The following is a 42975-nucleotide window of genomic DNA, read 5'->3' on the forward strand; positions in this document are numbered from 1 at the left end:
GTCACAAACGCACGTTGTGGGTTTTGCGGATGCAATTCAATTTGATTCACCATAGGTTTCATTAGGCCAGCTTCTTCTAACTGGTCCAAGTGATGTTGCTTGAAGTTTGAAACACCAATCGACTTGATTTTGCCTTCTTCATAGAGGTCAACAAGCGCAGCCCATGCTTCTACAATACCGTCTACTGGCCAGTGCAATAAGCAAAGGTCCATATAGTCCGTCTGCAGGCGCTCAAGGGATTCAGCAAATGCTTCTTTCGTACGACGCTCACGGATATCGTCATTCCAAATCTTACTCGTCAAGAAGATTTCTTCACGGGCAACGCCAGAAGCTGCGATTCCTTTTGCAACGCCTTCTTCATTTTTATAGACAGCCGCCGTATCGATATGGCGGTAGCCTGCACGCAATGCTTCTTCTACAGCTGATGGTGCTTCTGTATCGTTATCGACACGCCAAACGCCAAAGCCGATTTGGGGAATCTTAGTACCGTTACTTAATGTGACAAATTCCATGAAAACCTCTCCTTTCGATTCGGTCTTCATTTTACCACTAGTATTTCGATTCTCAAAACATTAAAGCGTCAGGTTCCGTCGTTTAAACGTGAACGATGAAAGGGTGAAGAATACCACAGCTACTAGAGCTAAAATCACACAATGGAGTATCCAGTCGCTATTTCCTTGAATAATGGCGTTTGCATCGAGCAACGTGAAGAGAGAGAAGTTCTTCAGCCACTCATAGTCCGCGCTCAAACCACTGACGATCATCAAGACCACCATGATACCAAATAGCGCTGCACCGAGAAGGTACGACTTCCGCGACTCATTAAACAAGGTGGAGAAGAAGAGGGCTACTGCAAATAACGCAGTCAGTCCCTTAGACATCTTGCGAACTTTCACTGAGGTATCGAGAGGGAACAAAGCACGCAGTTCTTTCTCTCGCTCGGGAGATGTTTTATCCATGCGACGAGTCAGCGTCAGAATATCTTCGCCCGTCAAGTCAGCAGGGAAGCTGATCTCTCCAGGAAGATACCCGACTAACGCTTTTACACGTTCCGAGTCGTTCCAACAATCAAAACTACCAATGGTCGCGGAACCGGAATCGGGTTTCAATAAGCCCATCAAATGGCGGATAGCTGTGGATTTACCGGCACCATTTGGACCAATAAAGCCAAAGACGGTTCCTGGTTCAACAGTAAACGAAACATCAAACAACCCTTGTTTCTCTGAAAACTTTTTGGTTAATGAGTGGAGCTGAATCATTACGAACACCTCTTTTCAGGTTGTCTATATACCATTCGAGATAATTAAAAAAACTCCTCTAGAGGTACTAGAGAAGTTTAGAATTGGCTGCGTTTATAACGACGGTACCGTTTTCGGATGGTACCACCAAGAGTGACTAAAATCAGTAGGAAAGAAAGACCGATTCCTGTCAGTGCGACAATCAAAGAAATCCACTCGAAGAAGGAATAGCCCGGCACTTTACTCCAGTCCGTAAAGCCTTTCCAGTCTTCAATGACCAAGTTCATCCCGTAAATTCCAGAGACTACCGTGAATGTTGTCAACATGAATAAGAGGTAGTTTTGGCGCTTGTCCGCTTGATTTTCCTGCGTTCGATACAATTCGTTCAACGTATCGCGCACTTCGCGGAAGGTTTCATCCAAATGAAAAATATCGACAAAGGTCTTGGAGTGTTCTTTTCCTGTAGAACGAACGGAGACTTCTCCGAAATAGTAGCGAGCCGAGAACTTGGAGATCATCTCGATCAATTCTTCTACGTACGATTCATCTTTCTTCCAACTGACGTTACTGTGTTCGAAAGAAAGGCGGAGCAACATGATACGGTAAAAGTAGTGCAGTAACAGATTGTAATAGTGCGTGCTCATGAATTGGCGAAGCTCATCATGCATATCTTCGGGGTCACAAACGGTCACAGTAGAATGCGTGTACTCCGATGTCACGGTATAGGTGAAGGGGGCAGAACGATCATGAGTATGCCGCTTCATATACCGGTCAATATAATCAGGTGACGTACTTGAGATAAAAGGCTCTCCTTTTAAGTTCACACCATCGAGTTGACCGAGTCTGTAAATTTGATCGTCTGTCAATTCTTGACCTGGTGTCGCAAACAAGAACGACGAACTATACATACGTTCATCTTCAAAGTAAGGAAGAGTTCCAAAATACCCCGGCAAGCGATGCTCGCGTAATATAAAGGGATGCAGGCAAGGTATCATGTGTTCAAATATGTAATCACTAGTGGATGTATACGTGCGCTCATTTGCTCGAATGATACCGCCTTTTTCTTCTTCCAGTTTAGCTTCTACTACTCGGAAATGATGGACGAAATTTAAGAAATCATGCAAGTGATGGTTTTCGTTCACTTCTAAACGTATTGTCATCAAACCAATTCCGAAAGGACATAGGGTGATATCTAAACTGTGGATTTGAAACGGAGTGCATCGACCATCCACAAGGAGTTCGCCACTCTCTTCGAACGTGCGCGAAAAGCGGCTGAATGCTTCAGGATTTGGTTTAGAGGGAAAGAGTTTATCCTCTACAAATGGAAAAAAGTACTGTTCCAGTTCCGCGTGTCGCACTTCTATTTTATCTCCGTAAAAAGCATCTTCAAGTTCCGTCTTATCAAGACAGAAAAACGTAAAGTTTTCATTCTCAAGCTCTTCCATAAGCTCTTGTCTCTTCTTCTCATGAAACGCAAAAGGAAACAAGAAATTGACGTAACCATGCTCAATATTTAATGGGGTCAACTCTACAGGTTTCATAGCTTACGCCTTCTTTCTCTAAAAAGCTTCGTGTACTTTCAGTGTTCCACTCTTTAGTCAAAGGTAAACGTTCACCCTTTAGAAATGAGGTGATGTTCATAGGCATAGATCACGGCTTGTGTCCGGTCTTGCACGTCTAATTTAGATAGAATATTGCTGACGTGGGTCTTGGCGGTTTTCAAAGTGATATAGGCATGATCCGCAATTTCTTGATTGCTGAACCCTTTTGCCATCAAGAGCAAAATCTCCATCTCACGTTCTGTTAAATCGTCATGCAGGGAATGCTCGGGCGTACGCATACGAGCCATCATTTTCGTGGTTACTTCCGGTTCAAGAACGGCCTGACCGTCATACGTCTTGCGAATGGCTTCGGCGATATGGGAAGCTTTAGATGTTTTCAATAAGTAACTCACTGCACCTGCTTCAAGAGCCGCGTACACTTTGTCATCGTCTATAAAGCTCGTCACCATCATAATACGCGCTTCCGGCCACTCTTTGACAATAGCTGCTGTCGCTTCGGCACCTGTTTTCTTTGGCATGACCATGTCCATTAAAATGACGTCGGGATGATGTTCGAGAGCGAGATGAACCGCCTGTTCGCCGTCTGAAGCTTCCGCGACAACCTCCATATCTGGTTGGGCCTGCAAATAGGCGGCCACTCCAATACGCACCATTTCATGATCATCTGCTAGTAGTATACGAATCATCGAATTTCCTCCTGACGTTTAGGGACTTGGACTTCTACAAAAGTACCTTGATTTGGCACAGATACCACTTTAGCGGTGGCACCCATCTCGACAGCACGCTCGTAGACGTTGCCTAGACCGTACGCACCTGGCTTTAGTTGGGTCGAATCAAATCCGACACCGTTGTCTTGTACGCGGAAGATGACGAGCTGCGGCTGATCCATCAACCGAATCTCCATTTCTGTTGCCTGTGCGTGTCGAAGGGTATTGGATAGCGTTTCCTGGGCAATCCGGAACAAATGATCTTCTGAAGCTTTAGATAGTGTTACAGAATCAAGATGCCATTTTAATTTGAGCTGAACTTTTTGTTGCAGTTCTTGGAGAAGCTCATCCAGACCTTCCGAGAGCGTCCGGTCATGCAGGCCAGCGGGACGAAGGTGAAGCAGAAGAGCTCGCATCTCAAGCTGCGCTTGATGGATAGCTCGTTCTAATTGTCCGAGACTGCGTGAAGGTGAGCCATTTTGTGCCTCGATCTCCATCATGCTCGACGCGAGCATGGAGGCGCCGAAAAGCTGTTGGGATACAGAATCGTGAAGTTCTCGTGCGAGCCGTTGCCGCTCTTCAACGACACGTTCTTGAATCAACTTCGCTTGCGATTCCGCTTTCTCTTCAGAGATACGAGTTAGCGTCTTTCGCTGTGTATCTAGAAGTTGAGCAGTTCTTTCAAAACCGGTCGCCAGCCGTTTGCTGACACGACCATTCAATCGTTTCGGCAATCCATCGCCTTCATATAGAGAAGTGAGGGCAGATTGAACCGTCCGGTCCAGTTCACTTACTGAGCGTTTCGCTACGAAGAAATACAGCAGACTGATTCCGAAAATCACAAAGCTGATCCAAAATCCAAGTGGGAGGTCCGCGAATGTTTGCTCATAAAGAGGAGACCACGTTTCAAACGTGGGCCACCCCCACAATAACGTCAGCAATGTAAAAACTAATGCATGCCAGATAATGGCGAAGACTAAAAATAAGATAGAGAACTGCCTCATTTACGAAGCACCTCCAAGTCACCCAGCCAGCTTGCCACAGTAATGATAAGTTCAGGTGTATCCGCGTCTAACTGCATGCGATCTTCGACATGATAGCTCTGGTTCCACAATCGCTTCACTGGTTCTTCAAATAGGCAAGCTTCTCCGACCATCGTTGAGTAGTAAACTCGCACATTCACTCCATATGGAACAAGGATCGTCGTCTTCCCTAAAACCTTTCGAATTGAGATAAATGAAGTGCCTTTTGGCAAGATGGTGTTTGTCAGATCCAAGTCGTATTCGCCGAACACACTTTGGATGTGCACGTCCTTCCAGGCATAAGGCTCGGAAGATGTGACTTGCGTAGAAAACATGCGTTGTTGCAAGACGTGAGAGTCTGTAGCAGAATCCGTGAAGTGAAGCTGCTCCCAAGACGGGATAGGCTCTTTCTTCCACACTTTATATAAGATGTAGAGTACTAAACTAAATAAAATCAGTCGAGTCGTGACCATGGAAAAGACCGTGATAAACAGCAGCACGAGTCCAATCCAAAAAAGAGCGCGGTTGCTGCGGCGCATTCCCATATAGAGAAGTACAAGGCCGACTACGACGACGACAATTGAACCGTTTTCGAATAATAAGGTCTCCGCAGCTAACAAAGCAATAAACCCGATTAGCACAAGCGAATACCGATTTGTCTGGTTGTTTGAAGACATGTGATTTCCCCCTATCGTTGGAAAAAACAGAGGGAACTCCCTCTGCTTTCTATTCTACACGTGATTCAGTTTTTGTCTCTTGATTTTTTGACAGTTGCTCCAAGCGCTCTTCAAGTGTCGAAGCAGGTGCCTCTGGCTCATGCGTAGGAGCTTTGGGTTGCTCGAAATAGCGTTCCATGTCTTCTTGAGAAGCGAGTGGTCGAGCATTCAGAGACTCTTCAATCACTTGATCCATGTCACGATGAGCTTTCGCTACATTTTCTGTGCTCATCAACTGCAGTTGACGCACTTTCATATCTTTTACTTTATGCTTCATCTCTTCGTGTTTACGCTCAAGAAGAATCAATTCTTCTGTGGCACGCTGGATGCTAGATGTGAGCACGTGAATACGGTTCTCGTAAGTATCGACTTCCATCTTCGCATAGTCAATTAGATCTTGTTCATTTGTTAACAACGCAAGTTCATACTGACTTTGGCGTTTTACTAAAAGCGTCTTCGCCTCTGTCTGTTCTTCCTCGAGCTTTGCTTTCAACTGAGCTTGACGTTCTACCCAGCGCTTCGTCTGCTCGGTGCGTTTTTCAGCTTCTTTGATATAAGTATTCAAGGCTTGAATAGGATTTGTAGCTGTTTTTGAAGTGGATGCTTGTACTTCCTGGCGGTTAAATAGTTGGCGAACGTCGTGTTCAAATGTTTCAGCTAATCGTTGAAATACGTTTGTCATGGGTGGTTCCTCCTTAGTTTCGTGTAATCTGTTTCCATTCACGTTCAAAGTTTTCAAAAGGGTCGTTCGATTTCGTTTTCATCGTGATCGGCTCATCGTTCCATTTGCGGATGGCGTACCAGATCAATGCGATAGCAGCGATGCCAAGAAAAGCAGGAATGTTAGAGACAGCTGTTAATAGGCCGACGATTCCAACAGTTGCCCAAAAGACCTTACCAAGCGTGGAATGACTTTGAAGGAAGTAGTGCAGTCCTCCAATAACGAGCAGTGCGGAAAAGGCGAGCCCGATCAGCGAGCCCAAGTTGGCAAGGACGACGATAGCGCCGGTGATGCCGAGTACAATGTACAGAAATTTTTTCATCATGTTTCCCTCCTTGTTTGTATACCTTGAGTATAGAGAGGTTCCGGTCTTCACCAAACGGGCGCAGTGCCGATTTTCGAATCGGTCTTAAGATGTAGAGGCACTACATCTTGCTATCTGCTATACTAATGGATGGAACTTTTTCATCTACTAGACGTTTCAAATAGAGCCGATTCGGGAACGTTTCCGTATCGAACTTATTGTAAAGGCGGCTTATTATGGAACAATGGATAACGGACTGGCTAAGTGACTTCGGTTACTGGGGCGTCTTTTTACTGATAATGATTGAAAATGTATTCCCCCCAATACCGTCAGAGATTATCTTGACGCTTGGCGGATTCATGACAACAACTACATCGATGACGATTCCAGGTGTTATTGCAGTAGCGACACTCGGTTCTGTAGTAGGGGCTGTCATTTTGTATTTCATCGGTCTGCAGTTAGATGTAGAGCGTCTCGAAAAGATTGTTGAAAAGCACGGACGCTGGTTACGTGTTACGAAACAAGATATTCATCGTGCAGATGCTTGGTTTGATCGTATTGGACCATGGGCTGTTTTCTTAGGGCGCTTAGTCCCTTTAGTGAGAAGCTTGATTTCCATCCCAGCAGGTATGTCGAACATGCGCTTTAGTGTGTTCTTGTTGTTCACGACTCTCGGAACGGTCATTTGGAATACGATTCTAGTTACTGCCGGAGCTGCTCTTGGAGAGAACTGGCACTCATTAGTCGGCTATTTCGATATTTATTCCAACATTATTTACATCATTTTAGTGGTGGTTGCCATCGGATGGCTCATTTGGTTTTTTAATAAGAAAAAGAAACACGCATAAGGAGATCTCATGGAAATTATTGAATTGTTAAAAGCACTATTACTTGGATTTGTAGAGGGGATGACGGAGTTTGCACCGGTCTCCTCAACTGGACACATGATCATCGTGGATGATTTGTGGCTACAGACGAAGGATTTTTTAGGCCAAGGGTCAGCGAACACTTTTAAAGTCGTGATTCAACTTGGCTCGATTTTGGCGGTCGTGTTCATTTTCTGGAAACGTCTACTGAGTTTAGTAGGGTTACATAAGATGGAGGGACAAGCTCCTGGACACCGTTTCAATGTGGGGCATGTGTTGATCGGTATTTTACCAGCCGGAGTTTTAGGATTGTTGTTTGAAGATGTAATTGATTCGTATTTGTTCACTATTGAGTGGGTTATCGTAAGCTTGTTCGTTGGAGCGATTTTCATGATTATCGCTGATAAGTTTGGACCGAAGAACCCAAGCATTACCACGCTTGATGATATGACGTATGGCAAAGCGTTAAAAGTCGGCTTGATCCAGTGTCTGTCATTATGGCCAGGATTCTCTCGCTCGGGAGCAACGATTTCCGGTGGGGTATTATTAGGACTTGACCACAAGACAGCTGCGGACTTTACGTTCATCATGGCCGTACCGATCATGTTTGGGGCGAGTGCTGTATCGTTGATTTCGAACTTTGAAGAGATCAATATGAGTCATTTAGGTTTTTATGTAGTCGGTTTTGTTAGTGCTTTCGTATTCGCTTTGATTTCGATCAAGTTCTTCTTGAAACTCATCGCACGCGTAAAACTCACACCGTTTGCGGTTTATCGTATGGTACTTGCAGCGGTTCTAGCATTCATCGTATTTTTATAAGAACTAGTTGGCCCGCTCCCTTTTGAGGGAGCGGGTTTTTGTTTGGGTGATCGAGGGTTTTTGGGTTCCATAAAATCACTTGAGTCGTTAAACGAGAGGGGTCGGGCGTTAAAGAGAAGGCTGGGGGCGTTAAAGGGAGTGAGTAGGGCGCTAAAAGATCGAGTTCGGGCGTTAAATTTATTCTAAATAATTTCTATGAAGAAATTAACATGATATTCTGGAACTGACATTTAAAATTTTAGTGAATGATTTACAGTCAAAAGTGGGTAAAGTTTGATTTCTGCTGGAAAGAGGTGAACTATGATTTTTAAGGTGATCTATGTCGCTATATTTCTAGTGATATGGTTTTGGATATTTAAAAACTATAAATTATTAGTTAAAGAACAACCATCTGAAGAAGAAGCAGCCTACTTAGTAAAAAAGATTAAATTAGGAATTTTTCTTTTTATAGTACAATTTATCGTAGCTATATTCAGCATGATTTTTTCTTGATTCAGTTTGAATCTATATCTTTTGAGGTGGATAAGAGGAGCTGCCGATGTTGCTGTGCCAGACGAAGTAAAGAAAATGTATCTTTAGCCAAAGCCTCGCGAATAAGGCTTACTTCTTTCCAGGCTAGTCGATAGTCATTCTCTGAAATTGTTCCATTCGACAAGGCTTCCTCCAATTCATCCTCATCCTGTAGTAACACTTCTCCAGTAGGAAATACGATGATATCTAAATAAAGATCATCCCACCATGGTCCGTTTTCATCTCCTCCATTTTGTAAGCAGATGTCTATATAGGTTTGAATAACTTGTCCCGCATCATCGAACATGGTGGTTACAGCGTGATTCTTATTAAGTGGGAAATGCTGGAGCCATGAATACCCATTATCAACAATTCGTATACTTTGATGTGGATAGTTCACATCTAAAGGATGTGTCACTTCATGCATCTCGAGGTAGCTTATGACGCCTTCAAACTCTTTACAATGAACATTCATTTCTTGATAGTTTCGTTTTAAGATTCGCTTCCAATCACTCCGACTTCCATATCTTCGAACTGTCATCTGACCATCTCCTTTTTCCAACTCCTGTAATTGTAGCAAAACATCAAGTAGTGTGGAATAAGATCAATATCTTTCTAAAACCTGAACTAGTTTCCCAAAAGTCAAGACTTCCTTTCTCCAAATATCTATGGTTTAATAAAACACAAGTACACAACATTTAGTGATTTAGCGAGTTACAGGTACCATATCTATGGTTTAATAGGGAATCCAGTGAAAAGCTGGAGCTGTCCCCGCAACTGTAAGTGCGGACGACTGCCAACACAAGCCACTGCGTGAGAACGTGGGAAGGCAAGGCAGAAGGAAGATGCACGAGCCAGTAGACCTGCCTGTTCTCGCACGAGCTTCACCTTCTTCGGGGATTGAGAAGGGAACGTGAGAGGCCGGTTCGGCATGCGCGTTTTTTCGTCGTTTTCAAGCGGCGGTTCCCGAAAAGAAGGGAGCCGTCGCTTTTTTGTGTCAAAAAGGAGGAATCCCGATGACGACTCATACACTCTTTCGTAGTGAAGAACGACTGAAGCAGCAATTTACAGCTGCCCAACTAGACGAATTCTGGCGTGTCTCCAAGCGCTGGAAAATCCGTCATCCAGAAGGCGCGGAGGACGCCTGGCAACAAGCAATGATTTTAGAAGCACTGAACCTTCTCGATGAGACACATCCCTACTACACGTTTGTGGCTGCAACACTTTATGAAGAACAACTCTATCACCAAGTAGCTGCAAAACGAGGAGTAGCTGTAGAGGACGTGCACAAAGCTTTCGCACGTGAAGCCAACCGTCTCGCGGCGAAAGGGCTGTATCAAGCAGAGGTTATCACAAGCTATAGTCAGCAGGAACTAACTGAGATGAGTAAATGGCTAGACCGCTCACGTAACGAACTGTTTACCTACATCGGCTTAAAGACACTAGTGGATCGCTATGTGACACGTGACTTTAACCGAGACATCGTAGAGTTGCCACAAGAACGTTGGTTGATGATTGCGATGACACTACATCGTCATGAGAAGACTGACCGTTTAGCGAAAGTGAAAGAAGCGTATTGGGCGCTAAGTAATCTCTATATGACCGTTGCTACACCGACACTCGCAAACGCTGGAAAACCGAATGGCCAGCTCTCCAGCTGTTTTATCGATACAGTAGATGACAGCCTGCAAGGCATCTACGACAGCAACACGGATGTTGCGACGCTATCTAAGTATGGTGGCGGTATAGGTGTCTACATGGGGAAGGTCCGCAGTCGTGGTTCTAGTATCCGCGGTTTTAAGAATGCGTCGAGCGGCGTCGTTCCGTGGATCAAGCAACTCAACAACACAGCTGTCAGCGTAGATCAACTCGGTCAGCGTCAGGGGGCCATTGCCGTTTATTTAGATGCATGGCACAAAGACATCTTGGCATTCCTTGATTTACGTCTAAACAATGGAGACGAGCGACTTCGCGCGCACGATATCTTCACAGGCATCTGCCTGCCAGACCTATTCATGGAAAAAGTGGAAGCGCGAGAAGACTGGTATCTGTTTGACCCACACGAGGTTCGCACGGTGATGGGATTTGCTTTAGAAGACTCATACGACGAGCAAGAAGGTCGAGGGACGTTCCGCACACAGTATCAAGCGTGTGTTGAGCATCCTGAACTTTCAAGAGAAGTTATTCCAGCCATCGACATCATGAAGCGTATTATGAAGAGTCAGTTGGAGACAGGGGTACCATTCCATTTCTATAGAGACGAAGTGAATCGCCAAAACCCGAACTCGCATGAAGGCATGATTTACTCAAGTAACTTGTGTACAGAAATTATGCAGAACATGTCCGCAACGACGTTTGAATCTACAACGATTGAAGACGATGTTATTGTAACGAAGCGTCGTCCGGGAGACTTTGTAGTCTGCAATTTGTCTTCGATTCACTTGGCACGTGCTGTGGAAGACGATGTGCTTGAACGGTTGATTCCGGTACAAGTGCGTATGCTTGATAATGTAATCGAGCTAAATGACTTACCGATTCCTCAAGCGAAACGCACCAACTTACGCTACCGCGGCATCGGTCTTGGTACATTCGGCTGGCATCACTTGCTTGCAAAGAAAGGTATCCGTTGGGAATCGAAAGAAGCTGTGGAGCTTGCAGACGAGTTGTATGAAGACATTGCCTATCTGACGATTAAAGCGTCTGCCGACCTAGCAGCTGAACGCGGAAGTTATCCATTATTTGAAGGCTCTGACTGGCAGACGGGGAGTTACTTTTCGAAGCGTGGCTATTCAGGTACTCGGTGGAGACAACTAAAGAAGCAAGTGGAAGAAACGGGAATTCGTAACGGCTACTTGATGGCTGTGGCACCGAACTCGTCGACTGCTATCATTGCAGGGACGACAGCGAGCATCGATCCGATCTTCCAGAAACGCTATTCGGAAGAGAAGAAAGATTATAAGATTCCGGTCACCGCACCAGAACTCAACGAAGAGACCACGTGGTACTATAAGTCGGCGTATTACATCGATCAACACTGGACGCTTCGTCAAAATGCGGCACGTCAAAAGCATATCGACCAAAGTATATCTCTAAACTTTTATGTGCAAAATACGATTCAGGCGAAAGAATTACTAGCGCTTCACTTAGATGCTTGGAAGCAAAAAATGAAATCTACCTATTATGTGCGTTCCACATCGATTGAACTGATCGACTGTGATTCGTGCTCAAGCTAAGGGGGAACCTAGAATGGAATTGAAACACCGTGTGTTACTGGATGAACAGGCACCGAACCGCTCAACAGGAATCGTAAACGGCGAGTCCTCGAACATCTTGAACTGGGATGATGTCCGGTTCCGCTGGGCGTATCCAAAGTATAAAAAGATGCTAGGGAACTTCTGGACACCCTTTGAAATCAATATGAGCCAAGACATCCGACAGTTTCCGGAGCTCTCAAAAGACGAAAGGGAATCGTTTCTCAAAATCATTGGACTGCTTGCTTTACTAGACAGCGTTCAAACAGATTTTGCAGGGAAGGTTGCGGATTACCTGACGGATTCTAGTCTATCGGCACTGATGATTATCCTCGCACAGCAAGAAGTCATTCACAACCATTCGTATTCGTACGTACTGTCGAGTCTCGTCAGTGAATCTGAACAGAAGCGTGTGTTTGATTACTGGAGAACGGAAGAGAGCTTGAAAGCGCGAAATCGTTTCGTCGTGTCCGGTTATCAATCGTTCGCAGAACAGCCAACAGTAGAGGGATTACTCGATGCAGTCATTTATGACGTCATCTTAGAAGGACTGTTCTTCTACTCAGGGTTCGCTTATTTCTACCACCTGGCGCGTCATCAGAAGATGGTTGCTACCAGTACGATGATTAACTACATCAACCGAGATGAGCAGCTTCACGTCGACTTGTTCGTGAAGATTTATCAGACGTTACTTGAAGAACATCCGCATCTCGATACACCTGAACAGCGTGCGAAGGTGACGGCGACGTTCCGAGAAGCAGCAGAGCTCGAGATTGACTGGGCATATGAAGTCATTGGTACGAAGATTGATGGTTTAGAAGTGGACGATGTTGAAGAGTACATTCGCTTTATGGCAAATGTACGATGCAATCAATTGGGTGCAGAGAAGCCGTATCCTGCAGTTCGTCAAAATCCGATTCGCTGGATTAAGGCGTATGAGGAAGTCGATCAAGGAAAGACGGACTTCTTTGAGCAGAAATCTCGCCAGTACGTGAAAGTGAATGTTGTCGATAACGGCTTCGATGATTTATAAAAGAAGGCCCCTCAGTTCCATTATTGAGGGGCCTTTCACTTATTGAACATCTCGCGTGTCTTCCATCTCAAACGTCTTTGCCATCGCCTCGATACGGGCGCCAATTGTGTTTTCCGCCGCTTTTGGATAGCGAGCTGTTACAACAAATACGGTATCCTGTGCAGGGTTGCTAGCTATATAGACATTCAAAATCTCGCCATCAGATGTTCCTTTTAAATGGAGACCATCTACAGGGTCTGTAATGGAGCTAGGTCCATTAACAGAAAAATCCTCGCGGTACTGTTCTGCGCGTGTTCGAGCTACTTCTTCAGGAGTTTGGTCAGGGATTCCTTCAATTGTGAGCGTTGCGAGTCGACTTTCTTTGGAAGTGATCGTTTGGCTCAAACCTTCTTCATAAGTAAAGTGTTCCTCGTCTATATAAATAACAAATGTATTCGTTTCATCTGAATATCGCTTGAGTTCTACCATTTCTTCAGAACCATCGATTTCAATGGCAAGCTTCTTAGTTTCAGGATGTTCCGTGACATCAGGAGTGGTAACCACTTCTTGCTCATCAGCAGGTTTGGATTCATCTATTTCTTGTTCATCAACCAACTCACCTGGTTTATTCGGGAGGTAGTCAGAGGATAAGAAAAAAATCAGACCAATCATGAGAGCTGTCAATACGAGTGCATAAAGCATCGATTTGCGCATTACTAAACCTCTCCCTTCCTTAGTCCTTTTATTCCCGATTCTCCCGTGCTCACACCTAGTCTAGTACAGTAAATGTCTTCAGCATAGAATGGAATCGCGCACCATGCCCTTCTTGTGCTTCTAAAAACACAGTTTGTGTAATGACGATTGTCGATTCTTCATGTTGTTTATCCAAAATGTAAACGGTTCTTACTTCACTCGACGGGGCGTCTCCTTCTCGAACGTGCAGTTTATAGCCAACTACTGGTTCCGTCACGGGCTCTGCTTCAATCGTTGCTCCAGGAAAGTCTTGCTCGAGTAGAGCAACTTGTTCCGAAGCCACTTCTGTTGGTTTCTTATCAGGAATCATTTCGACTTGAAAACCAACCTCAGGATAGTCACCACCGATTTGATCCCGAGCCTTAACGGAAGTCGTCGTTTCATCAAATGCGATTTCGTAACGTTCGTCATCTGCATAAAACACGTAGCCAAAGTTTCCAGGAACCACTCGTACCATCTGAATTTGCTCTGTCATCCCCTCGATTTCCAGAGGTACTTCTTGTTCTTCCGGATAAGAGTCATTCAGTTTAGTGAGCTCTTGTTCAGTATACCCGGGTTCTCCCTCAGTCAGTTCTTCCTCTTCAGAAGCATTTGAGGAAGGGGGAGTAGGCGACGGTTCTGGGGTTGTCACTTCAGGTGTTTCTACCGCTTGCTCTGTGTCATTTCCATTCATCGTTAAAAATAGGGTAGCTCCTATTAACAGTGCAATCAGAGCTGCCCCTGCAAGAGTAAATCGTTTCATGACTTGTTTCCTCCTTTTTCGGCGTTGTTCCTTTACAAGCACTTGATCCAGAGAGCGCCAGACTTCTTCTAAGTCTTGCTGATGTTCGGTTTTAAACTGTTTCAATTCCTGTTCCCACTTTTCCATAAGTCATCCCTCCCCGTAGGCTTCGCGCATCAAGGCCCGCGCCTTAGTGAGTCTCGATTTTAAAGTATTGAGATTCAAAGACAGCGCCTCCGCAATTTCGCGCTCTTTCCAGTTCTCCATATATTTCAAAAGTAGGGGAACACGATATTCTTCAGGCAAAGTGGCCACGGCATCTAAAATATCGACTCGTACTTCCTGTGAAGGGACTTGAGTCTCTATGAGATATGTTTCCATAGGAATATGAAGTTTCTCTTTTTTGAGTAATCGGTGACATTCATTGATCAAGATGCGATACAACCATGGCCGAATCGGGCGTGACGAATCCCACTGATCTGAAAATCGATAGACGCGAAGAAATGTTTCTTGAAGCGCATCCTTTGCTAACTCACGGCGTCCCGTGATGGCAAGTGCCATGCGGTACAAATCGGGGGCAAAGTCTGTATACAGTTGTTGGAATTGTGACCGGTCCATACAAGCCCTCCTTGTTATTACACCTATAGTACCTCGTTGCATCAAAAAAAGTTGACGAGATTTGAAAAAATCTCAAAAAAAAACAACCGCCCAAAGTAGGCGGTCTTATTACGAACGGTTCACACTATAGATTCCAAAGGCGACAAAAACGAGGGCCACTAGGATGGGCCATGTAAACGTCTCTCCAGGTAAGAGCAGGACAGACAATCCCACGCCACTGACAGGTACGAAAAACTTGTAAATGCCGACATGGCTCGCTTTATGATACTGAAGAATCGCAAACCAAAGAGCAAAAGCGATTGCAGATAGAACTACCATGTATATAAGTAAACCAATTGCAAGTGGTGTCCAGGTTAGCGAACCTGTATCTGCAAAAGGGAAGGAGGTGACCAGTAATAAAATCGCACCTAACGTCAATTGCCAGCCGGACAGGGTGAACGGATGAATCCCTTTTCCCATTTCTTTTGCCATAATAGTCCCGATAGCGCTCGTGAGGGCAGATAGCAACAAGAATCCTTCTCCTAAAAACTGAAAACTGCCGTCAAAGGACTGCCCCCAGTTGGCAAAAAAGATTCCCGTAAATCCTGCTGCAAGGCCTACCCATTTTTGCCAACCGAGACGGTCATTGGCATAGATAAAATGAGCAAGTAAGATTGTGAAAAAGGTATTACTTGAAATGATAATAGAAGATTGCACACCAGACGTATTCGATACTCCGACATAAAAGAATAGATATTGGAGCGTCGTTTGGACGATTCCGAAAATCAATAAGATTCCATATTGGCGTCGAGTGAGTTGTAATGCGCTTCGTTTAATGAGTAACAGTCCTAACAGGACGGCAAGCCCCGCAAACAGAAAGCGCAGTCCCGCAAGCCACATCTGTTCTGCTATTCCGGTACTGGGAATTCCAAGCTCGCTATAAGACAGTTTCAGGGCAGGGAACGCGCTTCCCCATAACAGAGCACAAAAGATCGCAACGACGACCATGACCCATTTCTTTTGTAGATTCATATGTATCCGACCTTTCTAGTTGCATTGTAGCAACCCGGAACACGGAATCAAAGAAAAGCGCCCACAACCAGACAGGTTGAGAAAATCAGAACTAAAAGTGCCGTAAAATAGAGGTCGAAACGGTGCCACTTAACTTCGTGAAAATAGGTGCGTTCATGGCTTCCTGTGAACCCACGAGCTTCCATCGCAAAAGCTGTCTTCTCGGCTTTTCGGACAGCGCCTGCAAGAAGTGGTATCGCCACTGTAGGCAATGTTCTTAAGCGACTCCAAGTCGTCTGATTGTGTTGAGGTCGTCTAAGTTGCTGGACCTGTCGAATCTGAATGAATTCTTCTTTAAGTACAGGCAAGAACTGATAACCGACAAGTAAACTGTAGGCAAGTTTAGGTGACAACTTCAGCTGTTGCATCAAGCTCATAATGAAGGTCATTGGTGAAGTCGTCAAAACAAACAACAATGACAAGGAAGAAAAAGCAAAGACTCGAAAGCTTAAAGACAAGGCGGTGGCCAAACGGTCCTCAGCCGTACCAAACACATATGTCGTCCAAAAGTATCCAATGGCGCCAAGAGCAAATGGCAGCATCAATAGCAACCAGCGCTTCCAATCGATGCGAGAGAACAGAAGCTGAACTACCAGCACAGCACCGAACATTAAGAGAGGTGTCCATGGATCAAAGTAAAATGCGAGAGCAAAGATAAACACAAAGGTCACAAGCATTTTAACGGAAGGATTCAAGCGGTGTAGCCATTTCGACATCTATAAAGCCTCCTTCCGGTGCCACTAAACGGTACAGTTCAAGAAGTGCCGTATCGGAGAAAACACTACTCGGGACGAAAGGTCCACTCACGTCACCATCTCGTATAAGGAGTAACGAGTCTGCAATACGCGAGGCAAAATTCATGTCATGGGTCACTACTAAAAGCGCAGCTCCGTCTGCTGCTACTTGAAAAAGCGCGTCCTCTAACTCTTCTAATGCATAAGCATCTTGCCCAGCTGTAGGCTCGTCGAGCAGCAATACGGGACGTCCATCATTCAACATGGCAGCGAGTGCCGTCCGGCGTTTTTGTCCCTGACTCACGGCGAAAGGATTGGAACTGGCCACTTCAGTAAGTAGAAGTTTACGAATAAACTCCTCTGTATGCATGCCTCCGCCGAAGGCAACTTCCTGTCTCACAGAAGGGGTCATGAACAAAAATTCTGGAGACTGAGGAACATAACCGATGGCTGAGGTAGTTACCTCGCGTTCTGCAGAAGGGATTAGACCTGCTACAGCTTTAAGCAGTGTAGATTTGCCAGCACCGTTTGGTCCAGCCAGCACGGTGATCGTTCCTGATTCTAGTTGCAATTCCGCAGTGTTCAAAATTCCAGGAACATTGACTCTTGCTTTGAATAAACCGGAGCAAAGGGGTTTTGAACTAGAGGAAGCTATTCGTTTGGTTTCAGAAATCGGGACGTGTTCCCCGAGCTCTACCACGTGGTCAAAGAAATCGCCCCAAAGTTCTGCTTGGTGGTCAATCACAAGCACAGTCCACTTGTGACGCTGCTGGAGTCCCGAAAACCACTGAACATAGTCGCGTGCCGTCATCGGATCCAGATGAGCAAGTGGTTCATCGAGTAGAACGATTTGAGGTTTCATCATGAGGGCACAAGCCGTTGCTACTCGTTGCTTTTCGCCTCCGGATAACGTTTGAATCACACGATGACGAAATGCAGTGAGGTCCGTCTCTTCCAAGATGCGAGTAATCTGTTCTTCCATCTGGCCACGTGGAACGGACTGGTTCTCTAAAGTGAATGCAAGCTCTTCTTCAACTGTCGGCATACAGAACTGGCTGTCAGGGTCTTGAAAGACTGTCGCGATGACCTGGCTAATCTCACCAGGTCGGTACTGTTCATACGGTTTACCGAAAAGTATGCGAGTACCTGTTAGTTCCCCGTCACAAGCTTCAGGGTACAGACCGTTTAGTAGATAAAATAGGGTAGACTTGCCACACCCACTCGGTCCTTTAACAAGCCATTTGTCACCCACGTGAAGTTTCAAAGAGACGTTTTCTAGGACTGGCGATGGTTCGTCAGGGTAGCGAAACGCCACATCTGAAAATGCAAGTACGTCAGACACGAACATCACGCTTTTGACGGGCAATCGCATAGCCACGAAGAGATCCCGTTGCATACAATCCGTTTACGAGTAAACCTCCACCATATCCCGCAATGACAGCACCACTTAAAATGCGAATGCCAAGCATGAGGAGTACATACCAAGGAGACAGCGCAGAGAATCCACCAAGCAAATAGCCGTATCCAAAACTGAAGACAGAAGCAAGGACACCAGCCAAAATCAATACTGGCATATCAAATCGACGGTAGCGGGTGATGGCAAAAGCAGCTTCCGCACCAAGTCCTTGTACGAGGCCAGTCAAAATCAAACGAGGACCCACTGCATTTCCAAGTAACACTTCAATAGCAGCCGCCATTACTTCAGGAATGACAGCAGCACCAGGTTTGCGAATGATAGCCATCGCTACAATCGAGACTAGGAACCAAACACCAAAGATCCATTCGTACGCAATAGGTCCAATCAAACTCGACCAGATGTTTCCAACATGCAAGAACACCAAGTAAATGATTCCGAATACGACGGCAAGTAGCGACATTAACACGACTTCTTTCAGCTTCCAGTTAGCGAGCATCAGTGCCACCTCCATGCGAAGGGCTGTGAATGCTCATGTTAATCGTCATGACGACGTGTGGGTGCTCACCAATTTGTGCTTCGCTAAAAGTCTCTTCATAAAAGGCAAACACATCACGAAGAGACCCGTGGATGCCTGTCGCATAATGCATAGACTCATTGTAGACACCGCGCTCTTTAGCACGGTCGATTTCACGGTAAATAGTCTCCATATAGTCGCTTTGATTCAATGGATACAGAGAGAACTGACTGGATACGTAAGGCCCTTCAGGAATCTCGTTCTTCGCAGCGAGGTCGATGCCCATATAGCTATCACCTGACGTATCTCCAGGACACCCCACAGAAAAGGTTGCATTCATCGCCATATGCTTGCCATGAGAGGCCGCTTTTTCGGTTAGGGCTGCCAGAGCGTTGAAGACATGTGGGCCTTCACCTCGAATGACAGTCGAGACGTCATCGGTATGACGCCAAACAGCAGATAGATCGACTTCTGCTAGTGCGCCTTTGATGATTGAAATGAATTCTGAATCCATCGGATGTAAAGAGAAACGACAGCCGATGATTTTACTTGTTCCACAGTGCATGGGAACGCCTCCTTAAATTTTATGAGAAAAAGAAAAAAGCTACATCCGCGAAAGATGTAGCCACTGCTTCCCATAAGAATTCAAGAAAGAGTCACTACACTTCCTCACGCAGGTATTATCCTGATCGAGTCATAAGGGATCGGAGCTCAAGCTCTCATCTCAGCCAATTTGGGCACCCCTAGTGCAGATTCCGGTATGTAGTTCTTTTTCGCCCTCATCATAGCAGACTGAAAATTGTTACGCAACCCCTCTAAAAGAAAAGCAGGAGTTTTGGAAACCGAAAAAGAAGTAGGAATAGAGAGAAAGTGAGGCGTTACAAATGGAACAATGGATTGACAATATGTTTACAACTGAACGATTACAAAAAGCGGCACAATTCTTTGGAGCTGACGCAACAGAAGCTATTAAAAGAGGAGACTTCGAGAACTACGTCTATGAAGTGAAAAAAGACGAAAAACCATATATGTTGCGTATGACGCACACGTCTCATCGTTCAAAAGATCAAGTTCTAGCGGAGCTCGAATGGGTCAATGATTTGCATGCAAAGGGACTGAACGTTTCGAAGAACCACTTGAGTGAAAACGGACAACTGGTTGAGGAGATAGAGCTTGAAGAAGGAAGCTTTTTGATTTGTTTATTCGATAAAGCACCTGGCGTTTCTGCACACGAATTAAAAGATTCGTTTACAGATAAACATATTGAAGCTTGGGGAGAACTAACAGCAAAGTTTCATCATGCTGCAAGTGAGTATAAAGTACAACGTGGAACTCGCCCTCACTGGTATGAGGACGATTTGATTGATATTGCGAAATGGATTGATCCCGTAAAAGATAAAGCCATTATCGAGCTCAATGAAAAAGTCGTCTCAGAGATTCGCAACTTGCCGACCATTTCAGACGTCTACGGTATTATCCACTCCGACATTCATCAAGGGAACTTCTTCATTGACGGGAATGATCTTCATGTATTCGACTTCGACGATACCATGTTCTTTCACTTTGTTCACGATGTGAGTATTCCCCTCTACTACACGGTATGGGCGAGGTATCGAAATGAGCCCCTGAGTGTTCGGTCGGAAAAAGCGATGGCATTCTTTGAACCGTTCTTACTAGGCTACACGCGGGTTCGGCCACTTGAAAAAGAATGGATCGACAGACTGCCACTTTATCTGACTCTTCGAGATTTAACTCTCTATGCAGTATTCCACAAAAAAGTGGACTTTGAAAAAGAGCCCAACTTAGTGCCACTTGTCGAGCAATTAGGAGAGCGTTTACGAATAAACGAGTCAATTGCTGAAATCGATTTATCAAACATGACACAAATTGTATTGAAATGATTGAAATACGGGTAAAGAAGCAATGCAGCGAAGATGAAAGAAGGTGGCCCATGGAACTTGCAATAATTATTCCCTCATACAAGCCCGATGACAAATGCCGTGCGGTCATCGATGAGCTAATTGCTTCTCAGTTTTCCAGGATCATTGTCGTAGATGATGGGGGAGAACAAGAATTTGCATCCTTTTTCGAAGCGTTAAAACCTTTTCCAGAAGTAACAGTGTTACACCATGCTAAGAATCAAGGAAAAGGGCGCGCATTGAAGACCGCATTTCACTACATACTTAATGAAAAATTACCGGTCGATGGAGTCATTACCATCGACGCTGATGGACAGCATCTTCTATCTGATATGCAGGAGATTGCAAAGCAGATGGAGGAATGTCCCGATGCTGTTATACTTGGAGCTCGAGATTTTACAAAAAAAGACGTGCCGTTTCGAAGCCGATTTGGCAATCGGTTTACACGACTTCTGTTCCGATTGTCAACGGGTACAGTGTTGACGGATACACAAACAGGTCTTAGGGGATTACCGGTACAACATCTACCACTATTCCTTTCTATCCCTGGAGAGCGCTTTGAGTACGAGATGAATATGCTTGGTTGTTTAAAACGAAACCACATTGAAATTGAAGAAGTGGAAATTGAAACTGTATATTTAGATGAAAATAAGTCTTCACACTTTCATCCATTAAGAGACTCGTTCCATATTTATAAAATCTTTTTATTGTACGGTCTATCAGGTGCTGCATCTTTTGGACTCGATATTGGACTTTATAGCTTATTTATTTACTTGTGGAAAGAGGACTCTCCTCAGATGTTTATCATCTTTGCGACGATTGCCGCTAGAATCCTGTCTAGCTTATTTAACTACTTTGTGAATCGTCATAAGGTATTCGGTCAAGGATCTAGCAAGTCCTTTGTACGCTATTATCTATTAGCGGCCTTTATCATGGCAGCTTCAGCTGGATCGGTCCATCTGTTGTATACGGAATGGCTCGGACGAGGGGAAATTGTTTTGAAAGTCCTTGTTGATACGATTCTTTTCATAGTAGGATTTGTCGTGCAGCGTGCCTGGGTGTTTCGAAAAGAAGATACAGAATAAATGAAAACTACTCGCCCTAAGTGAAAAGGCGAGTAGTTTTTTGTTTACGATTCTTTTAAAGCTTGGATGACATCGATACTTGTTGCTTTACGTGCTGGACGCCAGCCGGACAACACAGCGACTCCGATGCTGATCACTGCAGCAATTAGAACCAACTGCCACGGAATATACGAGACCGTGATTGTCATATCTGTCGGTGCTTCTTCATTCATCGAGCCGAACACAATCATAGGTACTGCAATATTGACGACAAAGCTTAACGCATAGGAGACAACAACAGCGATGATTGTTCCAATCAAACCGATAAGTGTACTTTCCATCAAGAACAGACGCTGAATGAGAGAAGGGGGAGCCCCAATAGCTTTCATAATTCCAATCTCTCGAGTACGCTCTGTGACCGCCATAGTCATTGTATTGAAGATTCCAATAGAGGCAATCAAGACAGCTACCGTTCCTACGATTACTAGACCAATCTGTATAGCTGTAAACAACATCTTCATTTCGCCTAGCTCTTCCGTGACGGAGTAGACATAGAAACCTTGATCCTTCAACGTATTCGTTAAATCTTCTACGTACTGAAAATCTGTAGCATGTACTGTAATGGAACGGTCGGGTTGGTCTATATCAAAAGCAGTTAAAACTTCTGAGCTTTTAGATGTATCCGCATAGATTTTTTGATCATAATACCAGTCACGACCAGGCTGTTTCGCAATACCCGAGATAGTGAACGTCTGAGTAGCGCGCACTTCATTGGTCTCATAATCCACAACATCCACGGTAATGGTCTGTCCAATCAACTTATCTCGAATAGCTTGTGCAAGCTCCGTTTCTTTTGCTAAATTGTCGTCAGCTGCCTCGATTTCTTTGTACTGCTCTTCTGTCAAAAAGCTGTTGGCAAATTGATAGCCTACGATAACTTCTTCTGAAGAAGCAGGCATCTTCCCACTGTCTAAAGCTAAATTGGCAAGTTGCTCAGCTTCTAAGTCTGTATAGACTAACTCTCCATATCCTTCTTTCTCGCCTAGTTTCACAGTGGCGGAACCTGGAACCATTACGCGTTCCACTACCGTCTTCACATGTTCCATCTTACGGATAGCATCGACTTCTTCTGCAGTGACGCGTTCGTCTGCTCCTTCTTTTCCAGCCAGTTCAATTTCTGTGACAATACGGTTCGAGAGGACTTCATCTTGTATCGTCTTATGTAACCCAAATCCGACAGAAGCTAAGATGATCAAGAAAGCACAACCCATAGCGGCGGCAAGTATAGTCATAAACACACGTAGTTTGTTGCGTTTCATATGCTGCGAGATAAATTCGCGTTGGTCTTTAGCTAACATAATGCATGTCCTCCTGGATAGCGCCGTCGTGCATGCGGTACTGGCGATGCGCAGACCGTGCCACTTCTTCGTCGTGAGTGATGATGACAAATGTGATGCCGTAATGTTGGTTCAGTAGTTGAATCAATTGCAGAATCTCTTGTTCCGTCTCGGAGTCTAAGCTGCCTGTTGGCTCATCCGCGAGTAGAATAGAGGGACGACCAATGAGTGCTCGTGCAATACTGACTCTTTGCTGTTGTCCTCCTGAGAGTTCATTAGGATAATGATCACTGACGTCTGTCAAACCTACTTGCTGGAGCAGTTCTTTCACGCGAATCATGCGTTGTTGCTTCCCTACACCCTGGAGCTTGAGAGGAAGTTCAATATTTTCAAATGCCGTGAGACCAGGCATCAATTGAAAACTTTGAAAGATGAAGCCGTAATTCTGTAAACGAAAGTTCGCCTTTTCGGTTTCCGTCTTCCCGACAAGTTCTTCATCGTTCACTTTGATAGAACCAGACTCAGGAGTCATGAAGCCGGCTAATAAGTTAAGTAACGTCGATTTACCGGAACCACTTTTGCCAAGGATAGCGACTATCTCTCCTTTAGCAACGTCTAGATTCACGTTTCGTAGGACAGGAATGTCTTTCTCTTGTCCTTTCTTACCGATTTTGAAAGTATGGTTGAGCTCTGAAATTAAAATCATAAAAGCACGTCCTTTCTGATATAGTTTGAGTATAAGTGGAGAATATTAGGAAATAGCTACGAAGATTCTGAAGAAATTCTTAAGATGGGGGAACAGCATGTTTGAAATCATCACAAAGCCAGGAGAATACACGTTAGCGGATTAAAAGAAGCTGGGGGCAAAGCATTATGTGGGAAGCACTGATGTAGCCAATCAACCGATGATTCGCGTCATGAACACTAACGGTGCTTTAGAAAGAGACCGGAAAGGAATTTATAGGTTGGATTGTTAGAACCGTTAGTTTCAAAATGGTATTTTTGTTTCGGAAGTCGAATGACCTGAAATAGAGGTCGAATCAAATCAAATAGAGACCTAATCAATCCAAATAGAGACCCAATCCCCCTCAAGAAACCATAAGCAAACTCCCCAAAACAAAGATCTTGGGGAGTTTCTTTCATTCCTCATCAAATTCAAACGTCAGTTGTTCGCCTTCAGTACGCCGTTTATCCGGTGCAGAAGACCGACTGCTGCCAAAGAGCTCTAACAATTCCTCAGCACGAGCCACCGTCTCAGGTTGTTTCTTGATCGAGTAGAAAAGTCATGAACCGCGCTTTCAACAGCAGACAGAGTTCGGGTTTCCGAAGCAGCGTGAGTTTCGCGCGCAGTTTATTCGGGAGAGTTTAGATGATTTAAGAGAGCAATTAGAAGAGGCAGGTATTCCATTAGATGAGTTACATGGAGAAGTGGGAGAGAGACTAGCGGACTATGCTAAAGAATACAATGTGTCAAAGCTTTATTATCACGACCTAGAAGGCACAGAAGAACGAAAAATCGAGCAAGACATTCAGAATCGTCTTTCTGGTGTGGAAATCGAATCGTTTATTGGAGACCATTTAATTCATCCAGAGGATTTACCATTTCCTTTTACGTTATGACAACGTTTCACTTTTCAATTTTAAAATCATATGTTATAAATATCCTTAGTATTCGAATAGGATTAATTATATTTAGGATGAGAGGCAAGAATCGTGGGCAAAGAATTTTTATACATCTTTGATGAGTGGGCGGAGCAATACGATGCAAGTGTCAGTGGCCAAGATCCTCAGTACGCGGATGTGTTTGAACAATATGAAGAAATTTTAGAGGCAGTCGCAACGCGCGTTTTTGGAACTGTAATTGAATTTGGACCCGGAACGGGCAACTTGACGAAAAGGGTTATTGAGAAGAACGTCGAAGTGATTCCAGTAGAACCTCATGATAAGATGCGTGAACTGTTCGCAGAGCGTTTCCCTGAACTTGCTGTCCAAGAAGGAGACTTGGTGGACTTTACAACACCAGAACGACTAGACGGCTTTATCAGCAGCTATGTCTTCCATCACCTAACCGATGAAGAGAAAGGGCAGGCACTGAAGACTTACGCGAAGCTGTTAAGACCTGGAGGGAAAGTCGTCTTTGCAGACACGGCGTTTATCACGGAGCAAGCCAAACAGGACCAAATCGCAAATGAGAAAGCACGAGGTTTCACTGCAGTAGCCGAAGACCTCGAACGTGAGTATTACACGACGATTCCCATCTTAGAAAAGTTGTTCACGGCAGCAGGATTCACAGTTACGTTTACACAAATGAACGATTATGTCTGGCTCATGGATGCCACACGAGGAGGAGAAACCACATGAAAAAAATGAACGTAGAAAGCTTCAACTTAGACCACACGAAAGTAGACGCCCCTTATGTCCGTTTAGCAGGGACGAAGTCAGGACAAGCAGGAGATACGGTATTAAAATACGATATCCGTTTCAAGCAACCAAATGAAGAGTTCATGGAGATGAAAGGGCTGCACTCTCTTGAGCACTTGATGGCTGAGAACATCCGTAACCATACAGATAAAGTGGTAGACCTTAGTCCAATGGGTTGCCAAACTGGTTTTTATTTATCTGTGATCAACCATGACAACTACGACGAAATTTTGACTATCCTTGAAAACACATTAGAAGACGTCTTGAAAGCGACGGAAGTGCCAGCATGTAACGTCGTGCAGTGCGGCTGGGCAGCGAATCATTCACTTGAAGGCGCGCAAGAAATCGCACGCGACATGTTAGCGAAGAAAGACGAGTGGCATATCGTATTCAAGGAAGGCGAAGAAGCATGATTTACACACACGTGCACCAGTTGATTGGGAACACACCGCTCTTTGAAATCTCACAGATCCCGGTTCCCAACCAATGTCGCATCGTGGCAAAACTGGAATATCTAAATCCTGGAGGCAGTGTCAAGGACCGTCTTGGCATTGCCTTATTGCGTGATGCGGAAGAGCGAGGTGAACTGAAGCCAGGTGGAACGGTCATCGAACCAACGGCTGGCAACACTGGTATCGGGCTCGCGCTAGCAGCTATCGGACGAGGCTACCGAGTCATCTGTGTCGTACCGGAGAAGTTCAGTATCGAGAAGCAGAAGCTGATGAAAGCTTTAGGCGCTGAACTCGTGAACACCCCGACCTCTGAAGGGATGAAAGGCGCTATTGTGAAGGCCCATTCACTTGCTAAAGAGATTCCCCACAGTTTTGTCCCAGGTCAATTCGAGAATCCGGCTAACCCTGGTGCCTATATCGACACGCTAGGTCCGGAAATCTACCAAGCACTTGAAGGGAATCTTACTGCGTTTGTTGCAGGAGCTGGCTCAGGGGGTACGTTCATGGGCGTCGCCACATATCTGAAGCAGCAAGACCCGAGCATTCGTACCGTCATCGTTGAGCCTGAAGGTTCTATTCTAAACGGTGGGGAAAGTGGTCCTCATGACACGGAAGGCATCGGCATGGAATTTCTGCCGCCTTTCATGAAGAAAGAATTGATGGAAGGCATTCATACCATCACGGATAAAGAAGCTTTTTACTGGATGCGCGAGTTAGCGAAACGTGAAGGACTGCTCGTCGGTTCCTCTGCAGGGGCGGCATTTGCGGCAGCCCTGAGAGAAGCAGAAACGTTACCAGCAGGAAGTGTCATTGCCACCGTATTTGCCGACTCGAGTGAACGCTATTTAAGTAAAGATGTATACGAACTATGGAAAGAGGAGGATTCACATGCGTGAAAAAACGAAGTTGATCCATGCAGGAATCGTAGGAGACGCCACAACAGGAGCCGTCTCAACACCGATCTATCAAGTGAGCACCTATAAACAAGAGGCCGTCGGCAAATTCAACGGCTACGAATATTCACGGACAGGAAACCCGACGCGTCACGCGCTTGAAGAACTGATCAAAGATTTAGAGAGCGGGCACGCAGGATTTGCCTTTGGCTCTGGGATGGCGGCCATCACTTCTGTGATGATGTTGTTCTCTTCAGGAGACCACATCGTCGCAACAGATGACGTCTACGGCGGGACGTACCGTGTCTTGACGAAAGTATTAAACCGATTTGGTTTAGATGTAACCTTTGTAGATACATCTTCTTTAGAAGCAGTAGAAGCGGCTATTCAGCCGAACACGAAGGCACTATTCATTGAGACACCGACAAACCCGTTATTGAAAGTCTCAGATGTAACCGCAATGACGGAACTGGTGAAGTCGAAAGGATTATTGACGATTGTCGACAACACGTTCATGACACCTTATTTGCAGAAGCCTTTAGAGTTAGGCGCGGACATCGTACTTCATAGTGCAACGAAGTATCTAGGTGGACACAGTGACGTCGTAGCGGGCCTTGTTGTGGTGAATTCAGAAAAGTTAGCGACTGACATGCACTTCGTTCAGAACTCGGTAGGAGCCGTTTTAGGACCACAAGACTCTTGGTTGTTGATTCGTGGAATCAAGACACTAGGCCTTCGTATGGAAGAACATATTACAAGTGCGCAGAAAATCGCAGAGTATCTGGACGGACACGATAAAGTGGGTAAGGTCTACTACCCAGGTCTTGCTGCGCACCCAGGACGTGACGTCATGGAGAAGCAGTCTCGCGGATTTGGTGGGATGATTTCGTTTGATGTCGGTTCCGCAGAAAAAGCAGACGAGGTCTTAGCGAAGCTTCGCTACTTTACATTGGCGGAGAGCTTAGGTGCGGTCGAGAGCTTGATCTCTGTCCCAGCTCGCATGACGCATGCTTCCATTCCAGCAGAACGCCGTGCGGAGCTTGGCATTGTGGACGGCTTAGTGCGAATCAGTGTCGGGATTGAAGATGTAGAAGATTTACTAGAAGATTTGGAGCAAGCTTTAGCTTAAATCTAGTTGGAGGAGCCGCGATTGCGGCTTTTTTTCTGTTTGAGGGCGAAAAGAAACAAACGGGCAGGCTAAGGGCACAAATAGGAGAGCAAGGGAAACAAAAGTGTGAGCTAAGGGCACAAACCAGTGGGCTAAGGGCACAAAACCCAAACTCACTCTCTTCATTTCCGTGGACAAGCCAACTGACCCATCTTCCGAAGACCACCTCATAATGCTACACTTAGGGAAACGAAACAAAAGGAGCTCACACCATGACAACAACTCTTCCCGCGTGTCCAAAATGCCAATCTCCCTATACATACGAAGACGGGGATATGCTAGTATGCCCAGAGTGTGCCCATGAATGGTCACCAACTGAGACGACAGACTCTACTGAGCAAGGAATCGTCGCAAAAGATGCAAACGGCAATCTGTTAGTTGATGGTGATGCTGTTACCGTCATCAAAGACTTGAAAGTAAAAGGCAGCTCATCTGTCTTAAAACAGGGAACGAAAGTGAAATCGATTCGCTTGGTGGAAGGTGATCATAACATTGACTGCAAGATCGATGGCTTTGGTGCCATGAAATTAAAGTCGGAATTCGTCAAAAAACTGTAGAGTAAGGGGACAAACCAAATGACCACACCTTTAAAAATCGGTGTCATCGGTACTGGTATGATGGCCGAGCGTATGATGAATAGCTTTGAGAACCATCCAAAACTTCAGATTACAGGAATCTGTGATGTGAACGAAGAGCGCGTTAACGAACTAGCAATTCAGTTCCAAACTACGGCATATACTCACTATCAAGACCTCTTAGATAACGAGACGCTCGATATCGTATACGTGGCAGTACCGCCAAAATGGCACCATGAAGTGGCAAAAGCAGTTCTTACAAAAGGTATTCATATCTTATGTGAGAAGCCATTAGCAAACTCTGTAGACGAAGCAGCCGAGCTTCTGACGCTTTCGAAAGAGAAGGGTGTCGTGAATGCGATGAACTTCCCACTGAACTACGAAGAAGGCACTCGTGCATTTGAAAAACTCATGCACGAAGGATACGTGGGCAAGCTGCGTCGCGTCGAGCTTCGCATGGAGTTTCCGAAATGGCCACGTCCTCGCCAACAGAATAGCTGGATCAGCACGCGTGAGCAAGGAGGTTTTGTGTTTGAAGTGGCGGGACATCTTGTTCAGCAGATACTCCGGACATTTGGACCGATTACACAAGTGGTGTCTGATTTAGAGTTACCAGACGATCCTACGAAGTCGGAAACAGGAATTTTCGCTACGATGACTCTCGAAAAAGGAGCAAACGTCTACTTTAATGGCATCACTAACACGGCCGGCACGCATAGCCAAGACATTGAGCTGACGGCTTTTGGTACAGAAGGCACGGTGAAGCTCTCGAACTACTCCAACCTGTCAGCAGGAAAGGTGGGAGAAGAGATGACCGTAATCCCACTCGACCAGCAGGTCCGAACAGAAGAGCTGATCGATGCATTTGTGTCGGCAGTGGAAGGTAAGGAAGCCGAACTGTACGACTTCCAAGTTGGCTATGACGTTCAAGTAGTACTTGAAAAATTACGGAAAATTTAGGTAGGATTTGAGTGCAGTGGAACTTCGCTGCACTCTATTTTTTTCACTATTTCTACCTATATATAGATTTCTGAAATTCAGGACTTGAAAGAATGAGGAAATAAGCGCACTATAATATGGAATCAACATATAATAAATAAGTGTTGACTAATATAATTGAACGATTATATAATATTTCCGTATGGAGGACTTTGTATGCAAACTATTCATCACCAATTATCCGTTGACCATATGTCCCAGTTATTAAAATTGATTAGTGATCCAACACGCTTGACGATGCTGAAAGTCATGCAATCCAATGAGTGCTGTGTCTGTGAGTTCGTCGAGATGTTCGATATCAGCCAACCGGCTATCAGTCAGCATTTGAAAAAAATGAAAGACGGTGGATTGGTACAAGAGAAGCGAAACGGTCACTGGATCTTCTATTCGTTAAACCCAAACTACCCACACGCAGAAATGCTTCAAACGGTGTTAGATGCAGTCGTCAGCCAAGATGACCGCATTGACGACCTGACGAAAAAAGGTCTGCGAGTCAGCTGTAACTAGAGAGGAGCGTTACTTTGTTTTCAGTCATTGCTGCAGCCGTCATCTTTATTGTGACGCTGATTTTTGTAATCTGGCAGCCTAAGGGCTTGTCAATCGGATGGTCTGCCACGGCAGGTGCCGTCCTTGCTTTACTCGTTGGTGTCGTCGACTTTGGTGACGTCCAAGACGTGACGTCCATTGTCTGGAATGCCACACTGACTTTTGTTGCGCTCATCTTAATTTCCCTTGTACTCGATGAAATCGGGTTCTTCGAATGGGCAGCCTTACATATGGCGCGCATCGCAGGTGGGAATGGACTGCGCATGTTCATCTACGTGATTTTACTCGGTGCTATCGTCGCAGCACTTTTCGCAAATGACGGAGCGGCACTGATTTTAACGCCAATCGTCCTTGCAATGGTGCGGAACTTGAAATTTGAAGAGAAGATGATCTTCCCATTCATTATTGCTAGTGGATTTATCGCAGATACAACGTCGTTGCCACTCGTAATCAGTAACTTGGTAAACATCGTCTCTGCAGATTTCTTTGGTATCGGCTTTATTGAATATGCGAGCCGCATGATTGTCCCGAACTTCTTCTCGCTCGGTGCGAGTATTTTAGTGTTGTATCTGTTCTTCCGTAAGAGTTTACCGAAGAACTACAATGTTTCAGATTTGAAGCAACCTGTAGAAGCAATCAAAGACAACCGGATGTTCCGGATTTCTTGGGTGGTTCTGGCTGTGCTATTAGTCGGTTACTTTGCGAGCGAACCGTTACACATTCCGGTCTCCTTTATTGCAGGAGTTGTCGCCATCGTATTCTTGGCTCTAGCTCGTCGCAGTCCAGCGGTCCATACAAAAGCGGTCATCAAAGGCGCACCGTGGGCTATCGTCTTCTTCTCCATTGGGATGTATGTAGTCGTATATGGACTTCGAAATGCCGGTCTAACAGCTGTATTAACGGACGTCATCCAATGGACAGCGGACCAAGGCCTGTTCGCGGCGACGATTGGAATGGGCTTTATTGCGGCCGTCTTATCGTCTGTAATGAACAACATGCCAACCGTCATGATTGATGCACTTGCTATTGCTGACACCAACACAACAGGTATCGTCCGCGAAGCACTGATCTATGCGAACGTCATCGGTTCCGACCTGGGACCAAAGATTACGCCAATTGGGTCACTTGCTACGCTATTATGGCTCCATGTGTTGAATCTGAAAGGCGTCAAGATTTCATGGGGTACGTATTTTAAAACAGGTATTATCTTAACGATTCCGACGTTATTTATCACGCTAGTCGGTCTCTATATTTGGTTATTGATCATCCACTAGAAGGAGTGTTTTGAAATGGAAAAGAAAATCATCTACTTTTTATGTACAGGCAACTCATGCCGTAGCCAGATGGCAGATGGTTGGGCAAAAAAGCTTCTTGATTCGAACGAGTGGGAAGTATACAGTGCAGGAATCGAAGCACACGGTGTGAATCCAAAGGCAATCAAAGCTATGAACGAAGTAGGAATCGACATTTCGGAAAACACTTCTGACATCATTGATTCAGAGTTGTTAAATCGTGCAACAATCGCTGTAACTCTTTGTGGAGATGCGGCTGATAAATGTCCAGTGACACCACCATCGGTTCGTCGCGAACACTGGGGCTTCCCAGACCCTGCGAAAGCTACAGGGACAGACGAAGAAGTATGGGCTGTGTTCCAAGATGTGCGTGACGCTATTGGTCGTCGTATCGAAGAGTTTGCGAAAACAGGGAACTAAACAAAAAAAGACAAAAAGAGAGGCCGCGGCCTCTCTTTTTTTTAATAGTCTTCATTCAGATACCGATAAAGCGTGGACTTACTGATGTTGGTCATTTCCTTGATCTGCTTTAATGTGTAGTCGCCACTCAAGTACAACTCGATGGCACGGTTGACATTGTCGTCTTTTTTTCGAGGCCGTCCAGTCGTGACACCACGTTCCTTCGCTTCTTCCATTGCCGCTTTCGTCATCAAGCTTGTTGCTTCTGCTTGGAAAGTAGCCAGTAGATGAACGAGTTCAGGGAAAGAGTGAGCAACGGTCTGATCGATTTGAATCTGTTCTTTTGCAAAATAAAGAATAGCCTTCTTCTTAGTGAACGTCTCAAGGAGTGCTTGCAGCTGATTCAATGATTGGGCAAAGCAAGTAAGTGAAGTAGTGTAGACTACATCGCCCTCCTTTAACCCATCAATCATCTCAGCCAATTGATCATTCGAGCGGTAGTGCTCTTCATGAACGTACTGGTCGATATCGTAAGCTGAGAGGGTGTGACGCTGATTTTCTCCAAATTCATCTTGTGCTGTGTTGCGAATATAACCGTACTTCATTTCATTCATCCTTTCACTACTCTTACTTTGACGGTGGTTTCAAAAGGGTTCCCTTTTGGAACTTTACATGGTAAACTGATGCAGTCAGATTAAAATGTAAGAGGTGTAGAAGTTGATAACTAAACTTAAAAACGAATGGTTTGGAAACATTCGTGCAGATATATTAGCGGGAATTGTAGTCGCTCTAGCGCTGATTCCAGAAGCTATCGCATTTTCTATTATTGCAGGAGTCGACCCCATGGTGGGCCTCTACGCATCTTTTAGTATAGCAGTGATTATCGCATTTGTCGGGGGAAGACCTGGAATGATTTCAGCTGCCACAGGCGCGATGGCTCTATTGATGGTTCCCCTCGTCCGTGATTACGGGCTGGACTATTTACTTGCCGCGACCATTCTAACAGGGCTCATTCAGATTGTATTTGGTGTATTCAAAGTAGCCAAGCTCATGCGTTTCATTCCACGTGCCGTTATGATTGGATTTGTGAATGCACTGGCTATCTTGATCTTCATGGCGCAAGTGCCTCATTTTTTAGGCATCAGTACAATGACATATGTTTTTGTGGCAGTCACACTCGCTATTGTGTACATTTTGCCTCGCTTCTTTACAGCGATTCCAGCACCGCTGATTGCCATCGTGGCACTGACGGCAGTCGTCCTCTTTTCAGGAATTGAACTTCGGACAGTAGGAGATCTCGGAACAATTACGCAGACACTTCCAAGCTTCTTTATTCCGGATGTACCGTTTACATTTGAAACGCTACAAATCATTTTCCCGTATGCACTTGCCTTATCTATTGTTGGGTTACTCGAGTCTTTATTGACGTCACAGATTGTGGATGACATGACGGACACGGATAGCGATAAAAATAAAGAATCTCGTGGGCAAGGGATTGCCAACTTTGTGACAGGTTTCTTCGGCGGTATGGCGGGTTGTGCGATGATCGGTCAGTCGGTCATCAATGTGAAAAGTGGGGGGCGCGGTCGTCTTTCAACCTTTGTAGCAGGCGCTTTACTCATGTTCTTGATCATCGTTCTGGGTGATCTGGTCGTCCAGATTCCAATGCCGGTTCTTGTTGGAATTATGATCATGGTATCAATTGGTACGTTTGATTGGGGCTCGTTTACGTATATACGAAAAGCACCGCGAGCTGATGCATTTGTCATGGTAGCCACAGTGGCTATCGTCGTCATTACGCACGACTTGTCGAAAGGTGTTCTTGCTGGTGTGTTACTAAGTGCAATTTTCTTCGTAGCGAAGATTTCCAAGCTGAAAGTAGAGAAAGCGTTCGATGGAGAGATGACTCGCTACACGGTGCAAGGTCAATTATTCTTTGCTTCGGTAGAAGACTTTGTTGCAGGAATTGATCTGACAGAACGCGAAAGTACTATTCATATTGATTTTACAGAATCTCATGTGTGGGATGATTCGGCCGTTGGTGCTATTGATAAGGTTGTGATGAAGCTTCGCCAAAACCACAATGAAGTGATGATCACGGGACTCAATTCATCCAGTCGCAAGATTGTGGACAAACTTGCGATCTATAATCAAGCAGACGCCAAACTATCTGTTCATTAGACAAAGGGGGATATACCGATGTATCAACATATCGTACTAGCAGCGGATGGGTCAGACAATGCACTCCGCGCAGCAAAACATGCTGTTGCACTTGCCAAGTTTGGGGATGCAAAAGTCGAAATCGTCTATGTGACCGATTTCAAAAAAGCGAAATACGAAGTACTCCATGCGGAAAGCAATGAAGCACTTGATTACGAACGCCGCCAGAAAGTTCGTCCAGTCGAAGACTTGCTGGTTGCCGAAAACATCTCATATGACGTGAAGATTCTTCACGGGGAACCGGGGCCGACAATTGTTGAGTATGTGAATGCGCATCCTGTCGATCTTGTTATCATTGGGAGTAGAGGTTTAAACTCATTGCAAGAGATGGTTTTAGGGAGTGTCAGTCACAAAGTAGTGAAAAGAGTCAAAGCACCCGTATTAGTAGTGAAATAAAAGAGTCCTTCGGGGCTCTTTTTTTATTTTCCAAAAATAGGTTGTCTAATATGTCGCGTCGTGATATAGTCGAGCTACGACATAAAGAAAGAAGGTCTAGCAATGGATAAACGTATTAAACGCTACCTTCCCATGACCGAATCCGCTTATTACATTTTGCTCGCTCTCACAGAACCTAGGCATGGCTACGGCATCATTAAGCAAGTGGAAGAGATGACAGCAGGTCGCTTGAAGCTTGGGTCAGGGACCATCTACGGAACGCTCAGTAAGATGCAGGATGATGACATGATCACTGTCTATTCGGACGAAAAGCGAAAAACAATCTATGAGATCACTGACATTGGAAAACAGATTCTGCAGCTGGAGTTTGACCGCCTGGATGAGCTGCACCGAAATAAAGAACGGTACAAGGGGGAATTTTTATGAAAAAAGTGTTTCGGCCGTTTTGGAGTTACCGTATTGAACAGACCGAATCATGGTTAGAAGGACAAGCTTCTGAGGGGAATCGACTTGTGGCTCTGAATAAATGGACACGAGTGTTTACATTTGAACAACAAGAAGCTACTTCACGAACATTTCGCTTAACTCGAAATAAAAAGACGAACTTAGGACTCGCTCGTCTTGAAGACAATGGATGGACGGCTGATGTAAAGGAGAGGGAATGGACTATTCTCTCTTCGGAAAATCCTACAATCTATCCGGTTAGAGATGAGTTATTGAGTCGGACCCAAAGACACTTATACGTTTGGATTCAACTTATCCTGTTTCAATTATTCACAACAGTACCTTTTTTCTTAATAGGATTTTTAGTTTTGGATATTGATAGCTTAATACCGCTTCTAACGGTAGCGATTGAACTCGTTTTGTTTCTTGCTAGTCTTCAATTGCTTAGAAAACATTTGGCTTTTCAGAAAAGAGAAATGGGAGTAGAAGTTGACTCAGAGATAAGCACTACGCAAAAGAAACACTATCGAGTGCGTCTTGGTTGGATGTATAACTTACCGGTACTAGAAGAATGGCTCGAGCAAAAAGCAGCACAAGGGTTGATCTTAGATAAAGTGACACCGTTTTATTTCCGCTTTATTGAACAGCCGCCGCAGCTGCGTTCTTTCCAGTGTACATTTGAATACAAAGTAAAGACGTCTTTCTTCTCCATGTACAAAGAGATGGGATGGACACTTCATTTCAGTTCAAAACTGAATTTTCTTCATTACGCGATTTGGTCGATGCCTTATGAATTACAAGAAGAAAAGCCTAAAATCTCATATGTAAAAGAAGAGCGTTTAAAGAACTTAAATCGTGCTTTCCGAGTTCACATCTCCATCGCTGTTTATTTGGTGGTCCTTCTTGCATTTAGCTTTTACAGTAATATCATTTCTGCTGATGCTTTCTTCGAGTGGTCATTTAGTGGTGTCCTTCGTTCGCTATTATTAGTGATGGGTATTAGTTGGATTGTTTTTTCTGGTAACATAATTAAAAACTACTTTATCCAGAAACAAAGGCTAGCAGAAGACTAGGGGGAGTTTTGTGGTTCGCTATCCACACTTGAAACAACACGCCACTATTGGTGTGACAGCACCGTCGTCTGGCGTTGAAAAGGAGTTGCATCACCTCATCGCTTCAGCAAAGGAACGATTTGAGCGAGAAGGGCATGTGTTAGTGATTGGAGATACAGTTTGGACACAGGATAAGGCGACGTCTGCGCCAGCAATGCAGCGAGCTATTGAATTCACTTCCATGATGCAAAATCCGGTAATCGATATGGTGCTTCCACCTTGGGGTGGCGAGCTATTGATTGAGATTCTGGAACACCTGGATTTCGACCTGCTCTCAGAGAAATGGGTGCTTGGCTATTCAGACACAAGCTTACTGTTGTTTGCGATGACGCTGAAGACAGGAATTGCAACTGCTCACGGAGCGAACTTGGTGGATTTACGAGGAGAGGCTTCAGACGATACGACGGCAATGTGGAAACACGTGTTGATGACGCAAGCAGGAGATTCAGTAGAGCAGCATTCTTCAGCTAAGTATCAAAGAGAATGGAGTCACGAAAATCCAACGCCAATCATATTTCATCTAACGGAGCAGACTGACTGGAAGACGGTCTCAAATGCTCCTGAACAGGTGAGTGACCGTTTACTTGGTGGTTGTATCGATATTATCCGAAATGTTGTGGGAACACCATTTGGGGATGTAGCGACTTTCCAAAAAGAGTATCTGCAAGATGAACCGATCCTCTGGTACTTCGAGAACTGTGATATGGAGACGACGGATCTGCGTCGTGCATTAGTCCAAATGAAGCTCGCAGGCTGGTTTGCTAATTGCTCCGGCGTTCTCTTTGGACGCAGCGATGCTAATGGACCAGTTGATAACTATACAATAAAAGATGTCTATGCCGATCTTGCAGAGGATCTTGGTTTGCCAGTCATTTATGATATCGATTGTGGGCATGTACCGCCTCAATTGACACTAATCAACGGAGCTAACGCAGAAGTAGAAGTGTCTGATGGGAAGGGCAGAATAGTGCAGAAATTTATCTAGTATAAAGGAAGCTTGGAGGAGTTCATTCCTTCAAGTTTTTTTATGCTCTCATTCGAAGTTTATAGAACGAGCCATTCTATTCGTTTAGAACCTATGTTAACTTAGTTGGTAACGTGAGGGGGATGGCAATGGAAATACTTCAAACGACAGGACGAAAAAGACAAACATATAAAATCCAGTTAGAGCAATCACTTCTTTGGGAGGCTGCTTTAGGTATCGCAGCAATCACAAATTCACGATTGATCAATACATTGGAGCTTAAAGAAAGTTACTGGAGCAACATACGTGAGATAGCTACTGAGGAACTCATAAAGGAACTTCACTATGTAGAGAATCATAATACTTGGAAAGCAATACTACAAATCCTTCATCAAGATAGGTTTGAGAAGTTGGAAGAATTCGAGGAGTTTGTTGAGCAAACAGGTGAAGTGAATCTTCGGTTTATATGTATACCATTTCTTGGGGAAGACATGCAGGATATTCGATGGAAAGCGGCTAAAGGCAACTTAGAAGCGGTAAATTTTTTGATGGACTATACAGATGATAATCCGTTCTTTCCTGAATATATCAGCTTTATTAGTCGAGTCGATAGAGCAGTATTAAAAAACCATCTGAAGGTAGTCATGAAACTTTGGTTTAAAGAAGTACTTGATACTCAACGGGGTCAGGTGTCTCAAATTTTAGAGCTTGATTATACTACTAAAAATGAGTACCTAAAAAAGATGGAATCAGAAGAGTTTGTTCAGTGGGCAACTGGAGGAATCTCCTATCTTCCTGAACCCAGTATTCATACAGTACTTCTTATTCCACAGTTTTGTTACCGACCATGGAACATTGTTGGGGATATCGAAGGCGCTAAAGTGTTTTACTATCCTGTATCAAGTCAGAGTGTGCATCCAGAAGATAGGTACTTACCAGATCAAATTACTGTCTTAAAATACAAGGCTCTTGGAGATGAAGTGCGCCTGAAGATAGTGAAGCTTCTTTATGAGGAAGACAGAACCTTGCAAGAATTAAAGGACAGACTGGACATAGGGAAGTCAACCATTCATCATCACTTGAAGATTCTCCGTAGTGCAAAATTAGTCGTTGTTAGAGAATCTAAATACAGTTTACAAGAGGAATTGATAAGAGGGATGGCTAGAGAAGTGGAAGCGTATTTAGGGCGATGAAAAACAAAACGGGATTAACTAAAAACCGCTCATTTCTAGCAGTTTGGATAGGCAATGGTGCTTCAGAATTAGGAGGGGCTTTTGGAACGTTTTGCAATTCGATTTTAGTCTATCAGTTAACGGGTTCAGGAATAGCATTAGGAAGTATGTGGGTACTTTATTATGTTCCATCACTCTTACTACAATTAGTAATTGGTCCCTTCATTGATCGGTGGAGTAAAAAGGAGATAATGATCTTTAGTCAGTGGACGAGAGCACTCCTATTTCTTATCCTATTAGGTCTTTTGTTTACAAATGAACTAGAAGTTTGGCATATTTATGGAGTTCAGCTTGTCATTGGGCTGAGTACACCCTTATATGTTCCTGCGAATCAAGCTATTTTACCAACATTGGTAAGTAGAGACGACTTACCTCATGCAAATGCATATATAGAGAGTACCATGCGTCTGATGTCGTTTCTGGCACCGATTCTAGCGGGTATCATTATCGAAGCTGCTGGTATAAGAGAGACTCTCATTTTTACGAGCATATTGTTGTTTACTAGTGGACTTGCTATATGTTCCGTTTCGGTAAAGAGAGAGACCGTAGATTCGCGAGTTTCTTGGCTAGTAGAACTTAAAGAAGGCTATACTACTTTCTTTCGGAATCCAGTCTTACTCTGGTTAGGAATCTTTCTAGGATTTGTTCAATTCGGTGTTGGAGTTACTCTGGTTACAACATTGCCGTATATCACTTCAGAGTTAAAAGGGAGTTACGCTCACTACGGCTACTTTATGGCAGGCTTCCCAATGGGGTACATAGTAGGTGCTCTCATCGCCACAAATATTCCAAAAGAGAATCGACAAAGGCTAATGCTTGGTGCGCTATGTATAGGAGGAACAACTTTCATAGCCTTGTACTTTATAAATTCGATTCCACTAGCAATTTTCACAGAAGCAATTGGTGGAATGGTTATGGCGATTTTTAGTATTCATAACCTTACACTATTCCAAGAAATTGTAGCCAATAACCAATTAGGGAGAGTAGCATCCGTTCGGTTATTGCTGATTCGGAGCTTTATGCTATTGGGAATCGTTAGTGGTGGACTATTAAGTGAGGTATGGGGGATTCGACCTCTATATTTATTCATAGGAACTATTATCTGTGTGACTTCAGTGATCGGTTTAATCCATCCTTATTTTAGATTTTTAAATGGTTCCAAACTTTCTATAAGGAAATCAGAAATGAAACAAGGCTAAGATTTTACCTGTCACCAAGTATCAGTGTATACTTATATCAAATCCGTACGACAGGAGGGTGACGCATGGAAAAAGAACCAGTTAATCAAACCGAGAATCAGCAAACACCGACGTCATCAAGATCAGTAGGTAAAGTGGTAGGGGGCTTTGCGATTGCCTTGCTATTTGCTTTATTGGCATTCGCCATGTTCAATACCCATTTGAATTAAAGATAAGAGTAACGATTCCTGGAAAGGGAAATCGTTACTCTTTTTTAAATTCCAACGTCCCGCGGAAGCAGGTCACAATTCACCGGAACCCGCCCAATCTCTCGTGCCCATACAGACAGCTGCCCAATATGGTGCACTTCATGAGTTGCAATATGAATCATGACTTTCGCGTGACTGAACGTACGTCCTCGCAGGTCGAGAATCGCTTGCTGGAACTCTTCTTGGCGTGCGAACCATTCCTCAGTAAGGAGACGAGTCGAATCGGCAAACGAACGGACTTCATCGAGCGACGTCACTTCTTCCATCGGCTGCACATGGATCTCGCGGCCGAGCAACTGACTGACCCAGATATGCTCGCAGTAGACGACGTGATAGAGGGTATGCAAGAACGACTGCATGCCACCGTGGCGCTTCTTCACCAATTCCTCGTGAGTCAACTCGTCGCACCAGGTCAGCCACTCGTCTCGAACCTGCCAGTTGTAAGTGAATAAAGGCCTAATCATCAGAGGTTGTCTCCTTTGAATCTGGAGCGTATTCTAAAATGTCTCCAGGCTGACAATCGAGTGCCCGGCAGATTCCTTCAAGCGTCGAGAAGCGGACAGCTTTGGCTTTCCCGTTCTTTAATACGGAGAGGTTAGCCATCGTGATACCCACCTTCTCCGACAGTTCGGTTACACTCATTTTGCGTTTTGCTAACATCACATCAATATTTATAATAATCGCCATCTTCTCACCTCAAATCGTCAATTCATTTTCAGTTTTGTACGTGATGGCCTCTTGAAGCAAAGCCTCGAGAACTGCCGCAAACACACCTACTACAATCGAAGCACCAACGATGACCATCCCGATTAACACAAGACCTGGTGCATCGTCCCACTGTGCGACCATAAATATAAACGGTAATCCTATTGTGTAAAACAAGCTGATCCAAAACGCTGACTTCTTAATCTTTCGCAGAGCTTGTACAGAAGCACTTGAGAAGGCGTCACTAGTTTCAATCAACCGAAGCAGTTTATAGGCTTGGAACAAAGCAATATAATACGGAATTGCTGAGAGAAGAGCAACAGTGACCAATCCCAGGATGATGAACGGCAAGACATTTTCTCCATTCATATGGTCAAATGCTTCCATAATAAGCTGTGGCATCAAGTAAATACAAATGACGGCGACTGGTAATGCAATGATGACTAGTGCAGCCTTTAAGAACAAGGTCGTTCCTTTTTTCATAGAGACATCTCCTTCATACAGATCGTAATTACAACTAGTATATGTTATGGTTTATCGTTTATCAATAAATAAATATTACTTTTCAGTAAAATCATCGATATATGCTCTGCTTGATTTCGAATGCTGTATACTAAGAGTATATAGTGTTGTATGGGAGGGGGGACCTTATGCATTCGACTGAACAAGATTTTCGTTTATATAGAAACTTCGATGAACTGGCTGAAGACGTATTGGATCTTGCCAAAGAAATTTTACCGGATAAATTAATTTATCTATCATCCCTTAATGACTCCGAACAAGTAGTTTTAAAAGTGTCAGATGAACGAGAAGACATTGCTATTTCAGAAGGAATGTCTGCACCATTAGAAAACTCCGTTTGTCATCGTATCGATTTTAAAAACCAGCAACCACTTTTGTATCCAAATGTCGAACAGGATACAGAATCCCTGCATCTGCGGAACCTCTTGCTAGATGTAAACATAAAATCCTACCTGGGCCTGCCGATTTCTCAGATGAACGGCGAGCGGTTTGGAACGCTTTGTGTGGTAGACAGCAAAAGTAGTGAATACGACGACCACACGATTCAATTGCTGCAGCGTATCGTGAGATTGTTTTCGTACTATCTGGAATTAGAACGCCGTGCTTACCGCGATCCTCTAACAGATCTCTACAATCGTCACTACTTGGCAGGATTCTTTGAGGCTGAGCGAACGACACCAGGTGCGTTGTTTTTCTTAGACCTGGATGGGTTTAAACGAGTAAATGACACGTTCGGTCATGACCGGGGTGACGAAGTTTTGAAAGAAGTCGGAAATCGACTGCGCCATTTTGTGAAGAATCAAGAGGAAGCGTTTGCTGTGCGACTTGGGGGAGACGAGTTCATAATCCATCGTACCGGTAAATTGTCGGATTCTGAGCGCGATCAACTGGCTAAAGAGCTATTGCAGTCATTGAGCAAATGGGAGCAAGACGATCACCTATCGGCGAGCATGGGAGTTGTTTTGTACGATGCAACGAATGACGTACAGCTACCAGAGCTTTTGCGTCAAGCCGACCAAGCTTTATATCGGGCCAAACAAGCAGGTAAAAACCGATACTATTCTTGTTAAATGCTATAAAAAGGAGCTAGTTGTATGAAGCCCCCTTATCAATTTAAGACCGTATTTGAAGACCAACAAGGCCTTTACAAAATCCAAGTCTATTATCAAGGCGACCACGACCTATACAATCAAATGATAACCATGGCCGATAAAGACGAGGCCTATCTATCCTATAAACCAACGCCTACTTTGATGAAGCTATTGTGGCGGGACAAGTTCTTCTTCTTCTTTGAAAAAGGTCCCAATCCGACATCGAAATTTCCACGTTGGACGGTAGCTGAACTTTTGAAGAATGAAGTAAAAGGAGTTCAAGTCGAAGATCCACGCGATATACCTAATCTCGAACGAGGGATCACCGAGCATCTTGAGGTCTTTGCTCGGGAAGCGTCGAAAACTAAATAGTTTCAAACTAAACGAAACCCATTCATCTCAAATTGAGGTGAATGGATTTTTGAATTCCTATGTATAACTGAAAAATTGTACACTGGTTTAATTTTTGAATCCTATTTTTTCCGTAGCTAACCTACCGGTATCTTTTGTAGAAACTAATCTCATGATGCATCCTCCAAATCAGTAATGCGTCTCTTAAGTATAACAAAAGGAAGTCCATCAAATATGTTGGTTCATCACCATAAGTCGTGGTTGACATTAAGTTGATTTGAGAATGTAAATAAATAGAAAAAAAGCGAAAACACCTGTATCGTAATTGTTGTCTAGACAAACCACGATAGGAGTTTTCGCCTTGTCCCAACAGTTTATCAAATTAGTCCTTCCACTTCCATCATTTTTTAAAATTCATCCGTCATCCGACACCGAACCAAACGTGTTTCGAATTTCTGCGCTGAACCGTCAAGTCCCATGTGTTGTCTGTTCAAATCAGACAGTCCGCCACTCAAAGGAACGTCGCCGTTTTAGACATTCCTACGCCTGGGGCGTAGGGACGATCTGGATCGAGATAGATGTCCCACGCCAGGTATGTAAAGAATGTGGTATCACGTTTGTTCATGACTTTGGTTTAGGCATTGTTCGTTCTTCAACCAGACATTATAGAGTGGAGATAGCAAAACGTTGTCATGGCAGGACAATCTCTGATGTCTCACGTGAATATGGTGTTCCGTACACGACCGTTGAAAGGTGGTTCTATCAATACGCTTCGAGCCAGTTGGAGACTAAAACGGCAAAGCATGTCTTGGTCGATGAGTTCGCTACGCGCAAAGGTCATCATTACGCGACAGTGGTCATTGATGCGAAATCTGGGTGCGTCCTTCCGAT

49 protein-coding genes, 1 pseudogene and 2 riboswitches (1 of these 52 cut by a window edge) are annotated in these 42975 nt (G+C 44.5%); of the genes and pseudogenes, 27 read left to right on the forward strand and 23 right to left on the reverse strand.

Annotated elements, in window-relative coordinates:
- The 8 genes from CF394_RS14480 to CF394_RS14515 all read right to left on the reverse strand — a co-directional run.
- Positions 1–512, reverse strand: partial view of an aldo/keto reductase gene (locus CF394_RS14480; protein ID WP_094944545.1) — the 5' portion only. Its footprint begins 301 nt before the window's first position; only the first 512 of its 813 coding nucleotides appear in the window; it begins with the start codon at positions 510–512; its stop codon lies beyond the left edge, outside the window.
- A 60-nt stretch (positions 513–572) separates the two neighbouring features.
- Complete coding sequence (locus CF394_RS16195) at positions 573–1259, reverse strand: ATP-binding cassette domain-containing protein (RefSeq protein ID WP_094944547.1); 687 nt, start codon at positions 1257–1259, stop codon at positions 573–575.
- A gap of 77 nt (positions 1260–1336) precedes the next feature.
- Positions 1337–2779, reverse strand: a complete 1443-nt coding sequence (locus CF394_RS14490; protein ID WP_094944549.1) for a magnesium transporter CorA family protein — start codon at positions 2777–2779, stop codon at positions 1337–1339.
- Positions 2780–2850: 71 nt separating this feature from the next.
- Positions 2851–3486, reverse strand: a complete 636-nt coding sequence (locus CF394_RS14495) for a response regulator (protein ID WP_094944551.1) — start codon at positions 3484–3486, stop codon at positions 2851–2853.
- The gene (locus CF394_RS14500; RefSeq protein WP_106408214.1) at positions 3483–4511 is read right to left on the reverse strand and encodes a sensor histidine kinase; all 1029 of its coding nucleotides are present in this window, start codon (positions 4509–4511) and stop codon (positions 3483–3485) included. Before CF394_RS14500 ends, CF394_RS14495 begins: the two co-directional genes overlap by 4 nt.
- A complete protein-coding gene (gene liaF, locus CF394_RS14505) occupies positions 4508–5206 on the reverse strand; it encodes a cell wall-active antibiotics response protein LiaF (RefSeq protein WP_094944553.1) in 699 nt (232 codons plus the stop codon). Before liaF ends, CF394_RS14500 begins: the two co-directional genes overlap by 4 nt.
- Positions 5207–5255: 49 nt before the next feature.
- Positions 5256–5927: a PspA/IM30 family protein gene (locus tag CF394_RS14510; RefSeq protein WP_094944555.1), complete on the reverse strand. Its 672-nt coding sequence runs from the start codon at positions 5925–5927 to the stop codon at positions 5256–5258.
- Positions 5928–5940: 13 nt separating this feature from the next.
- Positions 5941–6288 carry a lmo0954 family membrane protein gene (locus tag CF394_RS14515; protein ID WP_094944557.1) on the reverse strand — a complete coding sequence of 116 codons (348 nt, stop codon included), beginning with the start codon at positions 6286–6288 and terminating at the stop codon, positions 5941–5943.
- A gap of 218 nt (positions 6289–6506) precedes the next feature.
- On the opposite strand from CF394_RS14515, the gene CF394_RS14520 reads away from it, so the two are divergent.
- On the forward strand, positions 6507–7118 hold the full coding sequence (locus tag CF394_RS14520) for a DedA family protein (RefSeq protein ID WP_094944558.1): 612 nt from the start codon (positions 6507–6509) through the stop codon (positions 7116–7118).
- Positions 7119–7127: 9 nt separating this feature from the next.
- Complete coding sequence (locus tag CF394_RS14525; RefSeq protein ID WP_094944560.1) at positions 7128–7955, forward strand: undecaprenyl-diphosphate phosphatase; 828 nt, start codon at positions 7128–7130, stop codon at positions 7953–7955.
- Between the two features lie 493 nt (positions 7956–8448).
- On the opposite strand, the gene CF394_RS14535 is transcribed toward CF394_RS14525, so the two are convergent.
- On the reverse strand, positions 8449–9006 hold the full coding sequence (locus tag CF394_RS14535) for a ribonuclease FAU-1 family protein (RefSeq protein ID WP_094944563.1): 558 nt from the start codon (positions 9004–9006) through the stop codon (positions 8449–8451).
- 160 nt (positions 9007–9166) lie between these two features.
- A riboswitch (cobalamin riboswitch) is annotated at positions 9167–9349 on the forward strand.
- Between the two features lie 132 nt (positions 9350–9481).
- On the opposite strand from CF394_RS14535, the gene CF394_RS14540 reads away from it, so the two are divergent.
- Together CF394_RS14540 and CF394_RS14545 are read left to right on the forward strand one after the other, a co-directional pair.
- Entirely contained in the window at positions 9482–11698 is a 2217-nt protein-coding gene (locus CF394_RS14540; protein WP_094944564.1) for a ribonucleoside-diphosphate reductase subunit alpha, read from the forward strand.
- A gap of 13 nt (positions 11699–11711) precedes the next feature.
- The gene (locus CF394_RS14545) at positions 11712–12749 is read left to right on the forward strand and encodes a ribonucleotide-diphosphate reductase subunit beta (protein ID WP_094944566.1); all 1038 of its coding nucleotides are present in this window, start codon (positions 11712–11714) and stop codon (positions 12747–12749) included.
- Positions 12750–12788: 39 nt separating this feature from the next.
- Here the strand turns inward: CF394_RS14545 and CF394_RS14550 are convergent, their stop codons facing one another.
- The 8 genes from CF394_RS14550 to CF394_RS14585 all read right to left on the reverse strand — a co-directional run bounded on the left by CF394_RS14550 (position 12789) and on the right by CF394_RS14585 (position 19100).
- Positions 12789–13442, reverse strand: coding sequence for a hypothetical protein (locus CF394_RS14550; RefSeq protein ID WP_094944568.1), 654 nt, complete (start codon positions 13440–13442; stop codon positions 12789–12791).
- A gap of 55 nt (positions 13443–13497) precedes the next feature.
- Complete coding sequence (locus CF394_RS14555) at positions 13498–14349, reverse strand: hypothetical protein (RefSeq protein WP_094944569.1); 852 nt, start codon at positions 14347–14349, stop codon at positions 13498–13500.
- A gap of 3 nt (positions 14350–14352) precedes the next feature.
- A complete protein-coding gene (locus CF394_RS14560) occupies positions 14353–14820 on the reverse strand; it encodes an RNA polymerase sigma factor (RefSeq protein ID WP_165767577.1) in 468 nt (155 codons plus the stop codon).
- 108 nt (positions 14821–14928) lie between these two features.
- Positions 14929–15831: a DMT family transporter gene (locus CF394_RS14565; RefSeq protein WP_094944572.1), complete on the reverse strand. Its 903-nt coding sequence runs from the start codon at positions 15829–15831 to the stop codon at positions 14929–14931.
- Positions 15832–15878: 47 nt separating this feature from the next.
- Positions 15879–16586, reverse strand: a complete 708-nt coding sequence (locus tag CF394_RS14570) for an energy-coupling factor transporter transmembrane component T family protein (protein WP_094944574.1) — start codon at positions 16584–16586, stop codon at positions 15879–15881.
- On the reverse strand, positions 16549–17946 hold the full coding sequence (locus tag CF394_RS14575; protein ID WP_207761741.1) for an ABC transporter ATP-binding protein: 1398 nt from the start codon (positions 17944–17946) through the stop codon (positions 16549–16551). Before CF394_RS14575 ends, CF394_RS14570 begins: the two co-directional genes overlap by 38 nt.
- On the reverse strand, positions 17939–18517 hold the full coding sequence (locus CF394_RS14580) for an ECF transporter S component (RefSeq protein ID WP_094944578.1): 579 nt from the start codon (positions 18515–18517) through the stop codon (positions 17939–17941). Before CF394_RS14580 ends, CF394_RS14575 begins: the two co-directional genes overlap by 8 nt.
- Positions 18507–19100 (reverse strand): YkoF family thiamine/hydroxymethylpyrimidine-binding protein, encoded by a 594-nt coding sequence (locus tag CF394_RS14585; RefSeq protein WP_094944580.1) that lies wholly within the window; start codon positions 19098–19100, stop codon positions 18507–18509. Before CF394_RS14585 ends, CF394_RS14580 begins: the two co-directional genes overlap by 11 nt.
- An 84-nt stretch (positions 19101–19184) precedes the next feature.
- Positions 19185–19290: riboswitch (TPP riboswitch) on the reverse strand.
- A gap of 129 nt (positions 19291–19419) precedes the next feature.
- Here CF394_RS14585 and CF394_RS14590 point away from each other — a divergent pair.
- Together CF394_RS14590 and CF394_RS14595 are read left to right on the forward strand one after the other, a co-directional pair.
- On the forward strand, positions 19420–20436 hold the full coding sequence (locus tag CF394_RS14590) for a phosphotransferase enzyme family protein (RefSeq protein WP_094944581.1): 1017 nt from the start codon (positions 19420–19422) through the stop codon (positions 20434–20436).
- 50 nt (positions 20437–20486) lie between these two features.
- A complete protein-coding gene (locus tag CF394_RS14595) occupies positions 20487–21539 on the forward strand; it encodes a bifunctional glycosyltransferase family 2/GtrA family protein (protein ID WP_094944583.1) in 1053 nt (350 codons plus the stop codon).
- Positions 21540–21583: 44 nt separating this feature from the next.
- On the opposite strand, the gene CF394_RS14600 is transcribed toward CF394_RS14595, so the two are convergent.
- Entirely contained in the window at positions 21584–22876 is a 1293-nt protein-coding gene (locus CF394_RS14600; RefSeq protein WP_094944585.1) for an ABC transporter permease, read from the reverse strand.
- Positions 22866–23561, reverse strand: coding sequence for an ABC transporter ATP-binding protein (locus CF394_RS14605; RefSeq protein WP_094944587.1), 696 nt, complete (start codon positions 23559–23561; stop codon positions 22866–22868). Before CF394_RS14605 ends, CF394_RS14600 begins: the two co-directional genes overlap by 11 nt.
- Positions 23562–24193: 632 nt before the next feature.
- Between CF394_RS14605 and CF394_RS14610 the strand changes: the two are divergent.
- The 10 genes and pseudogenes from CF394_RS14610 to arsC all read left to right on the forward strand — a co-directional run.
- Positions 24194–24475: pseudogene (locus CF394_RS14610) on the forward strand (deoxyribodipyrimidine photo-lyase); the annotation flags it as partial.
- 93 nt (positions 24476–24568) lie between these two features.
- Positions 24569–25216 (forward strand): class I SAM-dependent DNA methyltransferase, encoded by a 648-nt coding sequence (locus CF394_RS14615; RefSeq protein WP_094944590.1) that lies wholly within the window; start codon positions 24569–24571, stop codon positions 25214–25216.
- Positions 25213–25689, forward strand: a complete 477-nt coding sequence (locus CF394_RS14620) for an S-ribosylhomocysteine lyase (protein WP_094944592.1) — start codon at positions 25213–25215, stop codon at positions 25687–25689. The genes CF394_RS14615 and CF394_RS14620 overlap by 4 nt, the downstream gene beginning before the upstream one ends.
- Positions 25686–26624 carry a PLP-dependent cysteine synthase family protein gene (locus CF394_RS14625; RefSeq protein ID WP_094944593.1) on the forward strand — a complete coding sequence of 313 codons (939 nt, stop codon included), beginning with the start codon at positions 25686–25688 and terminating at the stop codon, positions 26622–26624. Before CF394_RS14620 ends, CF394_RS14625 begins: the two co-directional genes overlap by 4 nt.
- Complete coding sequence (locus CF394_RS14630) at positions 26617–27750, forward strand: bifunctional cystathionine gamma-lyase/homocysteine desulfhydrase (RefSeq protein ID WP_094944595.1); 1134 nt, start codon at positions 26617–26619, stop codon at positions 27748–27750. The genes CF394_RS14625 and CF394_RS14630 overlap by 8 nt, the downstream gene beginning before the upstream one ends.
- 251 nt (positions 27751–28001) lie before the next feature.
- Positions 28002–28346, forward strand: a complete 345-nt coding sequence (locus CF394_RS14635) for a zinc ribbon domain-containing protein YjdM (RefSeq protein ID WP_094944597.1) — start codon at positions 28002–28004, stop codon at positions 28344–28346.
- A gap of 18 nt (positions 28347–28364) precedes the next feature.
- Positions 28365–29324 (forward strand): Gfo/Idh/MocA family protein, encoded by a 960-nt coding sequence (locus CF394_RS14640; RefSeq protein WP_094944599.1) that lies wholly within the window; start codon positions 28365–28367, stop codon positions 29322–29324.
- Between the two features lie 195 nt (positions 29325–29519).
- Positions 29520–29870, forward strand: coding sequence for an ArsR/SmtB family transcription factor (locus tag CF394_RS14645; RefSeq protein ID WP_094944601.1), 351 nt, complete (start codon positions 29520–29522; stop codon positions 29868–29870).
- A gap of 14 nt (positions 29871–29884) precedes the next feature.
- Complete coding sequence (locus tag CF394_RS14650) at positions 29885–31183, forward strand: arsenic transporter (RefSeq protein ID WP_094944603.1); 1299 nt, start codon at positions 29885–29887, stop codon at positions 31181–31183.
- A 15-nt stretch (positions 31184–31198) separates the two neighbouring features.
- Positions 31199–31621 (forward strand): arsenate reductase (thioredoxin), encoded by a 423-nt coding sequence (gene arsC, locus CF394_RS14655; protein WP_094944605.1) that lies wholly within the window; start codon positions 31199–31201, stop codon positions 31619–31621.
- A 41-nt stretch (positions 31622–31662) separates the two neighbouring features.
- Here arsC and CF394_RS14660 read toward each other — a convergent pair whose 3' ends face one another.
- Entirely contained in the window at positions 31663–32205 is a 543-nt protein-coding gene (locus tag CF394_RS14660; RefSeq protein ID WP_165767579.1) for a recombinase family protein, read from the reverse strand.
- 112 nt (positions 32206–32317) lie between these two features.
- Between CF394_RS14660 and CF394_RS14665 the strand changes: the two genes are divergently transcribed.
- From CF394_RS14665 to CF394_RS15865, 8 genes are all read left to right on the forward strand, one after another.
- The gene (locus CF394_RS14665; protein ID WP_094944608.1) at positions 32318–33781 is read left to right on the forward strand and encodes a SulP family inorganic anion transporter; all 1464 of its coding nucleotides are present in this window, start codon (positions 32318–32320) and stop codon (positions 33779–33781) included.
- Positions 33782–33799: 18 nt separating this feature from the next.
- Entirely contained in the window at positions 33800–34216 is a 417-nt protein-coding gene (locus CF394_RS14670; protein ID WP_094944609.1) for a universal stress protein, read from the forward strand.
- A 102-nt stretch (positions 34217–34318) separates the two neighbouring features.
- Positions 34319–34642 (forward strand): PadR family transcriptional regulator, encoded by a 324-nt coding sequence (locus tag CF394_RS14675; protein ID WP_094944611.1) that lies wholly within the window; start codon positions 34319–34321, stop codon positions 34640–34642.
- Entirely contained in the window at positions 34639–35733 is a 1095-nt protein-coding gene (locus CF394_RS14680; protein WP_094944613.1) for a DUF2812 domain-containing protein, read from the forward strand. The genes CF394_RS14675 and CF394_RS14680 overlap by 4 nt, the downstream gene beginning before the upstream one ends.
- Positions 35734–35743: 10 nt before the next feature.
- The gene (locus CF394_RS14685; protein WP_094944614.1) at positions 35744–36757 is read left to right on the forward strand and encodes a S66 family peptidase; all 1014 of its coding nucleotides are present in this window, start codon (positions 35744–35746) and stop codon (positions 36755–36757) included.
- A 128-nt stretch (positions 36758–36885) separates the two neighbouring features.
- Entirely contained in the window at positions 36886–37929 is a 1044-nt protein-coding gene (locus tag CF394_RS14690; RefSeq protein WP_094944616.1) for an ArsR/SmtB family transcription factor, read from the forward strand.
- Positions 37926–39167 (forward strand): MFS transporter, encoded by a 1242-nt coding sequence (locus tag CF394_RS14695; RefSeq protein WP_094944617.1) that lies wholly within the window; start codon positions 37926–37928, stop codon positions 39165–39167. The genes CF394_RS14690 and CF394_RS14695 overlap by 4 nt, the downstream gene beginning before the upstream one ends.
- A 65-nt stretch (positions 39168–39232) precedes the next feature.
- Positions 39233–39376 carry a hypothetical protein gene (locus CF394_RS15865; RefSeq protein WP_165767580.1) on the forward strand — a complete coding sequence of 48 codons (144 nt, stop codon included), beginning with the start codon at positions 39233–39235 and terminating at the stop codon, positions 39374–39376.
- A 44-nt stretch (positions 39377–39420) separates the two neighbouring features.
- Here CF394_RS15865 and CF394_RS14700 read toward each other — a convergent pair whose 3' ends face one another.
- The 3 genes from CF394_RS14700 to CF394_RS14710 are packed head-to-tail and all read right to left on the reverse strand — an operon-like array spanning position 39421 to position 40603.
- A complete protein-coding gene (locus tag CF394_RS14700) occupies positions 39421–39879 on the reverse strand; it encodes a DinB family protein (protein WP_094944619.1) in 459 nt (152 codons plus the stop codon).
- Positions 39872–40102, reverse strand: coding sequence for a helix-turn-helix domain-containing protein (locus CF394_RS14705; protein WP_094944621.1), 231 nt, complete (start codon positions 40100–40102; stop codon positions 39872–39874). Before CF394_RS14705 ends, CF394_RS14700 begins: the two co-directional genes overlap by 8 nt.
- Positions 40103–40111: 9 nt before the next feature.
- Positions 40112–40603 carry a DUF2975 domain-containing protein gene (locus CF394_RS14710; RefSeq protein WP_094944622.1) on the reverse strand — a complete coding sequence of 164 codons (492 nt, stop codon included), beginning with the start codon at positions 40601–40603 and terminating at the stop codon, positions 40112–40114.
- A 167-nt stretch (positions 40604–40770) separates the two neighbouring features.
- Between CF394_RS14710 and CF394_RS14715 the strand changes: the two genes are divergently transcribed.
- The 3 genes from CF394_RS14715 to CF394_RS14725 form a co-directional block, all read left to right on the forward strand.
- Entirely contained in the window at positions 40771–41712 is a 942-nt protein-coding gene (locus tag CF394_RS14715) for a sensor domain-containing diguanylate cyclase (protein ID WP_094944624.1), read from the forward strand.
- A gap of 24 nt (positions 41713–41736) precedes the next feature.
- On the forward strand, positions 41737–42105 hold the full coding sequence (locus tag CF394_RS14720; RefSeq protein WP_094944626.1) for a hypothetical protein: 369 nt from the start codon (positions 41737–41739) through the stop codon (positions 42103–42105).
- A gap of 340 nt (positions 42106–42445) precedes the next feature.
- Positions 42446–42975: helix-turn-helix domain-containing protein (locus CF394_RS14725; protein ID WP_165767581.1), on the forward strand; the 530-nt coding region annotated here is incomplete at its 3' end.

Origin of the sequence: Tetzosporium hominis, assembly GCF_002265435.1 — a bacterium.
Lineage (GTDB): Bacteria > Bacillota > Bacilli > Bacillales_A > Planococcaceae > Chryseomicrobium > Chryseomicrobium hominis.

What these genes read in the sequence shown, in the direction of transcription:
- CF394_RS16195 (WP_094944547.1), bottom strand. Translation starts at nt 1,259, where the DNA reads ATGATTCAGCTCCACTCATTAACCAAAAAGTTTTCAGAGAAACAAGGG.
- CF394_RS14490 (WP_094944549.1), bottom strand. Translation starts at nt 2,779, where the DNA reads ATGAAACCTGTAGAGTTGACCCCATTAAATATTGAGCATGGTTACGTC.
- CF394_RS14495 (WP_094944551.1), bottom strand. Translation starts at nt 3,486, where the DNA reads ATGATTCGTATACTACTAGCAGATGATCATGAAATGGTGCGTATTGGA.
- CF394_RS14500 (WP_106408214.1), bottom strand. Translation starts at nt 4,511, where the DNA reads ATGAGGCAGTTCTCTATCTTATTTTTAGTCTTCGCCATTATCTGGCAT.
- liaF (WP_094944553.1), bottom strand. Translation starts at nt 5,206, where the DNA reads ATGTCTTCAAACAACCAGACAAATCGGTATTCGCTTGTGCTAATCGGG.
- CF394_RS14510 (WP_094944555.1), bottom strand. Translation starts at nt 5,927, where the DNA reads ATGACAAACGTATTTCAACGATTAGCTGAAACATTTGAACACGACGTT.
- CF394_RS14515 (WP_094944557.1), bottom strand. Translation starts at nt 6,288, where the DNA reads ATGAAAAAATTTCTGTACATTGTACTCGGCATCACCGGCGCTATCGTC.
- CF394_RS14520 (WP_094944558.1), top strand. Translation starts at nt 6,507, where the DNA reads ATGGAACAATGGATAACGGACTGGCTAAGTGACTTCGGTTACTGGGGC.
- CF394_RS14525 (WP_094944560.1), top strand. Translation starts at nt 7,128, where the DNA reads ATGGAAATTATTGAATTGTTAAAAGCACTATTACTTGGATTTGTAGAG.
- CF394_RS14535 (WP_094944563.1), bottom strand. Translation starts at nt 9,006, where the DNA reads ATGACAGTTCGAAGATATGGAAGTCGGAGTGATTGGAAGCGAATCTTA.
- CF394_RS14540 (WP_094944564.1), top strand. Translation starts at nt 9,482, where the DNA reads ATGACGACTCATACACTCTTTCGTAGTGAAGAACGACTGAAGCAGCAA.
- CF394_RS14545 (WP_094944566.1), top strand. Translation starts at nt 11,712, where the DNA reads ATGGAATTGAAACACCGTGTGTTACTGGATGAACAGGCACCGAACCGC.
- CF394_RS14550 (WP_094944568.1), bottom strand. Translation starts at nt 13,442, where the DNA reads ATGCGCAAATCGATGCTTTATGCACTCGTATTGACAGCTCTCATGATT.
- CF394_RS14555 (WP_094944569.1), bottom strand. Translation starts at nt 14,349, where the DNA reads ATGGAAAAGTGGGAACAGGAATTGAAACAGTTTAAAACCGAACATCAG.
- CF394_RS14560 (WP_165767577.1), bottom strand. Translation starts at nt 14,820, where the DNA reads ATGGACCGGTCACAATTCCAACAACTGTATACAGACTTTGCCCCCGAT.
- CF394_RS14565 (WP_094944572.1), bottom strand. Translation starts at nt 15,831, where the DNA reads ATGAATCTACAAAAGAAATGGGTCATGGTCGTCGTTGCGATCTTTTGT.
- CF394_RS14570 (WP_094944574.1), bottom strand. Translation starts at nt 16,586, where the DNA reads ATGTCGAAATGGCTACACCGCTTGAATCCTTCCGTTAAAATGCTTGTG.
- CF394_RS14580 (WP_094944578.1), bottom strand. Translation starts at nt 18,517, where the DNA reads ATGCTCGCTAACTGGAAGCTGAAAGAAGTCGTGTTAATGTCGCTACTT.
- CF394_RS14585 (WP_094944580.1), bottom strand. Translation starts at nt 19,100, where the DNA reads ATGCACTGTGGAACAAGTAAAATCATCGGCTGTCGTTTCTCTTTACAT.
- CF394_RS14590 (WP_094944581.1), top strand. Translation starts at nt 19,420, where the DNA reads ATGGAACAATGGATTGACAATATGTTTACAACTGAACGATTACAAAAA.
- CF394_RS14595 (WP_094944583.1), top strand. Translation starts at nt 20,487, where the DNA reads ATGGAACTTGCAATAATTATTCCCTCATACAAGCCCGATGACAAATGC.
- CF394_RS14600 (WP_094944585.1), bottom strand. Translation starts at nt 22,876, where the DNA reads ATGTTAGCTAAAGACCAACGCGAATTTATCTCGCAGCATATGAAACGC.
- CF394_RS14605 (WP_094944587.1), bottom strand. Translation starts at nt 23,561, where the DNA reads ATGATTTTAATTTCAGAGCTCAACCATACTTTCAAAATCGGTAAGAAA.
- CF394_RS14620 (WP_094944592.1), top strand. Translation starts at nt 25,213, where the DNA reads ATGAAAAAAATGAACGTAGAAAGCTTCAACTTAGACCACACGAAAGTA.
- CF394_RS14625 (WP_094944593.1), top strand. Translation starts at nt 25,686, where the DNA reads ATGATTTACACACACGTGCACCAGTTGATTGGGAACACACCGCTCTTT.
- CF394_RS14630 (WP_094944595.1), top strand. Translation starts at nt 26,617, where the DNA reads ATGCGTGAAAAAACGAAGTTGATCCATGCAGGAATCGTAGGAGACGCC.
- CF394_RS14635 (WP_094944597.1), top strand. Translation starts at nt 28,002, where the DNA reads ATGACAACAACTCTTCCCGCGTGTCCAAAATGCCAATCTCCCTATACA.
- CF394_RS14640 (WP_094944599.1), top strand. Translation starts at nt 28,365, where the DNA reads ATGACCACACCTTTAAAAATCGGTGTCATCGGTACTGGTATGATGGCC.
- CF394_RS14645 (WP_094944601.1), top strand. Translation starts at nt 29,520, where the DNA reads ATGCAAACTATTCATCACCAATTATCCGTTGACCATATGTCCCAGTTA.
- arsC (WP_094944605.1), top strand. Translation starts at nt 31,199, where the DNA reads ATGGAAAAGAAAATCATCTACTTTTTATGTACAGGCAACTCATGCCGT.
- CF394_RS14660 (WP_165767579.1), bottom strand. Translation starts at nt 32,205, where the DNA reads ATGAAGTACGGTTATATTCGCAACACAGCACAAGATGAATTTGGAGAA.
- CF394_RS14670 (WP_094944609.1), top strand. Translation starts at nt 33,800, where the DNA reads ATGTATCAACATATCGTACTAGCAGCGGATGGGTCAGACAATGCACTC.
- CF394_RS14675 (WP_094944611.1), top strand. Translation starts at nt 34,319, where the DNA reads ATGGATAAACGTATTAAACGCTACCTTCCCATGACCGAATCCGCTTAT.
- CF394_RS14680 (WP_094944613.1), top strand. Translation starts at nt 34,639, where the DNA reads ATGAAAAAAGTGTTTCGGCCGTTTTGGAGTTACCGTATTGAACAGACC.
- CF394_RS14690 (WP_094944616.1), top strand. Translation starts at nt 36,886, where the DNA reads ATGGAAATACTTCAAACGACAGGACGAAAAAGACAAACATATAAAATC.
- CF394_RS14695 (WP_094944617.1), top strand. Translation starts at nt 37,926, where the DNA reads ATGAAAAACAAAACGGGATTAACTAAAAACCGCTCATTTCTAGCAGTT.
- CF394_RS15865 (WP_165767580.1), top strand. Translation starts at nt 39,233, where the DNA reads ATGGAAAAAGAACCAGTTAATCAAACCGAGAATCAGCAAACACCGACG.
- CF394_RS14700 (WP_094944619.1), bottom strand. Translation starts at nt 39,879, where the DNA reads ATGATTAGGCCTTTATTCACTTACAACTGGCAGGTTCGAGACGAGTGG.
- CF394_RS14705 (WP_094944621.1), bottom strand. Translation starts at nt 40,102, where the DNA reads ATGGCGATTATTATAAATATTGATGTGATGTTAGCAAAACGCAAAATG.
- CF394_RS14710 (WP_094944622.1), bottom strand. Translation starts at nt 40,603, where the DNA reads ATGAAAAAAGGAACGACCTTGTTCTTAAAGGCTGCACTAGTCATCATT.
- CF394_RS14715 (WP_094944624.1), top strand. Translation starts at nt 40,771, where the DNA reads ATGCATTCGACTGAACAAGATTTTCGTTTATATAGAAACTTCGATGAA.
- CF394_RS14720 (WP_094944626.1), top strand. Translation starts at nt 41,737, where the DNA reads ATGAAGCCCCCTTATCAATTTAAGACCGTATTTGAAGACCAACAAGGC.